Consider the following 56,359-nt stretch of genomic DNA (forward strand, 5'->3'; position numbering starts at 1 on the left):
GGATGTCCAGGAACACCAGATCGGGCCGTTGCGAACGGATCGCGACCACCGCCGAGGCGCCGTCCCCGCATTCGCCCAGCAGCTCGATCTGGGCATCGTCGCGCAGCAGACGCACGATCGCGTGGCGCGCGATCGGCTCGTCGTCGATCACCAGCGCGGTCAGGTTCATGCGGGCACGTGCTCCGGCGCCTCGTCGGCTTCCTCGATCTCGCGGTAGGGCAGGCGTATGCGGCAGGCGACGCCGCTGGGCCAGATCATGTCGAGACGGATATCCGCGGTCTCGCCGTAGAGTTCCTTCAGGCGCAGCCGGGTGTTGGACAGGCCGATGCCGTGGCCCAGCGGATCGGCGCCTTCCTCCAGCGTGCTGTTGCGGTTGCGCACATCGATGCATAGCTGGGCGTCCTCGCGCCGGGTCTCGATCTCGATGCAGTCGTCGCCCACGCGGCGGCCGATGCCGTGGCGGATCGCGTTCTCGACGATGGGTTGCAGGACCAGGCTGGGCACGGCGCAGTCGAGGGTGTCGGGGGCGATGTAGATGCGCGTGCTCAGGCGGTCCTTGAAGCGCATGCGCTGGATGCCGAGATAGAGATCGAGCAGGGCCAGTTCGCGGCGCAGGGTGATCTCCTGGCCGTCGTAGTCCTCCAGGAACGCGCGCAGCAGATCGCTCAGGCGCAGCAGCATGTCCTCGGCCGAGCGCTGATCCTCGTCCAGCAGGGTCACGATGGCGTGCAGGGTGTTGAACAGGAAGTGCGGCTGCAGCTGGGTCTTGAGCACCTGCAGGCGCGACTGCGCCAACTCGGTCGCGAGCCGGCTGGCCTCCAGTTCGCGCCGCGCCTGCTCGGCGCGGAAGTGCAGGGCCTGCTGGATCGCCAGCAGGGTCCAGTAGGTGAGCAGGCAAGTGGCGGTGTGCTTGCCGACGAACTGGCGGAACTGATCGGCGAACGTGCTGGACTCGGTCACGCTCGAGATCAAGGCGCCGATCACCAGCGCCAGCAGGCTCACGCCGGCGCTGGCGAGCAGTTGGGTGCCGAACGAGTCCAGGCGGAACGGCGGCTGGATCGGGTAACGCTCGGCCAGGCGGAACACCAGCGGCGCCAACGCGGCCCAGGTGTACCACTGGATCGCCGACCAGCGCAGATAGTCGAAGGACGACCAGGTGCTGCCGCCCAGGGCGTCGTGCATGTAGCCCTGCAGGGCGAACACCACCACCACCGCCGACCACAGGACGAGGTAGCGCGACAGGGCGATCTCGGTGCTGCCGAAGCGGATCTTCATCGGGCGCGGTCGTGAGGGATGTCCGCATCCTAGGCGCAGCGCTGGCCGGCTGGAAGCGCCGCACGCGCTCGCTACGATTGGTCGCCGCGCTGCGACGATTCGTCCCGAATCGCTTTCGCGCGCGGCGGCGGGCTGCCCTGATGGTCGCGCCGATGGCGACGCGCATGCGCGCCGCGGCGCCCCTCCATCTCGCCGGAGTCCCGCCATGCGCCCCATCCGTTTCGCCGTCGCCCTCACCCTGTGCGTCGCGGCCATGACCGCCGCGAACGCCCATGCCCGCGGCCGTTACCTGGAATTGGTCAACCGAGCCCACGACAGCGTGGTCGCCGTGGCGATCGCCGACGCCGGCCAGAGCGCGTTCCGCGACGCGGCGCTGGGCGAGTCGCTACTCGGCGGCGGCGGCTCGGCCACGATCGAGCTGGACGGCGAGGCCTGCCTGCGCGATTTCCGGGTCGCCTTCCGCGACGGCCGTAGCCAGCTCTATCGCGGTATCGACGTGTGCCGCCGCCAGCGCCTGCAACTGCGCCCGTTTCCGCGCGAGCGCGAAGCCGGTGCGATGGCCCGGGAGTGAGCCGGGCCGTGCGCCGCGTGCACGGGCCTAGACCATCAGGCCCGTGCTGGACAGTGGCGAGCGCCCCATGCGAGCGCCGAGCACGCGTTTGAGTTCGTCCAGGCTACTGTTGCTGTAGGCATAGGCGAAGTCGTTGAGGACGCCGTGGTAGTACTCGTATCGCGCCTGGTCGGCGCTGCGGCGGATCCAGCCGACGTGCACGCCGCCGTAGCGCACCTCGATGAGCACGCCCTTTTCCGTAACGACTTCTAGATAGCCCAGATCCATGCTTGCCTCATGCAGTCGTGGCGACCGCGGCACCTTGCCTGTGCCTACATGAACGTACCGGCTCTGGTGGCCGCGACGCGCGGAATCCGTATGGGTTTGTGAAAACCGCGTCAGTGCCGCGTTCGCGCTCGCGCATTTGACGTTTGCACGGCGCCGATCCAACAATCCGCCGGCCTTCCTTTGCGGAACCCTCATGCCGGCCAGCCGCGACATCGAGATACTCAACCTGATCAACGCGATCGTGCATCAGGCCACCGCGCGCATGCAGCGCTCGCTGCGCGAGGCCGAAGTCGGCCTGGCCGCGATGGAAGCGCGCACCCTGCGTTTCGTCGCCCGCCATCCGGGCTGCACCCAGAGCGACATCGTGCGCGAGAGCGGGCGCGACAAGGCCCAGATCGCGCGCGTGATCAAGACCCTGCTGGAGCGCGATTACGTGCGCCGGATGCCGGACCAGGCCGGCGAGAAGCGCCAGCGTCTGCGCATGACGGCAAGCGGCGCCGCTACCCACGAGACCGCCGAAGCGCTGCGCGCCACGGTCGCGCGGGACCTGCTGGCGGACCTCGCCGCGGCCGAACGCGCGCAGTTGGAAAAGCTGCTCAAGCGCATCGCCCAGGCGCCGCCGTCCGAGCCGGACTGAGCTTCTCTCGGTTGACTTTATCAACTCGCTTCGGCAAGGTTGACATTATCAACTCTATGCCCGCGTCCGTGACCGGGCGCGGTCGGACACAGGACCGACGAAGCCCATGAATGACGACAACCGCGACATCGCGGCCATGCCCGACAACGGCGAAGCCTTGGCGCGTTTGCGCGCGCAGCTGGCCACGCAAGCGCCGGCGCTATTGATCGACGGCCGCTGGCAGGCCTGCGCCTCGGGCGCGACGCTCGAGGTCGACGATCCCGCCACCGGCGAGCGCATCGCGCGCATCGCCGCAGGCGACGCCGACGACGTCGATCGCGCGGTGGCGGCGGCACGGCGCGCGTTCCGCGACGGCCCCTGGCCGCGCCTGCCGCCGTCGCGGCGCGCCGCGGCCTTGTTCGCCCTGGCCGATGCGATCGAGCGCGAACAGGACGAGTTCGCGCTGCTGGAAGCGCTGGACGCCGGCCACAGCCTGGCGTCGATACGGCGCGGCGACCTGTCGCTGGGTTTGCGCTCGCTGCGCGATTACGCGGGCTGGGCGACCAAGATCGCCGGCGAGGTGCCGATGCGCGCCAGCGAGCAGGCCGGCATGGATTACTTCCTGCGTGAGCCGATCGGGGTGGTGGCCATCGTCACGCCCTGGAACGCGCCCTTTCTGATGGTGCTGCAGAAGCTGGCGGCCGCACTGGCGGCCGGTTGCACGGTGGTGATCAAGCCGGCCGAACTGGCGCCGCTGTCGGCGCTGCGCATCGGCGAGCTGTGCCGGCATGTCGGCATTCCCGACGGCGTGGTCAACATCGTGACTGGTACCGGCCCCACGGCCGGGCAGGCGCTGGCCGAGCACGCCGACGTCGACCTGATCAGCTTCACCGGCTCGACTCAGGTCGGACAGTCGATCATGGCCGCGGCGGCGCGCAGCAATCTCAAACGCATGGTGCTGGAACTGGGCGGAAAATCGCCGGTGCTGGTGTTCGCCGACGCCGACCTGGACAAGGCGGCGCGCGCGATCGTCGGCGAGATCGCGTTCAAGAGCGGGCAGTACTGCGCGGCCGGCTCGCGTTTGTTCGTGCAGCGTTCGATCCAGGACGCCCTGCTGGAACGCATGCAAGCGGCGATGGACGGGATTCGCATCGGCGCCGGTTACGCGCAGGGCAGCGACATGGGGCCGATGATCTCGCAGCGCCAGCGCGAACGCGCGCAGGCCATCGTCGATCACAGCCTGGGCGAGGGCGCGCAGGCCTTGCGCGGCGGGCGCGCGCGGCCGGGGCCCGGCTATTTCTACGAGCCGACCCTGCTGACCCAAGCCACGCCGAAAATGCGGATCGCGCGCGAGGAGATCTTCGCGCCGGTGCTGACGGTGATGGCTTTCGACGACGACGCGACGCCGGCGCAGGTCGCGGCGCTGGCCAACGATTCGCACTACGGCTTGTCGGCCAAGCTGTGGGCGCGCGACCTGGGTACGGTGCACGAGCTGATCGGACGACTCCAGAGCGGGCAGGTCATCGTCAACGGCGGCGGCGGCGAGGCCACGCTGCCGTTCGGCGGGGTCAAGCAGTCCGGTTACGGCCGCGAGAACGGCCATGTCGGCCTGTCGGCCTACACCGAGATCAAGGCGGTGCGGCTGGGCTACTGACGGCGCCGGCTCAGGCCGGCGAACGCGCCAGTCGCGCCTGCTTCGCCGGCGGGCGGCTGGGCAGGGCGTGGCGCAGGATCCGCCACACCACCTGACCGAACTGGCGCGGCAGCGAGCCGGTGTTGTAGTGCTGGCCGTAGCGCGCGCAGATGTCGCGCACGTCCACCGCCATCGCGGCGTAGCGGTGGGCGGGGATGTCGGGATAGAAGTGGTGCTCGATCTGATGGCTGAGGTTGCCCGTCATCAGGTCCATCAGCTTGCCGCCGGTGAGGTTGGACGAGCCGCGCAGCTGGCGCAGGTACCAATGGCCGCGCGATTCGCCGGCCACCGACTCCTTGGAGAAGGTTTCGGCGTCGGCGGTGAAGTGACCGCAGAAGATCACGGTGTAGGTCCACAGGTTGCGCAGCACATTGGCGACCACGTTGCCCAGCAGCACCGGCAGGAAGAACGGGCCGGCCAGCAGTGGGAAGAACACGTAGTCCTTCAGGACCTGACGCGCCATCTTGCGGCCGACCGGACGGAAGTGCCGGCGCAACTGCGCGGTGCTGGTCTTGCCGATCCACCAGCGGCCCAGGCGCAGGTCCTGGATCGCCACGCCCCATTCGAACAGCAGGGCGAAGATCACCGCGACCAGCGGCTGGACCAGGTAGTAGGGCTTCCAGCGTTGCTCCGGGAACAGACGCAGCAGGCCGTAGCCGATGTCGTCGTCCATGCCGCGCACGTTGGTCCAGGTGTGGTGCTGGTAGTTGTGGGTCTTGCGCCAGTTGTCGCTGGTGCCGGCGATGTCCCATTCGTAGGTCTTGCCGTCCAGATGCGGGTCGCGCATCCAGTCGTACTGCCCGTGCATGACGTTGTGGCCCAGCTCCATGTTCTCCAGGATCTTGGACAGCGCCAGCAGCAGCACGCCCAGGATCCAGGCCGGCAGCAGCAGGGCCGGCAGGAAGGCGCCGCCGATCGCGCCGATCATCAGCGCCAGGCGTCCGCCCAGGCCGGTCCAGCGCACCGCGGCGACGATGGCGCGGATGTAGTCGGCGTCGCGCTGGCCGAGCTGGGCGGCGGTGCGCGCGCGCACCGCGTCGAGTTCCACGCCGAAACGTTCGAGTTCGTCGGGGCTCAGCGCGCGATTGCGGGGTGTGGTGGTCATGGGGGTCACAGATCGAGGACGAGATCGCTGGTGGCGCTGTTCACGCAGAGGCGCAGCGCGGACACCGGCTCGTGTTGGACATCGCCGGTGTGCAGGTGGCGGGTGCTGCCCGAACGCTTGCCGCAGGCGCAGGTGTTGCAGATGCCCATGCGGCAGCCGGAGGCGGGCTTGAGGCCTTGCGCTTCCAGCGCGCTGAGCAGGGACTGCCCGCGCGCCACGGTGAAGCTGCGTGCGCTCGCGGCCAGGGTGATCTCGACCGTGCCCTCGGTTTCCAGCGTGCGCGGCGGCGGGCTGAAGGCCTCGGCTTGGAACGAGCGTGCCTGCGTGGCGAGCAAGGCGCGCGCCTGGTCGACGAAACCGCCGGGGCCGCAGGCGTAGACCTCGCGCTGCGCGAGATCGGCCAGGCTGGCCAACTGCGCGGCGTCGATGCGGCCTTCGCCTTCATCGCTCGCGAGCGCGGCCTCGCCGGTGAGCAGGAAGCGCACCTGGAACTGCGGATGCGCGGCCGCGTAGCCGCGCAGTTCGTCGACGAAGCACAGCTGCTCGCGCTTGCGCGCCCAGTACAACAGGCTCAGCGGCGCGGGCATGCCCTGCGCGACCAGGGCGCGGGTGAGCGCGATCATCGGGGTGATGCCGCTGCCCGCGGCCAGCAACAGGCGCGCCACGTGAACGCCCTCGTCCAGGCGCAGCTCGCCGAAGGCCGGGCCCAGGTCGAGCACGTCGCCGACCTGGGCCTGTTCGCACAGATAACGGCTGAGCTTGCCGCCCTCGACCGCCTTGACCGTGATCGCGATGCGGCGGTCGCGGCCGGGCAGGCCGGTGGGGCTGTAGCTGCGGGTCACGCGGCAGCCGTCGATCTCGGCGCTGACGTTGAGGTGCTGGCCGGGCAGGCAGCCGGCCCAGTGGCGGTTCGGGCGCAGGACCAGGGTCACCGCGTCGGCGGACTCGGCGCGGCGCTCAAGGATGCGCGCCAGCGGGCGCTCCCAGGACCAGGTCGGGTGCAGGCGCGAGGCCCAGAAATCGAACACGCCCGGCGACAGCCAGGGCCGGGCCAGGCGCCTGAATGGGCTTTCCGGGCGGCTGGAGTTGCGGGCGGGGGTGGGGCGGGGACGGGCGCTCATGGGCGACACTATACACGTGAGAGCACAAGTGTATAGACACATGTATATTGACCGCCGTCGTTATGATGCAGGCCCGATCCCGTCCATGCTCGTCTCCGTGACCCAACACCCCGTAGCTGCCGACGACGATTCGACCTCCGCGCGCAAGGCCGCGATTTCTCGCGACGACCTGCTGGCGGCGGCGCTGCGCCTGATCGGGCCGCACCGCAGCGTGTCCAGCCTGAGCCTGCGCGAGGTCGCGCGCGAGGCCGGGATCGCGCCCAACAGCTTCTATCGCCAGTTCCGCGACATCGACGAACTGGCGGTGGCCCTGATCGATCTGGCCGGGCAGTCGCTGCGCAAGATCGTCGGTGCGGCGCGCCGGCGCGCGGCGACCAGTCACAGCATCGTGCGCGACTCGGTCACCGCCTTCATGGAACAGGTGCGCGCCGACGACAAGTTGCTGCACGTGCTGCTGCGCGAGGGCACGGTGGGCTCGGATGCGTTCAAGCAGGCGGTGGATCGCGAGCTGACCTTCTTCGAGGAAGAGCTGCGCATCGACCTGGTGCGGCTGTCGGCGGCCGACGGCGTGACCCTGCTGGAACCGGCGCTGGTGGCCAAGGCGATCACCCGCCTGGTGTTCGCGGTCGGCGCCACCGCGATGGACCTGCCGCCGCACAAGGACGCCGAGCTGATCCAGCAGCTGACCCAGATGGTGCGGATGATCCTGGCCGGCGCGCAGGCGATGGCGCGCGACTGAGGCCGCGGGGCGCGCTCGACGCCGCGCCGCCGATGCCGCGATCGCGCCGATCGCGCCGATCGCGTAGGCGCCGGATTCGACGGATGTAGCCGCGGCAGCGCGGCCTGGGCCGACGAATGTGGATGCGAAATCGCGAGCGCTACGCTCGCCGGCATCCTGCGACCGCGCTCAGGGTGCGCTTGCGACCAGAGTCAGATGCGGCCGTGGCCGGCCCGGTGCGGCGACTTCGAAATGACGTACCTGGGTGCCCATGGCGAGCTGGCCGGACGGGGCGTAGATCTGCACGCGCACGTCCACCCGGTAGGCCTTGGCGTGCTCGACCGCGTCCTGGTGCGCGGCGGCGCCCGCGGCCTGCAGGTCGCGGTGTGGCTCGATCGTGGCCGGACTGCAGATTAGGCTGCCGTGGTTGTGCTGTTCGCGAAGTTCGACTCGGTACGGCATGGCGCAGGTCCCGGTGGCGTGGGCGGGGGCCGGCTTGGACGGGCCGGTGGTCGGGCGGGCATCCAGGGACGAGCGAGGTCCTGGTCCGGATCCGCGTTGGCTGCCAGACCGGGCCAGTCTGCACCCGCGTCGATGGCGAGTCAGTCGGCGCAGGCCTGATACGCATGTAGGAAAAATCCGAATCGGCCCGTTCATGTGTGCGCACGGCCGCCTCGCGGTCGGATGGTGGCGCGCGCCGATGACAGTCGTGCGTTGCCGCGCGCTGGCGGCGTGGGCCGCCCCTATAATCGGCCGGCGCCTGGCCTGGGCCTTCCCGGGGACGGTGGCGGTTCCTCACTACGTCAGGGCAGGGCATGCAGGATCTGGCAAGCGCACGCATCGCGGTCATCGGGCTGGGCTACGTCGGGCTGCCGCTCGCGATCGAGCTGGGCAAGCGCTACGACACCCTGGGCTACGACATCGACGCCGCGCGCGTGGCCGCGCTGGCCGCGGGCGAGGACGGCAACGGCGAGGCCGGCGCCGACGAGATCGCGGCCGCCGCGCGCCTGCGCTTGAGCGCCAACCCCGAGGACCTGCGCGACCGCGACGTGTTCGTGGTCACCGTGCCCACGCCGGTGGACGAGCACAAGCGCCCCGACTTCGGCCCGCTGGTGCAGGCCAGTCGCAGCATCGGCGGCCTGATGCGGCCGGGCGCGCTGGTGATCTACGAATCCACCGTGTACCCGGGCGCGACCGAGGAAATCTGCGTGCCCGAGCTCGAGCGCGCCTCGGGCCTGCGCTACAACCAGGACTTCCACGTCGGCTACAGCCCGGAGCGGATCAATCCCGGCGACAAGCAGCGGCGCCTGGTCGATATTCCGAAGGTGACCTCGGGGTCGACCCCGGAGGCGGCCGAGCTGGTCGATGCGCTGTACCGCAGCATCATCCTGGCCGGCACCCACAAGGCCTCCAGCCTGCGCGTGGCCGAGGCAGCCAAGGTGATCGAGAACACCCAGCGCGACGCCAACATCGCCCTGGTCAACGAATTCGCGCTGATCTTCCAGCGCCTGGGCATCGACACCACCGAGGTGCTGGAAGCCGCGGGCACCAAGTGGAATTTCCTGCCGTTCCGTCCGGGCCTGGTCGGCGGCCATTGCATCGGCGTGGACCCGTATTACCTGATCCAGAAGGCGCAGGCCGCCGGCTACCACCCGGAGATCCTGCACGCCTGCCGCCGCATCAACGACGCCATGGGCGAGCACGTCGCGGCCGACGTGATCAAGCGCATGATCCAGAGCGGCCTCGCCGTCGCCGGTTCGCGCATCCTGATCCTGGGCCTGGCGTTCAAGGAAAACTGCGCCGACCTGCGCAATACCCGGGTGATCGAACTGGCGCGCCAGTTCGGCGAGTACCGGGCCCAGGTCGATATCCACGACCCCTGGGTCGATGCCGACCACGCCTTGCGCGAATACGGGGTCGAGGTGGTGACGCAGCCGCAGGCGGGCGCTTACGACGCGGTCGTGCTGGCGGTCGCGCACGAGCAGTTCCGCGCGCTGGGCGCGGCCGGCGCGCGCGCCTACGGCCGCCCGGGCGCCTTGCTGTACGACATCAAGAGCGTCTACCCGCGCGACCAGGTCGACGCCCGGCTTTGATCGTTCGATGCGACCCGCGCGACGCGCGGCCGCGTTATGCTCGCCGCAGCCCGCGATCGAACCGCCCGCCATGCGCTATGCCGTCTACATCGTCAGCCTGATCCTGCTGCTCGCATCGGTGCTGATCGCGACCCTGTGGGAACCGGATTGGTGGTGGGGCGCGCTCGCGTTCGGCGCCATCGCCGCGCTGGGCACCGGGGACCTGCTGCAGACGCGCAGCACTCTGCGCCGCAATTATCCGGTGCTCGCGCATTTCCGCTATGGCCTGGAATCGATCGGCCCGGAGATGCGCCAGTACTTCATCGAGGCCGATACCGCCGAGGTGCCGTACTCGCGCCAGCAGCGCGCCCTGGTCTATCAGCGCGCCAAGTCGGTCAACGACGTGCGCCCGTTCGGCACCCAGCAGGATGTGTACGGCCACGACTACGAATGGATCAACCATTCGATGTCGCCCACGCCTCATGTCGAACACGATTTCCGCATCGTCATCGGCGATGCCAGCGCGCAGCCGTACTCGGCCAGCGTGTTCAACATCTCGGCGATGAGCTTCGGCTCGCTGTCGGCCAACGCGATCCGCGCGCTCAATCGCGGCGCCAAGCTGGGCGGCTTCTACCACGACACCGGCGAGGGCTCGATCTCGCCGTATCACCGCGAGAACGGCGGCGACCTGGTCTGGGAAATCGGCTCGGGCTATTTCGGCTGCCGCGACGAGCAGGGCCGTTTCGACCTGGCGCGCTTCACCGCGGCCGCGGCCGATCCGCAGGTTAAGATGATCGAGATCAAGCTGTCGCAAGGCGCCAAGCCCGGCCACGGCGGGGTGCTGCCGGCGGCCAAGGTCAGCGCCGAGATCTCGGCCACGCGCGGCGTGCCGATGGGCCAGGACTGCGTTTCGCCGGCCAAGCACAGCGCCTTCGATTCGCCGCGCGGGCTGCTCGAGTTCGTCGCGCGCCTGCGCGAAGCCTCGGGCGGCAAGCCGACCGGCTTCAAGCTCGCGATCGGCCACCCCTGGGAATGGTTCGGCATCGCCAAGGCCATGCACGAAACCGGGTTGCTGCCGGACTTCATCGTCGTCGACGGCGCCGAGGGCGGCACCGGAGCGGCGCCGGCGGAGTTCATCGATCACGTCGGCGTGCCCATGCATGAGGCGCTGATGCTGGTCCACAACACCCTGGTCGGGCTGGAGCTGCGCGATCGCATCCGCATCGGCGCGGCCGGCCGCATCACCAGCGCCTTCGATATCGCACGCACCCTGGCGATGGGCGCGGACTGGTGCAACGCGGCGCGCGGCTACATGTTCGCGCTGGGCTGCATCCAGGCCCAGAGCTGCCACACCGATCGTTGCCCGACCGGTGTCGCCACCCAGGATCCCAGCCGCTGGCGGCGCCTGGACGTGCCGGACAAGGCCACGCGCGTGTTCCATTTCCACGACAACACGCTCAAGGCCTTGCGCGATCTGCTGTGCGCGGCGGGGCTGTCGCATCCGGAGCAACTGGGGCCCGAGCACATCGTGCGCCGGGTGTCGGCGACCGAGGTGCGTTCGCTGGGCGCGCTGTACAACTTCCTCGCGCCCGGCGATCTGATCGGGCGCATTCCGCAGCACGCGGTGTTCCAGAGCTACTGGGCCGGCGCGCGCAGCGATTCATTCGCCGCGCCCGACAAGGTGGCGTCGCTGCGGGCCAGCAAGTCCATGTGAGTCCGCGGTTTGCCGCGGAGCCCGCTTTCTGTGGGAGCGGCGTGAGCCGCGATCGAGCCCGCACACCGCAGTGCGAGCCCGACAGCCGTTGGAGTTCAATCGCGGCTCACGCCGCTCCCACAGAAATCCAAAGCGGCCAAGCGGCGAGCGGTCAGAGCAGCTCCAACACCCTTTCCGGCGGTCGCCCGATCACCGCGTGGCCGCCGTGCACGAACAGCGGGCGTTCGATCAGCTGCGGGTGCGCGGCCATCGCGGCGATCAGCGCCGCGTCGTCGAGGTTGGGGTTGTCCAGGCCGAGCGCGGTATAGGCGTCCTCGCCGCTGCGCAGCAGGGCGCGCGCGGGCAGACCCAGCAGGTCCAGCAGGCCGCGCAGTTCCTCGGCGTCGGGCGCGCGTTCCAGATAGGCCACGATTTGCGGCTCGATGCCGCGCTCGCGCAGCAGCTCCAGCGCGCCGCGCGACTTCGAGCAGCCGGGGTTGTGATAGAGGCGGGTAGGGGACGAAGGCTGCATCGCGCGCTCCTGACGTCGGCAGTGCCGGCCGCGATCGCACGGCGACGGCCCACGGTACCGGCTCCGGAGAATCGAGCCGCGGAAAAGACGAAGGCCGGCTTGCGCCGGCCTTCGTCCGTATCTGGTGGGCGGTACAAGTTTCGAACTTGTGACCCCTGCCGTGTGAAAGCAGTGCTCTACCGCTGAGCTAACCGCCCAAATACTTGGGCCGCAGATTGTAGGGGGCGGGCGCGGACTAGGCAAGCCTTCCTCGTTGCCGCCCCCGTGGCCTCATTCCAGCTGCGCGCGCGCGTAGGCCCCGTCCAGCGCCTCCATGGCGTCGATGGGCTTGAGTTTGGCGGCTTTTTCGTAGGCCGCGGCGGCCGCATCCTCCTGCTTGTCGCCGTGCAGCAGCATCAGCACGTTGCCCTGCTCGATGTAGGCGATCGGCGAGTCCGGAGTCAGCTTGAGCGCGGTCTTGATGTGCTTGTCGGCCTCGGCCGCCTTGGCGCCGTAGGTGAGGCCGCCGATCATCGCGCCGACCTTGCCGATGATCTCGGCGTGGTACAGCGCCATCGCGGTATGCGCCTCGGCGTGCTTGGGCGCCAGTTCCAGGGTGGCGTCGAGCGCGGCGCGGACCTTGCCGGCGATGCCGGCCTTGAGCGCCTTGGCGATGCTCAGGCCCTGGCTGTAGCGGCCCAGCGCGAACGCGTGGCGATAGTGGCTGTTGGCCTCGTCGGGCAGGGCCTTGACCGCGGCCTCGGCGAGCTTGGCCGCGTGCTCGTAGCGCTTGAGCTTCTCGGCCTCGTCGTCGACCAGATAGGTCGCGTGGATGCCCAGCGCCTTCACCGCCACCGAGGCGCCGACCGGGCCCAGCGCTTCGCCGGCGTCGAAGGCGGGCTTGAAATCGCCGCGGTGGAAGGCGCGCCAGGCGTCCTGCAGCGCGCTCGCGAGCGCGTCGGCATCCAGGCCCTTGGGCGCGGCCTTGCCGGCGGCGGCGATCAGCGCGGCTGCGCGCTTGGCGTCCGGATAGGCTTCGGTGTCGCCGGCGTGCAGCTTGGGCCAGGCTTTCTTGAGGGCGTCGCCGGCGTAGGCGTAGCCCTTGGCATCGTGCGGAAAAGCGGCCCAGGCGGATTTCGCGGCCATCTGCAGTCCTTGTCGTAAGTCGGTAGCGCAGCATCCCGCCACCGGCGGTGTTCTGGCAAGGGCCGGCGCCTAGTGTGATTGCTCCATGGCGCTTGGCCACAGTGGCGGTCGAGAAACCGGCCCTCCGGCCGGTCAGCGGAGCACTCAGATGGCAACCGTCAAACGCAAGACCCGCGCGCCCAAGGAAACCACGCTGCGCCACCTGTGGCTGGCCGGCCTCGGCCTGGTCGCGATCGCACGCCGTGGCGGCTTCGACGCCGCTGGCCGCGCGGTCGAGCGCGCCGATGCACTGCAGCGCCGGGCGCAGAAGTTGGTACGCGAAACGCGCCAGAACCTGCGCGGGCAGCTGGACAACGTACGTGGCCAGGTCGAGCCGCGGGTGGTGAAGTTCAGCGCCGAGGTCGAGACCCGTCTGGCGCCGGTGCTGGACAAGCTGGGCCTCAAGCCCAAGACCCAGCGCAAAGCGCGCAAGCCGGCCAAAGCCAAGAAGAAGCCGGCGCCGGCGCGGCGCGCGGTGCGCAAGCCGGCCAAGCGGGCCGCGCGCAAGGCCTGAGGCCGAGGCGTTAACGACGAGAAAGGGCGCCGATCGGCGCCCTTTTTTGTGGCTGGCGTCGGCGGTCACGGCCGCTGCCGCGGATGGAATGCCGATCGCGGCCTACGCCGCTCCCACAGCAGGCGCCTGGTTCCGTAACGACGGATTCGCGGTCAGTCCAGGTAGGCGCGGGTCAGCGAGTTGAGGTGGACGCGCTCGGCGTCGCGCAGGAACGGCGCCATCAGCATCATCACCTGGACGATGCCGTCGCGGATCGCGGCATGTTCGTCCTTGTCGCCGCGCGCGGAGGCGTAATTGAGCCAGAAGGTGGCGATCACCAGCACGTTGGTGGCGGTGGCGGCCAGTTCGTCGCTGGAGGCGCGCATCACCCCGGCCTGGGACAGGCCGCGCATGACCGTATGCGCCTGTTCGTCGGCGCGCTTGAGGATGCGCGCGAAGCGCAGGCGCAGACGGCGGTTGCGGCTGAGGATCTCGACCAGGTCGCGGTACAGGAAGCGGTAGTCCCAGATGCACTCGAACACCAGGTGCAGTTGCAGCCAGATGTCCTCCAGCCCGGGCAGGCGCCCCTGCGGCGCGGCGAGCGCGCCGTCCATGCGCTCCTCGTAGCGCGCGAACAGCTGCTCGATGATGTCGTCCTTGTTGCGGAAGTGGTAGTACAGGTTGCCGGGGCTGATCTCCAGCTCGTCGGCGATATGGTTGGTGGTGACGTTGGGCTCGCCCTGGGCGTTGAACATGGTCAACGCGGCGTCGAGGATGCGCTGGCGGGTCTGTTTGGCCACGGGGTCAACCCGCCCTGGATCGTGACGCCGTCGGTCGGCGCGCCCCGCGCGGCATCAGTCGCGCAGCTTCTTCACGAGGTCGACGTACTTCTTCATCGCCTCGTCCTGGCCGGTGCCCTTGAGCTTGGCCCAGGCCTCGTACTTGGCGGTGCCGACGAAATCGAAGAATCCCGGCTTGGCGCCGCTGACGTCGCCCTCGGCGCCCTGCTTGTACAGCGCGTACAGGCGCAGCAGGGTGTCGTTGTCGGGGCGCTCGGACAGCGACTGCACATCCTTTGCGGCTTGCTCGAAACTGGACTTCAGATCGGACATGGTGTGCCCCTCCCGGCGACCAAGGTGATGGGGCATTACCGCACGCACCGGCGGGGTGGTCAATACGGAAGGGAATTGTCCGCGCGCCCGGGCTCTGGCAAGTTAGGCGTGTACCGCCGCCGCGCGGCCGACTTGGGGTCAAGGAGAGGGGCATGAGTTATTTCGTTACCGGCGCGACCGGGTTCATCGGCCGGTTCCTGGTCAGCAACCTGCTCAAGCGTAAGGGCACGATCCATGTGCTGGTGCGCAAGGATTCGCAAAAGAAGTTCGACGCCACGGCCAAGAAGATGGGCTGGGACCTGAAGCGGGTGATCCCCGTTTACGGCGACATGACCGCGGCCAAGTGCGGGCTCAGCGCGGCGCAACTGCGCGCGCTCAACGGCAAGATCAAGCATTTCTTCCATCTGGCGGCCATCTACGACCTCACCGCCAGCGCCGAGGCGCAGCGCGCGGCCAACATCGACGGCACCCAGCACGCGCTGGACCTGGCCGCGGCGATCGGCGCCGGCTGCTTCCACCACACCAGTTCGATCGCCGCCGCCGGCATGTACCAGGGCGTGTTCCGCGAGGACATGTTCGACGAGGCCGAGGGCCTGGACGATCCCTACCTGCGCACCAAGCACGATTCCGAGGGCCTGGTGCGCGCCGAGAAGCGCGTCAAATGGCGCATCTACCGGCCCGGCATGGTGGTCGGCCACTCGCAGACCGGCGAGATGGACAAGATCGACGGCCCCTACTACTTCTTCACCTTCCTCAAGAAGCTGCGCGAGATGCTGCCGCCGTGGATGCCGACCCTGGGCATCGAGGGCGGACGCATCAACATCATCCCGGTCGATTACGTGGTCGACGCGATGGATCACATCGCGCACAAGCCCAAGCTGGACGGGCATTGCTTCCACCTGACCGATCCGGAGCCGCAGCGCGTCGGCGAGGTGCTCAACACCTTCGCCCGCGCCGGCCACGCGCCGGAGATGACCATGCGCATCGACGCGCGCATGTTCGCCTTCGTGCCCTCGGGCATCCGCGGCGCGGTCGGCAACCTGCCGCCGGTCAAGCGCTTCATCGGCATGCTGCTGCGCGACTTCAAGATTCCCAAGGAGGTGATGAAGTTCATCACCTATCCGACCCGCTTCGACAACCGCGAAACCGAGCGCGCGCTGCGCGGCAGCGGGATCAAGGTGCCGCACCTGGACGGCTACGCCTGGCGCCTGTGGGACTACTGGGAACGCCACCTGGACCCGGATCTGTTCATCGACCGCACCCTCAAGGGCAAGGTCCGCAACAAGGTGGTGGTGATCACCGGCGGTTCCTCGGGCATCGGCCTGGCGACCGCGGAGAAGGTCGCCGCGGCCGGCGCGATCACGGTGATCGTGGCGCGCGGCGAGGAGGAACTGTTCAAGGCCCGCGACGCGATGAAAACGGCCGGCGGCAAGGTCTTCGCCTACACCGCGGACCTGGCCGACATGGCCGACTGCGACCGCTTGGTCAAGCAGATCCTGACCGAACACGGCCACGTCGACATCCTGGTCAACAACGCCGGCCGTTCGATCCGGCGCTCGATCGAGCTCAGCTACGACCGCTTCCACGATTTCGAGCGCACCATGCAGCTCAACTACTTCGGCAGCCTGCGCCTGATCATGGGCTTCATGCCGAAGATGACCGAGCGCCGCAAGGGCCACATCATCAACATCTCCTCGATCGGCGTGCTGGCCAATTCGCCGCGTTTCTCGGCCTATGTGGCCAGCAAGGCGGCGCTGGACGCGTTCAGCCGCTGCGCCCAGGGCGAATTGTCGGGCAAGGGCATCAGCTTCACCACCATCAACATGCCGCTGGTGAAGACGCCGATGATTGCGCCGACCAAGATGTACGACAGCATCCCGACCCTGAGCCCGGACGAGGCCGCCGATCTGGTGGTGAAGGGCATCATCGAGAAGCCCAGCCGCATCGCGACCCGTCTGGGCATCTTCGCCTCGGTGGTCAACGCGCTGGCGCCCAAGGCCTACGAGGTGGTGATGAGCACCGCCTTCGAACTGTTCCCGGACTCGGCCGCGGCCAAGGGCGATCGCAAGGGCCTGAAGGACGAGCACGCGAGCAACGAGCAGATCGCGTTTGCGGCCTTGATGCGCGGCGTGCACTGGTAGGCGCAGCGCGAATCGCGGGTATGGAATCGGCCGCCTTGCGCGGCCGATTCTTTGTCCGGGGTAGGGGCAGAGCGCTGGGCGGTGGCGATGCGGTTCGCCTTCGGCTCACCACATCCTACCTACGCGATTCCCCCCTTTGAAAAAGGGGGGCTAGGGGAATCTGCTGTTGCTGTTGCTTTGGCGGTTGCGATGCGGTTCGCCTTCGGCTCACCACATCCTACGCATGCGATTCCCCCCTTTGAAAAAGGGGGGCTAGGGGGGATTTGCTGTTGCTGGTGCCTTGTGCTTTTCGAGCGAGAAGCAAATCCCCCCTGGCCCCCCCTTTTTCAAAGGGGGGAAGAGCATCAGCGGGGAGGAGCATCAGCGGGGAAGAGCCTCAGACGGGGAGGATCGTCGGAGGCGACAACTTCCAACAGACGAACGCGCTCAGTAAGTCTTGCACTGCAGGAAACGCACCCGCTTGTCGCTGCCCGGCGGCGGCTGCAGTTGCAGGCGCGAGGAGCGCAGGAAGGCGTAGCGCTCCAGGATGGTGCAGATCTCCTTGGCGTCGGTCTGGTCGTCCTCGCGCAGCTGGTACACCAGCAGCGTCGACGAGGTCGACCACAACGCGCGCTCCACGTTCGGCAGCGACGAGACCATGCGCATCACTTCGGCGCGTTCGTATTGCTCGCGATTCGGGTCGGCCGGCGCGGGCGCGGTCAGCACCGGTTCGGCCGTGGCGGCCGGCGGCGCGGCGGCGGCCGGGGCGGCGGCGATGGGCGCCACCGGCGCGGCGTCGAGGTTGCGCGGCGGATCCGGCAGCAGCAGGCTCGCCAGCGCGCCCAGCACGATCGCCGCGGCCCAGCCGAACAGGGTCTCGCGCATCACCCGCTTGCGCGTGCTCGCGGTCAGGTCGTTGCGCAGCGACTCCGGCAGCAGCGGGCGCACCAGCGCCCACAGCGCGGGGCCGTCGTAGCGTTCCAGTTCGGTCCCGCGCACTTCGACGTCGGCGATCCGGCCGGGCGTGGCCAGCACGCCGCCGCTGGCGCCGGCGAAGCGCACCGCGTTGGCGAACTCGGCCACCACCGCGGCGCTGACCTGGTAGTCGGCATGGCCCTGCTTGCAGGCCAGCAGCCAGGGGCGGCCGTCGCGCTGTAGGCGCAGCTCCTCGGATTGGGTGCCGCGTTCCAGGGTCTGCTCGACCGATTCGGGTTCGAAGCCGCGCGGCTGCAGGGCTTCCACCACCAGGCGCGAGAATTCGCGCCAGCGCATGGTCGCCAGGGCGTCGATGCCGGCCTTGGTCTCGGCGCGGCGACGGCGGTACAACCACAGATAGGCCGTGATCGCGCCGCCGGCCAGCACGGCGGTCAGGAGCGCGGTCAGCAGCGAAACAGCATTGGACATGCAGGCCTCAGGCCGAATGTGGGGCGCAAAATATACGCCACTCGGCACCTTCAGCTGCGGCCGTGGCTCACGCTATGCGCGAGCGGCCACACCGCGAACACAGATCGGCGCCGGTTTCCACAGAAACGCGGGCGCCCGCGGGTGGCGGACAAAGAAAGCCCGCCAGTCCGAAACCGTAAGGGGAGGGGAGCATACGGAGCGACGGACTGGCGGGCTTAGCGGGTCGCGCGGCCGGCGTTCAGGCGCGCGAGTTGGAGCGTTGAAGCGCTGCGGCCGGGCGGCGGACCGCCCGGCTGGGTGGATCAGGGAGCGATCGGCGGCTTGGGCTTGGCGATCGACTTGCGCGGCGCCTTGCTCGCGGCCTTCTTGGCGGCCGGCTTCTTGGCCGGCGCCTTCTTGGCAGCGCTGGCTTTCTTCGCCGGGGCCGGCTTGGCGGCGGCGCGCTTGGCGGCGGGCTTGCCGCCCTGGCGGCGCAGTTCGGCGGTCAGGGTGTCGACGCGCTGGCTGAGGCCGGCGAGGTCGTCGCGGCCCGGTACGCCCAGCTTGACCAGGGCGCGCTGCACGCGCTCTTCGAACACCTTCTCCAGGCGGTCCCAGGTGTCGGCGGCGCGCTCGCGCGCGTGACCGACCTTGGACTCGACGACGTCGCGCAGGGCGTCGGCCTGACCGCCGGTGAACTTGCGCGCGGTCTGCTCCAGGTTCAGGCCTTCCTTGACCAGGCCTTCGAACAGCTTGGTGCCCTCGGCCTGGGCGCGACCGAACGCGCCGACGCCGGCCAGCCAGATCTGCTGTGCGGATTCGCTCAGGGTCTTGGACAGGCGCTCGGCCTGCTCCTGGGCGCTGCTGCTGGCCTTGCCGGCCGTCGTTTTCTTAGCGTTCTTCTTGAACTTGGCCATGTGCCCTCCAAGCGGGCGTGAATTCGATGTCACTGCACGATGGGCGCGCTGTCTAGAGTTTTCACACCATTGGACGGGACGCGCGGCCAAGGCCGACGAAAATCAGCGAAGCCCGACGCTGCCAGCCCGCAGGATGCGGTGAGCCCAAGGCGAACCGCATCGTTGCGCCGTGCCGAACCTCCGTGCCGGTGCGGTTATCACCGCACCCTACGGCTACTTGGCCCTGGCGCGCTTGCGACGGCTCGTCACCAAATGGTCGACATCGTCCAGCGCCCGGCGCAGGCGTGCGGTGGTTTCGGTGTCGCGCGAGGGCGGCGCGATGCCGTCCAGGACCGAGCGCTGTGGATCGGCCAGGACCTCCTCGCGCAGGCGGATGCCGTGCGCGGCCAGCACCGGCCGCAGGGCATCGGCGCGCTGGCGCAGGTCGGCCAGGGTGTTGCGGTAGGCGATCTCGCAGATCCGCCGCCGCGCCGAGAAACTGAAGGCGTTGGTGAAGAACAGCTCGCCGTCCTCGGCATTGGGTTCGAACACCAACTGGTCGATGTTGGGGTACTGCTGGGCGTAGCGCGCCAGGCCGACCTGCATGCGCGATTGCAGCAGAGTGCGGAAGGTCTGCGACAGCACCGCCGGCAGGCCGCCCGCGGCCAGGCTGTTGTCCTCGGTCACCGGCGCGCCGCCGTGGTTGTGGTTGAACGGCACCAGCGGATTGATGCCGATCAGCAGGTCGATGCCCTGTTCCAGCACCAGCGAGGCATGCATGGTCCGGCGCAGCGCGCCGTCGACGAAATGGCGTCCGCGGATATTCACCGGCGGGTACAGGCCGGGCAGGGCGGCGCTGGCCTGGACCGCCTTGGAGATCGGGACGTCGTTCCAGTCGTCGCCGCCGAAGCGCACCGCGTCGCCGCTGTCGATGTCGACCGCGACCACGTACAGGCGCGCGTCGAGTTCGCGGAAATCGTTGCTGCGGCCGCGCCGGGTGAAGACCTCGCGCAGGAAGCGCTCGACCTCGCCGTTGTCGAACAGGCCGTTCGGGATCAGGCCGCCGAAGCGGGTGATCAGGTCCGACCAGCGCGCCTCGCGCGGCGAGAACAGCAGCTCGCGCCACCACTGCGTGGCCAGGCGCGGGAAGCTCGCGGCGCGCTTCATGTATTCGAAGAAGGCCGGCCGCATGAAGGTCTCGGGCCGGAACTGGACGTCGTCGCTGTCGCCGGTGATGAAGATCCGGCACATCTCGGCGGTGTCCATGCGGTTGGCCAGGCCCGCGGCCAGGAAGGCGCCGCTGCTGACGCCGACGTAGCAATCCAGGCGGGTCAGGTCGAGGCCCTCCAGGGCTTCGTCCAACGCGCGCAGCGCCCCCAGTTCGTACATGCCGCCGATCGGACCGCCGCCGGCAATGGCCAGGCCGATCTTGGCCGGCGCGCCGGTGCTACGCGCCCGTTGCTGGGCGGAATGGAGTGACAGCATGAGGTGAGCGGCGACCGTGCGGAGGAGTATCCCGCGAGTGTAGCCGACCGCGGCGGGCATGCCAGACGCCGCGACTTTGGTCGTAGCCAAGGGCGGTTGCGGCAGCCGGCCGCGGCCGCGATCATGCGCTCGATGTCCAGGACGACCGACCTTTCCGCCCGCCTGAGCGACCTGCTGGCGCGCCATCAGGCCCTGCACGACCCACGACAGGAGTCGCGCAACGGCTTGCGCTGGTTGCCCGAGGTACGTGCGTGGCAGGCCTGGCGCCTGGAGGCCAGCTTCGACCGCTTCCTGCGCGACCCGCGACGGCGCCCGGCGGCGCAGTTCTTCCTCAGCGACGTCTACAACGACCACGACTTCAGCCGCCGCGACGCCGACATCGCGCGGGTGCTGCCGATGATGCAGCGGCTGTTGCCCTCGGCGCTGTTGAGCACGGTCGCCGACGCGATCGAGCTGGGGCTGCTCACCCACGCTTTCGACCTGCGCATGGCCCAGCGCCTGCAGACCCTGGCGCCGCGGCGCCGGCGCCTGGACGCGGCCCTGTACGCGATGGCCTACCGCGACTGCGGCCTGCCGCGCCTGCGCGGGCACCAGATCGACCTGATCGGACGCGTCGGCCTGGGCCTGGGACGGGCGGTGCGGATGCCGGGCGTGGCGACCTTGCTGAAACTCTCGCGCGGACCGGCCAAGGCGGCCGGCGTGGCGGAGTTGCAGGGCTTTCTCGAACGCGGCTTCGCGGCCTTCGGCCAGTTGGGCGACGTGCGCGAGTTCATCGCCGAGATCGAAGAGGACGAACGCGAGGTCGCGCAGCGCCTGTTCGAGGGCGATCCGGACCCGTTTCCGGGGTTGGAGTAGGGCGGGCTTGCTGGATCTGTCGGTTGGGGGCGAGCCCGCTCAGGACGACCGCGAGGTCACTTCGGGGCGCGCGCGGGTGGCTGTGGCCGCGCGGGACTGCGCGTGACTGCGTGCGACTCGTATGACTGCGCGAGATGACGACGTCGTGCTTGGCGACTAGGTCAGACCAAGAGCGCCAGACCTGCGCCGCCCGAATCACGCAACGCAACTCGAGGACGATCCCCCGAGTCGAAGCCGCGCAGCGGCGCTAGCGCCGCCGCACTCGTCTTATTTGAAGCGCTCGTCCAGCACCCGCCGGATTTCGCTTTCGATCGGGCCTTTGAGCGCGCCCAGCAGGAAGCCCAGGCTCGCGGTTACGCGCAGCTGCTTGGGGCCCAGCGCGATCTTGCCGTCGACGCCGCTGCGGGCGAAGTTGAGGGTGTCGCCGGCCCAGTCGTACTCGATGCCGAAGCGCTCGGCCAGCTTTTCCGCCACCTCTTCGACGGCTTTGCGGGCCTTGGACGGCGTCAGCGAATGATCGTGGCGGATATCGATGCTCGACATAAACGGTTCCCTCCCAGGGTCCGCCTATTGTGCGGGCGTGACGCGCCGCATCCAAGAGTGCGCCGACAGCGGCCGTCGATGCGGTGTGCGTGATTGCCGCGCAGCATGCTAGATTTCCGCTGCGTGGAAAGCCTAAGACTGCGATACCCCAACCGCGAACATGCCGACCTGGCCCTGAGCCCGGGCGTGCATGCGATCGGCCGCGACGCCGACGGTCGCACTGCCCTGGTCCGCGACGGCGCGGACGCGGTCGCACAGGTGTGCGTGGACCGTCGCGGCGTGTGGCTGCAGGTGCGCGAAGGCGTGCGTGGCCTGCACGTCAACGGCCGCCCGGTGCGGCGCATGGCGATGCTGCGCGCGGGCGACACGATCTTCCTGGACGGCGTCGAACTGCTGTTGCTCGCCGGCGAGCCCTTGCCGGCCCCGGCCGACTACGGTTTTGGCGAGGCCCCGGAGAGCCGTCTGGTGATCCGCGGCATCGCCGGTCCGCATCACGGCCGCTGCTATCCCTTGGACAAGCCGCGCACCATCGGCCGCGCCAGCGAGTGCGATATCCGCATCGACGACGCCTCCTTCGCCGAGCGCCACGCGCGCCTGGAAGCGCACGCCGACGGCGTGGTCCTGCGCGATATGGGTTCGGTCGAAGGCAGCCTGGTTAACGGCCGCTCGGTACGCAATGCGCTGCTGCGGCCTGGCGATCAACTGGTGCTGGAATCGCAGCACCGCTTCGTGATCGAAGCGCCCAGCCGCGGCGGAGGCGGCGAGCCGCCGCATACCCCGCATCCGGTCGAATTCGAGGCTGAAGAGCGCACGCGCCCGGCCGCGGCCCTGCCGTCGTCGGTGCGGCGCATGCCGTGGCTGTTGTTGGCGGCCGCGTTGCTGGCCGCCGCGCTCAGCCTGCTGCTGCTGTACGGCGCGAGCTGAGCGCGCGCAGCTTCTTCCACACCCGCCAGCCCAGCAGCACGGCCAGGATCGCCGCGTACAGCAGCGGCTCGCGGATGTCGGACTTCACCAGCCACCAGAAGTGCAGCACCGCCAGCACGGCGATCGCGTAGATCAGCCGATGCAGCCGGCCCCAGAGCCGGCCCAGCTTGCGCATCGCGGCCTGGGTCGAGGTCAGCGCCAGCGGCACCAGCAGCAGCCAGGCCAGGAAACCGACGGTGATGTAGGGCCGCTTGAGGATTTCCTCGAAGATCTGGGTCCAGTAGCCGCGCAGGTCCAGGACCAGGTAGGCGGCGAAATGCAGGCAGGCATAGAAGAACGCGTACAGGCCGAGCAGGCGCCGGAACCGGATCAGCACCGCTTGCCCGCTGAGCTGGCGCAGCGGCGTGATCGCCAGGGTCAGCAACAGCAGGCGCAGCGCCCACAGGCCCAGGCGGTGTTCGATCTCGGCGACCGGGTCGGCGCCGAGGCCGCCGCTGCCGGTCAGGAACTCTTCGCGGATCTGCCAGGCCAGGATCGCCGCCGGGGTCAGCGCGAGCAGGTGGACCAGGGTTTTGGCCGCGATCATGGCCTTGGATGCCGCGCGGCGCGGCGCCGGCCGCGCGGTGGCGGCCGGGGTGCGGTCGTTCATGCGCTCAGAACCACTGCTTGAGGTTCATGCCAGCGTACATCGACGCGACCTGGTCGCCGTAGCCGTTGAACGGCCGGGTCGGGATGCGCTCGGCGAACAGCTTGCTGGCGGTGCCGGCGATGCGGCGTTCGCTCTTCTGGGTCCAGCGCGGGTGATCGACGTTGGGGTTCACGTTGGAGAAGAAACCGTACTCGCTGGACTGGGCGTCGTTCCAACTGGTGAACGGCATCTTCTCGACGAAGGTGATCGCGACGATCGACTTGATGCTCTTGAAGCCGTACTTCCACGGCACCACCAGCCGCAGTGGCGCGCCGTTCTGCTGCGGCAGCGGCTTGCCGTACAGGCCGGTCGCCAGCAGGGTCAGCGGATGCATGGCTTCGTCGATGCGCAGGCCTTCGCGGTACGGCCAGTCCAGCGCGGGGTAGGCCAGGCCCGGCATCTGCTTGCGGTCGGCCAGGGTGGTGAAGGCCACGTACTTGGCCCTGGAGGTCGGCTGGAAGCGCTTGAGCACCTCGCCCAGCGGCACCCCCAGCCAGGGGATCACCATCGACCAGCCTTCCACGCAGCGCAGGCGGTAGATGCGCTCCTGCGGCGTCAGGCCCTTGAGCAGATCGTCCAGGGCCAAGGCGCCGGGCTTGGCGCAGGCGCCGCCGACGGCGACCGTCCAGGGCCGGGTGCGCAGGGTCTTGGGCGCCTTGCCGGGATCGGCCTTGCCGGTGCCGAACTCGTAGTAGTTGTTGTAGCTGGTGACGTCCTCGTAGCGGGTCAGGGTTTCGTCGGTGCGGAAGCCCGAGGCCGCCTGCGCGGGCGTGATCGCGGTCTTGGGCGCGGGCGGGGGCTCGGCATCGGCGCAGCCGGCCAGGCCCAGCGCGGGCGCGGCGGCGAATGCGGCCAGCAGGCGCCGGCGCTCGCGGTAGACGGTTTCGTCGGTGATTTCGCGGGCGGGGAGGGTAAAGGCGTCGCGCAATGCCATTGGAGCTGACTCCTGCAGGAAGCGGGTGCGGCGGAAACCGTCGCGGGGTCGTACGGGAGATACGGCCGGGTTAGCCATATAGAGGCAGCCGGAGGGGTAAAAGTTGCGCGGGTAACCAAGGCGCGCGCAAGTGTTGCACTGCGGCATACTTGGGCTCCAACCCCACTCCCACGGAGCACCCGATGTCCCGCGCGTTCAACTTCAGTGCCGGCCCCGCGACCTTGCCCGAAGCCGTCCTCCAGCAGGCCCAGGCCGAAATGCTGGACTGGCATGGCGTCGGCGCCTCGATCGTCGAGCTGAGCCACCGCGGGCCGGAGTTCCTGCAGGTCGCGCAGGAGGCCGAAGCCGACCTGCGCACGCTGATGTCGATCCCCGCGGACTATGCGGTGCTGTTCCTGCAGGGCGGCGCGACCACCCAGCAGGCCTTGATCGCGCTGAATTTCGCCGCCCCGGGCCAGACCGTGGACTACGCGGTGACCGGCCACTGGGGCAAGACCGCGCTCAAGCAGGTCAAGCCCTACGTCAACGCCAAGGTGGTCGCCGACGGCGAAGCCGGCGGCTATCGCGACATCCCGGCCTACGGCGAGTGGCAGCTGTCCAAGGACGCCGCCTACGTCCATTACACCGCCAACGAAACCATCCACGGCGTCGAGTTCCGCGACATTCCGCAGACCGGCGACGTGCCGCTGATCGGCGACTTCAGCTCCAGCATCGTGTCCGAGCCGCTGGACGTGTCCAGGTTCGGCGTGATCTACGCCGGCGCGCAGAAGAACCTGGGCCCGGTCGGCGTGAGCGTGGTGATCGTGCGCCGCGACCTGCTCGAGCGCGCCGGCCAGCCGCGCGCCGAGATCCTCGACTACCGCGCCCACGTCAAGGGCGAGTCCATGCTCAACACCCCGCCGACCTGGAACTGGTACCTGGCCGGCCTGGTGTTCAAGTGGATGATCGCGCAGGGCGGCGTGACCGAGTTCGCCCAGCGCAACGCGCGCAAGTCGGCGCTGCTGTACCAGACCATCGACAACTCCGGCGGTTTCTATCGCAACGAGGTCGCGGCCGCCGCGCGCTCGCGCATGAACGTGCCGTTCTTCCTCAAGGACGAAGCGCTGGACAAGCCGTTCCTGAAGGAAGCCGAGGCCGCCGGCCTGATCTCGCTCAAGGGCCACCGCGCCCTGGGCGGCATGCGCGCCTCGATCTACAACGCGATGCCGGAAGAAGGCGTGCAGGCGCTGGCGACCTTCATGCAGGACTTCCAGCAGCGGAATGGGTGAGCGACCGCGCTTAACCGATGCCTCATTGGCATCGGTTGCGGTGGCGAACGCCCGGCCATGGGTGAGCAGCCGTGCTCAGTCGATGCCCTATCGGCATCGACTACGGTAGCGAACGCACGGCCATGGATGGCCGGGCCGGACGGTCCTCAAGCGAGCTAGTCTCGCCATGGACGGCAGCCTAGAACTCCAGCTCGCGTCGTAGATTTTCGTAAGCCCCAAAGATCCTCGTACCTCAGCACCACCTCCGGCCGAGCCCCCCGGACCCACGAGACAACCATGGCAAAGAACCCCACCAAGCCCGCGCCGCCGAAGCCGAAGCCGAACAAGGCCGCCGCCAAACCGGCCAAAGCCGCGAAGCTCAAGCCCGCCGTCCCCGAGCCCACGCCCGAGCCCCCCGCACTTGACCTGCCGACCCTGCGCACCCGCATCGACGGCATCGACCAGCACATCCAGCAGCTGATCGCCGAGCGCGCCCAGTTCGCCAACCAGGTCGGCAAGGCCAAGGGCAAGCTGGCCGCGGCGGTGGACTATTACCGCCCCGAGCGCGAGGCCCAGGTGCTGCGCCGCGTGGTCGACCGCAACGACGGCCCGCTCAACGACGAAGTGCTGGTGCGGCTGTTCCGCGAAATCATGTCGGCCTGTCTGGCCCAGCAGGAGCCGCTCAAGATCGGCTTCCTCGGCCCGGAGGGCACGCATTCGCAGCAGGCGGTGTTCAAGCATTTCGGCCACTCGATCCACGGCCTGCCGCTGTCCAGCATCGAGGAGGTGTTCCAGGAGGTCGAGGCCGGCAACGCCGATTTCGGCGTGGTGCCGGTGGAAAACTCCACCCAGGGCACGATCCAGTCGACCCTGGACATGTTCCTGACCTCGAAGCTCAAGATCTCCGGCGAAGTCGAGTTGCGCGTGCACCAGCACTTGCTCTCGCGCAGCGGCCGCATCGAGGACATCGAGCGCGTCTACTCGCATCCGCAGTCCTTCGCCCAATGCAAGGCCTGGCTGCGCCAGTACCTGCCCAAGGCCGAGAAGATCGCGGTGGCCAGCAACGCCGAGGCCGCGCGCCGCGCGCGCAACGCCGACGACGCGGCCGCGATCGCGGGCGCCAGCGCCGGCAACGTCTACGGCCTGAAGAACGTGGCCGGCCCGATCGAGGACCGCCCCGACAACACCACCCGCTTCCTGGTGATCGGGCGCGAGCTGTTCACGCCGTCGGGCAACGACCGCACCTCGCTGCTGATCTTCATCAAGGACCAGCCCGGCGCGCTCTACAACGTGCTGTCGCCGTTCGCCAAGCGCGGCCTGAGCATGAACCGCATCGAGTCGCGTCCGGGCCATACCGGTCGCTGGCAGTACGCGTTCTTCGTCGATATCGGCGGCCACGTCCAGGAACAGGCGATGCGCGAGGCGCTGGAGGAGCTCGAAGAGCTGGCGCACGAAGTCAAGGTGCTGGGCTCCTACCCGGTCGCGATCGCGTGAGCGCGGCGCCGTCCTTGCCGGCGGCGACGCCGGCCTATGACGAGGCCTGGTTCGCCGCGCGCGCGCAAGCGGGCGTGCAGCGCCTGCGCGCCTACGACCCGGGCCACGATCTGGTCGCGTTGCGGCGCAAGTTCGGCGCCGCGCAGCTGGTCGAGCTCGGCTCCAACGAAAACCCTTACGGCCCGTCGCCGCGCGCGCGCGCGGCGGCATTGGCGCAGTTGGATCAGCTGCACCGCTATCCCGATCCGCTGGGCGCCGATCTCAAGCGCGCGCTGGCCGCCAAGCACGGCGTGAGCGGCGCGCAGATCCTGCTCGGCAACGGCTCCCACGAACTGCTGATGCAGCTGGCGCAGGTGTTCGCCGCGCCGGGCAGCGAAGTGGCGTTCTCGCGCTACGGCTTCGCGGTGTTCGCGCTGGCCACCCAGGCCGCCGGCGCGGACATGCGCATCGTCGAGGCCTTGCCGCGCGAGGCGGCGATGCCGGCCGGGCACGATCTGGACGCGATCGCCGACGCGATCGGGCCGCGGACGCGCCTGGTCTACCTGGCCAACCCCAACAATCCCACCGGCACCTGGTTCGATCGCGCGGCGCTGCAGGCGTTCCTGGCGCGGGTGCCGGCCGAGACCCTGGTGGTGATGGACGAGGCCTACGCCGAGATGGTCGACCGCGGCGAGGCCGCCGATTTCGCCAGTGCGGTCGAGTTGCTGGGCGCGCATCCGAACCTGATCGTGACCCGCACCTTCAGCAAGGCCTACGGCCTGGCCGGACTGCGCGTGGGCTATCTGCTGGCGGCGCCAGGCCTGGTCGCGGTGATGGAGCGCCTGCGCGAGAGCTTCAACGTCAACGGTCCCGCGCTGGCCGCCTGCGAGGCCGCGCTGGCCGACGAGGCTTATCTGGATTCGGCCTGCGCGCGCAACGCCGAGCAGCGCACCGCGCTGAGCGCCGCGCTGCGCGAACGCGGCTTGCGCGTGTTCCCCTCGCAGACCAATTTCGTCCTGGTCGAATTCGGCGCCGATACCGCGCGCATCGAATCCGAACTGATCGCGCGCGGCGTGGTGCTGCGCCCGATGGGCGGCTACGGCCTGGGCGACTGTCTGCGTATCACCGTCGGCGACGCCGACGAGAACCGCCGCTTGCTGGCCGCGCTGGACGCGGTGCGCGCATGAGCGCGGGCCAGGCCTGGATCGCGGCGCGCAGCGTGCCGCTGCGCGGCACGCTGCGCGTCCCCGGCGACAAATCGGTGTCGCATCGCGCGGTCATGCTGGGCGCGCTGGCCGAGGGCGTCACCCGCGTCACCGGCTTCCTGGAAGGCGAGGACACCCGCGCCACCGCGCGCGTGTTCGAGCGACTGGGCGTGCGCATCGAAACGCCCAGCGCCAGCGAGCGCATCGTCCATGGCGTCGGCCTGCACGGCCTGCGCGCGAGCGCGCAGGCGCTGGACTGCGGCAACGCCGGCACCGGCATGCGTTTGCTCGCGGGCGTGCTGGCGGGGCAGGGTTTCGATTCGGTTTTGATCGGCGACGAATCGCTGTCCAAGCGGCCGATGCGGCGCGTGACCGAGCCGCTGGCGGCGATGGGCGCGCGCATCGACAGCGAGGCCGGCGGCTTGCCGCCCCTGCGCATCCACGGCGGACGCGGCCTGCGGGGCATCGACTACACCCTGCCGGTGGCGAGCGCGCAGGTGAAGTCGGCCTTGCTGCTGGCCGGCCTGTACGCGCAAGGCGAGACCGTGGTGCGCGAACCGCACCCGACCCGCGACTACACCGAGCGCATGCTGGCCGCGTTCGGCTGGCCGATCGAGTTCTCGCCCGGCTATGCGCGCCTCAGCGGCGGCCACGCGCTGCGCGCGACGCACGTCGCGGTGCCCGCGGATTTCTCCTCGGCCGCGTTCTTCCTGGTCGCGGCCAGCGTGGTGCCGGGCTCGGAGCTGTTGCTGGAAGCGGTGGGCATGAACCCGCGCCGCACCGGCCTGCTCGCGGCCCTGCGCCTGATGGGTGCCGACATCGCCGAGGAGCATGCGCGCGCGGAGGGCGGCGAAGCGGTCGCCGATCTGCGCGTGCGCTACGCGCCGCTGCACGGCATCGAGGTGCCCGAGGCGCTGGTGCCTGACATGATCGACGAGTTCCCGGCTCTGTTCGTGGCGGCGGCTTGCGCGCAAGGGCGCAGCCGGATCTCCGGCGCGGCCGAACTGCGAGTCAAAGAGTCGGACCGTATCGCGACCATGGCACAAGGGTTACGCATTCTTGGTGCACAAATCGAAGAGACGCCGGACGGCGCAATCATCGACGGCGGCGCCTTGCAGGGCGGCGCGGTCGACAGCCACGGCGACCATCGCATCGCGATGAGCTTCGCGGTGGCGGCGCAGCGCGCGCGCGGCGACGTCCGGATCGGCGATGTCGAGAATGTGGCGACGTCGTTTCCGAACTTCGACGGCCTGGCGCGCGGCTGCGGCTTCGAACTGCGTACGGCGTTTGGTTTGTAGACAGGCAGCGAAGCCGGGTTTCGCTAGACTTCGTCGACCGATCGAATCGCGCCGCCGGCGGCGCTCGATCGGCCGACGTACGCACCCGGATGTGCGAACAAGGAGGTAACGGCCGTCGTCCACCGCCCCCGCGGCGCGACGGTCATCACGTGGTTCGCGCCAGGCCCGGCGCGATTTACGAGAGGACGCAAGCGATGCAGCAACCCCGATGCGGCTCGACGACGCCAGCCACGCGCGTGCGCGTGCGGACGTCGAGCGATTTTGCGATGCCGGCGGCGATCGCGCATGGCTGAGGATGCGCTCGCCATGAACCGTGCATCGCGCGCCCGTGCGGAAGGCGCGGGCATGGCTCTGTACTCCGAGGCCGCCGCCGATCTGCCGCCATGGCTGCGCCGGGTCGCGCTGTTCGCGCTGGCCTACCAGGCCTTCTTCTCGCTGACCGACGTTGGCCTGTATCTGCGGCCGGAGTTGGGCGCGGGCGTGCTCCTGCTGCTGATGGTTTGCGCCGGCCGCCGCCCCTGGCGCGAACTGGCGGCGCAGCCGGCGGTGCGCGCGCTGCTGCTGCTGATCGTGTTCGTGGTGGCGCAGGCGGTCTACGCGGCGGTGAGCGTGATGCCGGACATACCGCTGTCGGCGCAGTTGTCGACCGCGGGCAAGTTGGTGCGACTGGCCGTGTTCACCTGCGTGACCGGCTGGTGGCTGTCGCTGATGCCGCGTGCGATCCCGCGCCTGGTCGTGCTGATGGGCCTGGGCCTGCTGTTGTCGGCGCTGATCTACCTGCCGTGGACCCAGGCCGATGCCTTGTGGAACGGGCGTTTGCGCCCGGACCTGGGGATTCCGGAAAACCTGAGCGGCCAACTCGCCGCGGTCGGCGGCTGGCTGGCGTTGTGCTTGTCGATGGCGCTGTGGGCACGGCGGCGCGAACGCGGGCGCGGCCTGGCCCTGGCGATCGGCTTCCTCGCCTATGTGGGCTGCTTCTGCCTGCTGCTGTTCTCGCAGTCGCGCGGCGCCTGGCTGGCCTTCGCGGCGGTGCTGCCGCCGGTGGTGCTCGGCTACGCCTGGGCCCTGCGCCGCGGCCGCGGCGGCTACGGCGCGCTGGTGCCGGCGATCGCGGCGGCGCTGGTGTCGGCCCTGTTGCTGTTCGCGGCCCGCGATCTGATCAGCCTGCGCTTCGCCGGCTCCGAGACCGTGGTCAGCGAGGCCCAGCAGGCCGCGGCCGCGGGCACCGTCGCGATCGCGCCCACGCCGGCGCCCGCGGCTCCTGCCGCGCCCGTCGCGACGCCGCCTGCCGCCACGCCCACGGCGCCTGTCGCCGCACCGATCCCGGCTGCGATCGCGGCCCAGCAGACCCAGGTCAACAACAAGGCCGTGAGCGTGCGCATGGCCCTGTACAAGCTGGGCATGGAGAAGTGGCTGGAGCGGCCGCTGTTGGGCTGGGGCCTGCGCAGCACGCCGTCGCTGATCGCCGAGAGCCGGCGCGACATGGCCGGTCAGCACCACATGCATCTGCACAACACCTATCTGGACGCGCTGGTGGGCTTGGGCGCGCTGGGCACGCTGCTGCTGGCGGTCGCGTTCGCGCTGTTGCTGCGCGAGGCCTTGCTGGCCTGGCGGCGCGGCCTGATGCCGTTGGCGGGGTTTTGGGCGCTGACCGGCAGCGTCGGCATCGTCCTGGTAGCGAACAATTTCGATTCGCTGCTGTGGCGTTTCGAATACGGCCGTGCGCCGCTGGAGTTCCTGTTCGGCGCCTGCCTGGCCTGGGGCTTGATCCGCCGGCGCAGCGAAGCCGGGCAGGGCGCTCGCGGCTGAGCGTCGGTAGCGGGTTCGTTGACGGCGGGTGCGTCCGCATTCGCACTTCTTGCATCGCTCCGGCCGCCGTCGTGGCGGCCGGAGCCCGCTCTCCCCCGATTGCGCGGTCCTACGGCTCAGGACCGTTGGGTCTGGATCGCGCTCAGGCCTGCGGCTTGAACTCGATCGGCACTTCCACGACCGCCGGCACGGCCTTGCCGTTGCGCGTGGCCGGTTCGAAGCGCCAGCGGCGCACCGCGTCCTGGGCGGCGCGGTCGAGCTCGCGCGAGCTGCTGCGGCGGACGAAGTCGATCTCGCCCGGCACGCCGTCGGCGCCCACGTTCACCCGCAGCAGCACGTCGCCGCCCTCGCCGCGACGCAGCGCGGTGGCGGGGTACTCGGGTTCGGGACTGCGGCTGGCGATGCGTTCCGGCGCGGTCTCACGCGGGGCCGCGATCGCCGGCTTGGTCGGCTTGGGCTTGGCCGCGCTCGCGACCGGCTTGCGCGCCTCGCCTTCGGGCGTGGTCGCGGGCGCGGTGTCGGTCGGAACCGGCGCGATCGAGGCATCCGGCGGCATCGGCACCGGTAGCGGCGCACGTTGGCTCAACAGGTACCAGATCAGCAGGATCGCGGCCAGCAGCACCAGCAGCCAGAGGCCGGTACGGTTGCGCGCAGGCTCGGCGGCGTCCGCGGTGGCTTGCGGTTGAGTGTCGCGATGTTCCAGCGTGTTGTCCGTCATGTGTCCCTCCTCGGGTCGTCCCCGGTGTTCCGGGTGGCGATCCGACTTTCCCCACGCCGGTGTTAGCGGCGAGTGAGGCGGAGGGGGTCAGGGCGTTACGCGTTCAGCGACTGGCATCGAATGTGATCGGGACCATCACGGTGCCGCTGACCGGCTGGCCGTTGGCCAGGGCGGGGCGGAAACGCCAGCGCCGGACCGCATCCTGGGCGGCGCGATCGAGCATGCGCGAGCCGCTGGTGGTGCCCACGCTGACGTCGGTCGGCACACCGTCGGCGCCGATCTGCACGCGTACCGTGACGGTGCCGCTTTCGCCGCGGCGCAGGGCCTGGGGCGGGTAGCGCGGCGCGGGATTCTGGCCCGGGATCGGCTTGGGGTCGGAACTGGCCACCGCGGCCGGCGCCGGGGTCTGCGGGCTCGCGGGGATCGCGGCATCGGCCGGCGGCGGAGGCGCGGTCTCGACCAGGCGCGGTTGATCGCTGCCGCGGGGCGGCGCGGACTGCGGCGCGGGACCGACGCCGCTGCCCTCGTTGCCCGACATCGGCGCTGGCAAGGGCGCGTAGTTGGGGCCGGCCGCGGTCGGCGGGGCGACCCCGTCGGCGCGATAGAAGTCGTACTCGCCGCTGCGCGACCAGACCAGGGCGAACAGGATCAGACCGAGCGCGAACGCGCCCAGTACCCACCACAGGGCCTTGCGCGAGGGGCGCCAGGCAGCCAGATCGAGGCTGGGACGGGACGGTGCGGGGGACGGTGTCGACATGCGGGATCCGGCGGGGATAGGGAACGTGGCTGAGCGCATTCTGCCTCTAACGGGGTTAATCCGTCGGCAACCGGTCGCGGTTTGCGGCCGCGATTGGCCCTGAACGCGTTAAGCACGCGATAATCGCGCTCCGCTTCCCCACCGGTTCCGCCATGCTCGATCCTATTTTGCTGCGCCAGCAACCCGCCGAACTCGCCGCGCGCCTGCGCGATAGCCGCGGCTACGTACTCGACGCGAGCGCGCTGGAGTCGCTGGAAAGCGAGCGCAAGCAGATCCAGATCCGTACCCAGGAACTGCAGAACCTGCGCAACACCCGCTCCAAGGCGATCGGCCAGGCCAAGGCCAAGGGCGAGGACGTGGCCGCGCTGATGGCCGAAGTCGCCGGCTTCGGCGACGAGCTCAAGGCCAGCGAACTGCGCCTGGACGAAATCCGCGGTCAGATCGAGGCGATCGCGTTGGGCATCCCGAATCTGCCGCACGAGTCGGTCCCGGCCGGCCGCGACGAAACCGGCAACGTCGAGCAGCACCGCTGGGGCGCGCCGCGCGCCTTCGATTTCGCGGTCAAGGACCATGTCGAACTGGGCGCGCGCAAGGGCTGGCTGGACGGCGACACCGCCGCCAAGCTGTCGGGTGCGCGCTTCACCGTGCTGCGCGGCCAGCTCGCGCGCCTGCACCGCGCGCTCGCGCAGTTCATGCTCGATCTGCATTCCAACGAACACGGCTACGAAGAAACCAACGTGCCGCTGCTGGTCAACGCCGATTCGATGCGCGGCACCGGCCAGTTGCCGAAGTTCGAGGACGACCTGTTCGCGACCACGGTGGGCGAGGGCGAGGCGGCCAGCAAGCGCTATCTGATCCCGACGTCCGAAGTGCCGCTGACCAATATCGTGCGCGACGCGATCGTCGAGGACGCGGCGCTGCCGCTGCGCATGACCGCGCACTCGATGTGCTTCCGCGCCGAGGCCGGCAGCCACGGCCGCGACACCCGCGGCATGATCCGCCAGCACCAGTTCGAGAAGGTCGAGCTGGTCACGATCGCGCGCCCGCACGAAAGCTACGACGAGCACGAGCGCATGACCCGTTGCGCCGAGGTGGTGCTGGAGCAGCTCGGCCTGCCGTACCGCCGCATGCTGCTGTGCACCGGCGACATGGGGTTCTCCGCGACCAAGACTTACGATCTGGAGGTCTGGCTGCCCAGCCAGGACAACTACCGCGAAATCTCCTCGTGCTCGAACTGCGAGGCCTTCCAGGCCCGCCGCATGCAGGCGCGCTGGCGCAACCCGGCCACCGACAAGCCCGAGCCCGTGCACACCCTCAACGGCTCCGGCGTCGCGATCGGCCGCGCCCTGATCGCGGTGATGGAGAACTACCAGAACGCCGATGGCTCGATCACCGTGCCCGAGGCGCTGCGCTCGTATATGGGTGGGGCTGAGCGCATCGATTGATGCGGCGGCCGAAGTAACGGTGCAGCGCTCTAGCGAGCGCTCGCTACCGTGCCGTTGTAGGGTGCGGTAAGCCGAAGGCGCACCGCACGCGTACTACGCCGCATCGCGAATATTCCGATTCGTCATTCCCGCGTAGGCGGGAATCCAGTGACTTGGACTCATCTATAGCCACGACGTAGTCGAACGGAGGCGCGTCGCGCTACCTGTCTCCGATTGCGTTCGCTCGGTGTCAGTCCGCGATACACCGGCGCATTGCGCTGAAGTCACTGGATTCCCGCCTTCGCGGGAATGACGAGCAAAAAAGCTATGCGCTTATCACCGCATCCTACGTCGCTGGATGTTCGACTGCGCCAAAGCGAAGCGGAGCCCGCGTCCGCGAGAATGACGAGCCGAAGTGACCGTGTTGCCGCCGCCTCCCGCCTCACCTGTCACAACGAAACTCTTGCCCAACAAGCTGCCGGCTATAGGCGCCAAGGTGGCCGTACCGGCCAGGCGAGCTCAAGTAGCCCGATACCGTGCCTCGCTGACACGAAGAGAACGCTGAGGTCGAATCCTCACCCAGCCAGCTATGCAGCCACCAACGTTTTGCGTTGCCATTGTCCGGAACGAAACTCGACTCCTCGATATCGAAGGAGAAACGGCCGGTTACGGTGACGGGCTTATAGCCATACGAAGCGAGCACCTTCGGAAGGCTATCGGGTTGGTCTCTGCGGTACGCCATGCCTGCGGCTAGGCCCGCCTCGAACGATGGGTCGCTACTGTAAACGTCAGTATCGGGCCTGAGGTATCCGCGAAAGAATGCCTGCGTGTATCGGGAATACTGCTTCTGGTACTCGGGAGAAGTTCGATCCAATTGCCGGTCGGCGAGTCTTTGCACGAAATCGGGCACCGACGCTTCGTGCTCGTGAACGACGACAGATGCGCAGGAACCGATTGCCAACGCCATCGCTGCGACCAGGATCGATAGGTATCTCATCCAGGCCGACGTTTCACTCGCACCAATGCACATGCAACGGCGCGCCATGCCCCGCCTCCAGCGCCGCCAGCACCGGATAGCGCGTCACATCGCCGCTGCGTAGCGCGGCTTCGAAGACTTCGCGTTTGCGTTCGCCCTGGATCAGCAGCAGCCGGGTCTGCACGCGCGCCAGGCCGACCGGGGTCAGGCTGATGCGGCGCGGCCACTGTTGCGCGCCGGGGGCGTCCCGGGCGTCGACGGCGACATAGGCCTGCCGGCTCTCGAGCGCGCGCGCGAGGTCGCGGCTGTTGGGGAACAGCGAGGCGGTGTGGCCGTCCTCGCCCATGCCCAGCACCGCGGCGCTGGCGCCGAGTTGGGCGTGGGCGTTGGCGGCGGCGACCGCGTCCTCGATGCGGCGGCCGGCCAGGGTCAGCGGCTCGAAGCGCGCGGCGGCGGCGTGGTCGTGCAACAGATGGGTGCGGACCATGCGCGCATTGCTGTCGGGATCGTCCGGCAGCAGCCAACGCTCATCGACCAGGCCGATATCGACCCGGCTCCATTCCAACGGCGCTTTCGCCAGCGCGCGATAGACCGGCCCGGGCGTGCTACCACCCGACAGCAGCAGGCGCGCGCGCGGGCGCAGCGACAGGTCGCGGCGCAATTCGGCCGCGATCGCGACCGCGCAAGCCCAGGTCCACACATCGCGGCCGCGATGTGCGTGCATCACATAGCGTGTCGTTTCCGGCTCCGGAGGAGCGGCTGAGGCGGGCGACGTATCGTCGAGCATCTCCCGATCTTCGCACGAACCACCTCAACGTGGCGTGTGCCTGGCCAGAGCCGCCGCACCCAGCAAGCCGGGCTGGGGATGGGTGACGGCGAGGGTGGGGATACGCGCCATGGCCGGCGAGAAGCGGCCCTTGTGCTCGAAGCGCTGGCGGAAGCCGGAATGCTGCAGCCAGGGCATCAGGCGCGGCACCAGCCCGCCGGGCAGGAATACGCCGTCCCAGGCGCCCAGGGTCAGCACCAGGTCGCCGGCGGCGGCGCCGTACACCGCGCAGAACACGTCGATCGCGCGCAGGCAGCGCGCGTCGCCTTCGCGCGCCATCGCGGTGATGTCGGCCGGCTGCAGCGGGCCCGGGTCCTCGCCCGCGATCTGGCTGAGCGCGCGATGCAGATTGACCAGGCCGCTGCCGCTGACCAGGCGTTCGTTGGAGACGCGGCCGAACTCGCCCGACAGGCGTTGCAGGATTTCGATTTCCTCGGGCGTGCCGGGCGCGAAACTGACGTGGCCGCCTTCGGTCTGCAAGGGGTAATAGCGGCCGTCGCGACGGATCAGACCGCCGACGCCCAGGCCGGTGCCGGCGCCGATCACCGCATAGGTACGGTCGCCTTCCTCGTCGGCGCCGCGCCAGGCGTTGCCGCCGATCGCGACCACGTCCTGCGCGCGCAGCAAGGACACCGCCATCGCCTGCGCGGCGAAATCGTTGACCAGTTGCAGGCGTTCCAGGCCCAGGGCCTGGCGCGTGCGCGCGGCCGAGATCACCCAGGGATGATTGGTGATGCGCGCTTCGTCGCCGTCGACGCGGCCGGCCACCGCGAACACGGCCGCGCTAGGAGTGGCTCCGATGCGGTCGAGATAGTGGCGCGCGGCGTCGGCCAGGGACGGAAAGTCGGCGACGGAGAACACCTGCACGCTGTCCTCGCGCAGCGGTTGTTCGAGCTGCGGCGCGGCCAGCGCGAAGCGCGCATTGGTGCCGCCGATATCGGCCAGCAAGGTATCCGGCGTGGACGCGCTCACGGTTCGCCTCCGCGGCCCTGGCGCAGCGTCGCCGGCAGGAAGTCGCTGGCCTCGTTCGGGCCCCAGGAGCCGGCCGGGTACTCGATCACGGGCTGGGCGGTGCCGCTCCAGGCGCGTTCGACGCTGTCGATCCACTGCCAGGCCGATTCGACCTCGTCGTCGCGCACGAACAGGGTCTGGTTGCCGCGCAGCGCGTCCACCAGCAGGCGTTCGTAGGCGATGCGGCGTTGTGGCGAGTTCGACATCGACAGGTCCAGCGACATCGGCCGCAGTTCCAGCGCGCCCCATTCAGGCGCGGCCAGGCTGCCCATCAGGCCCAGCTCGACGGTTTCGTCGGGCTGCAGGCGCATGCGCAGGCGATTGGGCCGTTCGCGCCCGCGCGCGGGGCGCTCGAACAGCCAGTGCGAGACCGGCTTGAACGAGACCACCACCTCGGTCGCGCGCGCGGCCAGGCGCTTGCCGGTCACCAGCCGGAATGGCACGCCGGCCCAGCGCCAATTGTCGATATAAGTGCGCAGGGCGACGAAGGTCTCCACCGGCGCGTCGTGGACGAAGCCCTTGACCGCGCGGCCCTCGACCACGCCGGCGCCGTAGCGGCCGCGCACGGTATCGCGCGCGGCGTCGGCGGCGTTCATCGGGCGCAGCGCGCGCAGCACCTTGCGCTTCTCCTCACGGATGCTGTCGGCGTCCAGATTCGAGGGCGGCTCCATCGCGATCAGCGCCAGCAACTGCAACATGTGGTTCTGGACCATGTCGCGCAGCGCGCCGTAGCCGGCGTAGTACTCCTCGCGGCCATCGACGCCGGCGGTCTCGGCGACCAGGATGTCGACCGATTCGATCCAGCGGTGCTGCCACACCGCTTCCAGCAAGGTGTTGCCCAGGCGCAGCGCCAGCAGGTTCTGCACCGCGGCCTTGCCCAGGTAGTGGTCGATGCGGAAGATCCGCGACTCGTCCAGGCAGGCGCGCAGCGCGGCGTTGATTTCGCGCGCCGAGGCCAGGTCGCGGCCGATCGGTTTTTCCAGAACCAGGCGCGAGGGATCGGCGAGCACGCCGGCCGCGCTCAGGCCTTGCGCCACCGACACGAACAGATCCGGCGGCGTGGCCAGGTAGCTCACGCTGGGGCGGTCGGCGTAACGCGACAGCGCGGCCGCGATCGCGGCGGTGTCGCGCAGGTCGACCGCGACATAGACGATGCAGCGCAGCAGGCCGTCCACGGACGCGGCGTCGTCGGCGGCTTCGGCCGCCATGCGTTCGCGCAGCCAGGCGCGGAAGTCCTCGTCGCTCAGTTCCTGCCGCCCGACCGCGATCAGGCGGAAGTCGGGCGGCAGCAGGCGGTCGCGCCAGAGGTGGATCAGCGACGGGAACAGATAGCGCTGGGCGAGATCACCCGTGGCGCCGAACAGCAACAGGGTGTCGTGCATGGCGGCGCCGCCTGGTCGGGATCGAAGCGCTTAAGGTAACGGCTCGGACAGCGAGCGGCCATGCGTCGCGATCACGTTCGAGTACCACTTCGCGCTGTCCTTGGGCGTGCGCTCCTGGGTCGCGTAGTTCACGTGGACCACGCCGAAGCGCTTGGAGTAGCCCAGCGACCATTCCAGGTTGTCCAGCAGCGACCACACCATGTAGCCGCGGATGTCGCAGCCGGCCTGGATCGCGTCGTGGATCGCGCTGAGGTGCTTTTGCAGATAGTCCATGCGCAACGGGTCGCGCACCCGGCGTTCGCCGCTGGCGTCGGGCTCGGCCACCGGCGGATCGAAGAAGGCCGCGCCGTTCTCGGTGACGTACATCGGGATGTCGCCGTAGCGCTGTTTGAACCAGGTCAGGGTGTCGGTGAGGCCCTGCGGGAACACCTCCCAGCCGGTCTCGGTGTAGGTACCCGAGGGCTGGCGCACCACGCCGGTGTTGAGCGGGTAGCTGACCGCGTCCTGGGTGACGCTGCGGGTGTAGTAGTTGATGCCGACGAAATCGAGCTTCTGCTGGATCAGCGCGTAGTCCTCGGCCGGCCACTCCGGCCAGGCTTCGCCGAAGATCTCGCGCAGTTCCGGCGGATAGGAGCCGAGCAGGGCGGGGTCGAGGTACTGCTCGTTCATGTAGGCGTGCGCGCGCTTGACCGCGGCGGCGTCGGCGGCGCTGTCGGTGGCGGCGTACTTGGGTTCGATATTCACCACCAGCCCGATCTCGTGCTGGCCGATCGCGCGGTAGGCCTGGACCGCGGCGCCATGCGCGCGCATTAGGTTGTGCGAGGCGATCGGGGCTTCGAAGCGGCTGCGGTGGCCGGGCGCGAGCGCGCCGTGCAGGTAGCCGCCGTCGGTGATCACCCAGGGTTCGTTGAGGGTGACCCACTTCTTGACCCGGCCGTCGAGCGCGCGATAGAGCACGCTGCCGTATTCGGCGAACCAGTCGGCGCAGTCGCGGTTGAGCCAGCCGCCACGGTCGTCCAGCGCCGCCGGCATGTCCCAGTGGTAGAGGGTGAGCAGGGGTTCGATGCCGTTGGCCAGCAGTTCGTCGACCAGGCGCGAATAGAAGTCGACGCCGGCCTGGTTCACCCGGCCGGTGCCCTCGGGCAGGATCCGCGACCAGGACACGCTGAAACGGTAGGCCTGCAGGCCCAGGCGCTTCATCAGCGCGACGTCGTCCTTCCAGCGCCGGTAGTGGTCGCAGGCGACGTCGCCGGTGTCGCCGTTGAGGGTCATCCCCGGCGTGTGGGCGAAGCGGGTCCAGATGCTGGGACCGGCGCCGTCGGCGAGCGGGGAACCCTCGATCTGGTGGGCGGCGGTGGCCGCCCCCCACAGGAACCCCTCAGGAAAGACACGAACTTGACTCATCGCGGTTTGGTCTCCGGAGCGGGCGCCCGTTTCGAGCGCCGGCGTGCATGTAAACGGTTACATGGCAGAATAGCCCAGGGCGACGACAATTGCATCGTGGCCGGGGTCACGATTGGGAGAATTCATGGCGAAGGTCACGCTTGAACGTCTGCGCAAGGTCTATCCGAACGGGTTCGTCGGCGTTGACGAGGCCAGTTTCGAGATCCGCGACGGCGAGCTGCTGGTGCTGGTGGGGCCTTCGGGCTGCGGCAAGTCGACCCTGCTGCGCATGATCGCGGGGCTGGAGACGATCAGCAGCGGCGAGCTGCGCATCGGCGAGCGCCGGGTCAACGAGGTCCCGCCCAAGGACCGCGACATCGCCATGGTGTTCCAGAGCTACGCCCTGTACCCGCACATGACCGTGGCCGAGAACCTCGGCTTCGGCCTCAAGCTGCGCGGCGCGTCCAAGGCCGAGATCGAGGCGCGCGTGAACGAGGCCGCGGCCACGCTGGAGCTGGAATCGATGCTGGAGCGCAAGCCGGCGGCGCTGTCCGGCGGCCAGCGTCAGCGCGTGGCCCTGGGCCGGGCGCTGGTGCGCCAGCCGCAGGTGTTCCTGCTCGACGAGCCGCTGTCGAATCTGGACGCCAAGCTGCGCATGGGCATGCGCGTGGAGATCGCGCGCCTGCACCGTCAGCTCGGCACCACCATGGTCTACGTCACCCACGACCAGATCGAGGCCATGACCCTGGGCCAGCGCATCGTCGTGCTCAAGGACGGCAAGATCCAGCAGATCGACACGCCGATGGCGCTGTACCGGCATCCGGCCAATCTGTTCGTGGCGACCTTCCTGGGCAGTCCGAAAATGAACCTGCTGTGGGGCGAGGTGATCGAACGCGACGGCCTGCGCCTGCGCATCGCCGAAGGCGTGGAGCTGCCGCTGCAGCCCGACGAATCGCTGCGCGAGAGCGTGCGCGGCTACCTCGGCCGCCAGCTCACCGTCGGCCTGCGGCCGGAGGACATGCATCTGGCCGAAGCCGCGCCCGAGCGCCTGGCCGCGCGCGTGGAAGTGGTGGAGCCGGTCGGCAACGAGGCCTTCCTCAACCTGGGCTGCGGCGGCTGCGACCTGGTGCTGCGCCTGCCACCCTACGACCTGCCCACGCCGGGCGATACCGTGCACCTGGGCTATGCGCCCGAGCGCATGCATTACTTCGACCCCGACACCGAGCGCAGCCTGCGCCCGGCGCCGGCCGCCGGCTGAGCGCGGACAGTCCCACCCAAGGAGCGGCGCATGCGGATCGATCAGGCGACGGCCATCCCGGAAGGCGCGATGTTCTGCGTGCCGCTGGTCGAGGGCGCGGGCTACGCTTATGGCTACGTCGCCCTGGCGCGCGGAGGCTGGGGCTATCTGTACGACGTGTACGACCGCATCGGCGCGGATGACACCCCGCCGGACGGCATCGAGGACGCCGGCCTGGCGGTGCGCAACCTGCTCGGCAGCGGCGGCGAGTTCCTGGCCGCGACCTACAACCCGCGGCCCTGGCGCCTGCTGGACCGACAGGTGCGCGCGAGCGCGCCGCTCGGGCCGGCGCTGTTCCAGGTCGGCAGCAAGGTATTGGACATGCGCGACGGCCAGCCGGTGACCGATGCGACCATCGATCTCAAGAGCCTGCCGTACAAGGAATACCCGACCGACGACGAACACTCCTACCTGATCACGGCGCGGCTGCTGGGCTGCGAGTATCGCTTCAACGATGCGGGCACAGGCTACGAACTGCTGCGCTGAGCGACGACCCCGCGACGGAAACGGAGAGGAAGCCGGTTTGCTCACGATCGCTCGCCCGCGCCTGGCGGCGCTGTATGCCCTGAATCCCGGATGCGACGTCCAGGCGATCGCCGCGGCCGAAGCGGAGCTGGCCTTTCGCCTGCCGGGCGACTACGCGGCGCTGCTGCGCCTCAGCGATGGCCTGCATACGCAAGGCCGGCTGGTGCTGCTGGAACTGGCTGCGATCGGCCCGCGCAATGCCGATTACGAAGTGCAGGTCTATCTGCCCGGCTATGTGATGATCGGCGACGACAGCGGCGGTAGGGCGCTGCTGATGCGCGGCGACCAGTCCACGGTGTACGAGGTCGGCATGGGCTGCATGGACGAGAACGAGCTGACGGTGTCGGCGCAGTCGCTGGAGCAACTGCTGCTGGCGTTCGGCGGGCGCACGCTCGGCGAGCGCGACGCGCCCTGTTCCTGAGCGATGCGGGACGATCGCTGCGGCGCCTGACCTGCGCGACGGCGCGACGCTCCGTCGTTGCCGATAATCCTGTGCCTCAGGCGGCACCTTGCGCGGCCAGGGCCGCGTCGGCGCGCAAGGATTGGCGCTTGAGGCCGACGATCGCGAGCAGCAACAGGGCCATCGGCGCCAGCGACAGGTAGAACGCGGTCTCGCCGCCGGTGCGCGCGAACAGCTGGCCGGTGATGAAGGAGCCGGTGGTGCCGCCCAACGCCGAGAACACCACGATCAGGCCGGTCATCGCGGCGTGCCGCGACTTCGGCAGCGCGCTCAGCACCACCGAATTGATCGCCGGATAGATCGGCGCCATGAACAAGCCGATCAACGGGAACACATAGGCCGCGACTGGGGCGTGGGTCCAGCTGGCGTTCGGATCCGGGCGCAGGCCCGCGGCCAGCGGCAACGCCAGCAGCACCAGCGCGCCCATCGCCAGCACGCAGGCGATCAGCAGCCAATGCCAGGGCACGCGCCGCAGCAGCAGGCCGGCGCCGAGCCGGCCCAGCGCCAGCGACACGGCGAAGATGCTCGCGGCCTGCACGCTCATGGTCGTGGGCAGGTGCAGGATTTCGCGGTTGAAGGTCGGCAGCCAGGTGCCGATGCTCTGTTCGATCAGCACGTACAGGAAGGCCGAGACCAGGAACACGCCGATCAGCGGCTGCGCGATCAGGCGGAACATGTCGAAGAAGGCCTGGCCCGGCGCATGGTCGTCGCGCGCGGCGGATTCGTCCAGGCGGCTGCCCGCCAGCAGCAGCGCGGTCGCGGCGGCGACCGCGGCGATCACGTAGTACACCCGCAGCCAGCGCGGATCGGCGGGCGATTCGGGATTGATGAAGCTCGCGAACAGCCAATAGCCGGCGAGCACGCCGACCATGAACCAGCCTTCGATGGTGCTGGTCAGGCTGGCGTGCTGCTGCTTGCCGTCGGTGAGCAGGCCGATCGAGGAATACACCGCGACCTTGGCCAGCGCGAACGAGGCGCCGACGGTCGCGAACAGCAGCTTGGTCGCCCAGAACGCGTGGAACAGCGGCATCAGCGCGCAGGCCGCGGCGACCAGGCTCAGGCCCAGGATCATCGCGCGCCGATAGCCCAAGCGCGGCAGCAGGGACGCGGTCAGGAAAGACACGATCGCGATCGGCAAGTCCTTGAACGCTTCCAGGAAACTGGCCTCGGCCTTGTCCACGCCGAAGCCCTGGATCGCCTGCAGGATCACCGTGCCGACGCTGTTGAGCAGCACCGCGAACACCATGTAGGTCAACACCATCGCCAGGATCATGCGGCCGCGGTGGCTGCCGGTAGGGCTCATGCGCTGCTCCTGCGCACGGCCGTCGCGGCCGGGCGCTGTGAAGAAAAAGACCGTTCGCGACGGTCGCGGAGGCCGCCTGCGCCTTGGGGGGAGGGCTTGCGCAGGCGGCGATTCCGGGAGCGCGTCGCGAACGGGCTTCGAAAACCGCGCGCCGGGCGGCGCGCGGCGGTCGAACGCGACGGAGCGAGCATCGCATGCCGCTCCGCCGCCGCCGCGCTCACCAGCGGTAGGCCGCCGAGAGTTGGTAGGAACGGCCCGCGATCGGCCGGCCCAGGAACACGCCGCCGGTGGCGGCGCCGGGCACGCGCACGTTGCCCTCGGTCAGGCCCAGCTCGTCGCTGACGTTGCTGCCGCTGGCGGTGAACTCCCAATGCTCGCCCACGTGCAGGTTCGCGCCCACGTCCAGCGTGTGGTACGAGGGCAGCTGCTGGGTGTTGGCCAGGTCGGCGTAGCGGTCGCCTATGTGCGAGTAGGTCGCGAACAGCTTCAGATCGCCGACCGGCAGGGTCCAGTAATAGCTCGGGGTGATCCGGAACTGGGTCTTGGGCTGGCGCATCACCTGGTTGCCGGTGAACTTGCGGTAGTTCTCGTACTGGGCGTCCAGCCAAACCCCGGTCGCGCGCAGCTCGAAGCCGCCGAAGGGACGGATCGCGCCTTCCAGCTCGACGCCGTAGGCGCGCGAATCGCCGACCGTGGTGAAGTTGCTGCCGTCGTCGAGGAAAGCCTGGAACGGCGAGTTGGTGAAGCTGTTGTAGAACGCGGTCAGGTACAGGTCGTAGACCGAGTTTCCGGACTTGAAGCCCAGCTCGTACTGGTCGACTTCCTGGACCTTGGTGTTGCCGTCGCGCAGGTTGTCGAAGGCCGGCAGCTTGTAGCCCGAGTTGGCGCGCGCGAACAGGCTGGAGGTCTCGTTGAGCTTGAAGTTCAGGCCCAGGGTCCAGGAGAAATGCTTGTCGTCCTGGTCGATGCGGCGCGTGCTCGGCAGCGAGATCGAGGTGTTGTTGTCGTAGAGCGTGTTGGGGTTGCCGTCCAGATCGACCGTGGCGGTGTTGTGCACGGTGCCGTCCACCTGCTGCCACTCGTAGCGGATGCCGCCGTCCAGGCGCAGGCGGTCGTTGATCTGCCATTCGTCGGCCAGGAACACGGCGGTGTTCTGGCCGTCGTAGTCGCCGCGCAGGGAGAAGAACGAGGTGCCGACGAAGCCGTCGCGGGTGACCTGGCGGCCGTCGGCCAGGGTCACGTCGATGCGGCGCGCGTTGTTCTGCGCGGTCAGCAGCATGTTGTTGCCCAGGTACCAGGTGTCCTTGGACGAATAGCGCGCGTAGTAGACGCCGGCGGTGAGGGTGTTGCCCTCGAACAGGTCGCGGCTGAAGCGCAGGTCGTTGGTGAAGGACTCGATCTGCTTGTCGACCACCCAGAAGCCGGCGGTCAGCACCTGCTGGTTCGGATCCACCGCGCCGCCGCCGTTGGTGTAGGTGGCGGTGCCGGGGCTGCCGAAGGAGGCGATGTAGGCGCTGATGGTCTGCGGGCTGGCGCCGGTGAACAGGCCGTTGGTGGGCGCACTGCCGTTGACGTAGTTGACGCGGTCGCTGATGGTCCAGTCGCCGACGTAGAAGTCCATCGAGGCGCCGAACACGTCGAGGTTGATGCCGCGGCCGTCGGCGAGGTCGCGGCTGATGGTCTGGCCATTGGGACCGGTCGGAATGGTCACGCGGCGGAAGTCGTTGCCCAGCAGGGTGCCCGATTGCGCGTTCAAGCCCGGGAAGCTCGACAGGTCCTTGCCGTTGTTGCGCGACAGCAGCGGGATCGGGGTGAAGAAGGCGTTCTTGTCGTCGGTGTGGCGCGCGTACAGGGTGATCTCGCCGCTGTCCCAACTGCGGGTGAGGGTGGCGCTGAACTGGCCGCCCTTGTCGGCCGGGAACTGGGTGTCGCGCACGCCGTCGGTGACGCGGTAGAAGCCGCCGATGCTGTAGTACCAGCCTTCGCCGAGCTCGCCGCTGTTGAACACGTCGACGCGGCGCAGGTTGTCGCTGCCCGCGGTCACGCGCAGGCTGCCTTCGGTCTCTTCGCCGCCTTTCTTCTGGATGAAGTTGACGGTGGCGCCGGGCTGGCCGTTGGAGAAGATCGGGCTGGGGCCGCCGCGCAGCACTTCCATGCGGTCGATGGTGTCGTCCATGCGGAACAGGGTGGAGTTCTCCAGGAACGACAGGGTCGGCGGCGGGAACAGCGGCGCGCCGTCCATCTGCACGGTCACGAACGGGGCGTCGCCTTCGGAGGGCATGCCGCGCACGAAGATGTTGGCGCCGGTGCTGCCGCCGGCCGATTCGGCCCAGATGCCGGGCACCACCTTGAGCGCGTCGGCCGTGCTCAGCGGCACCGCTTCCTGCAACTGCTCCAGCGAGGCGGTGGTGATCGAGAAGCTGGCGTCGCGCTTGCGCACGCCCTTGAAACGCGCGGTACCGGAGACCACCACCGCATCCAGGGTGGTGGCCTGACTTTCGTCGGCGGGCGGCGCATCCGCGGCCGGCGCCGGCGCGGCGTCCTGCGCGCGCGCCAGGCCCGGGCTCAACGCGGCGGCGATGGCCATCGACAGGGCGTAACGGATCAGAGACTGCTGCTGCATGGTGTTCTCCCCACTCCTCAAGAATGTCAGGTTGCGTAGATCGCGCCGAGTGCCGGCGCGGCGTCAGGGCGTCACGAAAGCGTCCAGGTCGAAAGCGGCGATCTCGGGCAGGTGCGCATCGGCGCCGGGCAGGGCATCGGCCGCGCCGATGCCGACCGCGGGCATGCCGGCGGCGCGGATCGCGACGATGCCGGCGGCCGCGTCTTCGATGCCGATGCAGCGCTCGGGCGGCACGCCCAGCGCCTGCGCCACGCTCAGGAAAATGTCTGGCGCCGGTTTGGCGCGCGCGATGCGGGCGGCATCGGCGACGTAGTCGAAGCGGTCGGCGATGCCCAGCCGCGCCAGCAGCGCGGGCGCGTTCTTGCTGGCCGAGGCCAGGCCGAGCTTGAGGCCGCGCGCACGCGCCGCGTCCAGCAGTTCGGTCACGCCGGGATACAGGTCCTGCGGGCCCACGCTTTCGATCGCGGCGCGGTAGTAGCCATTCTTGCGCGCGGCCAGTTCGCGTCGTTCGGCCTCGTCGTAGGGCCGGTCCGCGCGCTCCAGGATGATCGCCAGCGAGGCCTCGCGGTCCACGCCCTTCAGACGCAGGTTCACGGTCTCGTCGAAGGGCACGCCGATCTCGTCGGCCAGGCGCTTCCAGGCCAGGTAATGGGTGTGCGCGGTGTCGGTGAGCACGCCGTCCAGGTCGAAGATCAGGGCCTGGGTCGGGCGCGGGAACGGGGCGGATGCGGCGGCATCGGCGGGCGCGCGCGCCAGCGTCTGTGCGGCGTCCACACTCAGGCGCAGGCGTTGTCCGGCGTGCACGATCTCCAACGGCTCGCCTTCGATCAGCCGATACACCACCTGCGCGCGTTCGACGCCCACATGCAGTTCGCGGCCGCGCCAGCGCAGGCCGAAACCGTAGCCGTTCCAGCGCGCGGGCAGGGTGGGGGCGAAATGCAGTTCGCCCTCGATCGCGCGCAGGCCGGCGAAGCCCTGGGTCAGGGCCAGCCAGCTGCCGGCCATCGCCGCCATGTGCACGCCGTGGTCGGTGTTGCCGTGCAGGTCGTCGAGGTCCACGCGCAGGCTGGCGTCGAAGTAATGCAGGGCGCGATCGGCGTAACCGACCTCGCTGGCGAGGATGCCGAACATCGACGCCGACAGAGTCGAGTCGTGGGTGGTCACCGCTTCGTAGTAGTCGTAACTGCGGCGCTTGCGCGCCAGGTCGATGTCGGCGCCGGCCAGCACCAGCGCCATCACCACGTCGGCCTGCTTGCAGACCTGGTAGCGGTAGAGCGTGAGCGGGTGGTAATCCAGCAGCAGCGGGCGGTGTTCACCCTGGCGCGGCGGGAACGGCCAGCGCGGTTTGTCGAGGAAGCCGTCGTCCTGCGCGTATACGCCCAGGGCTTCGTCGTAAGGCAGGTACATCGCCTCGGCAGCGCGCTCCCAGTTCGCGACTTCGTCGGCGTCCAGGCCCAGGCGCGCGGCCAGGGCGATGGCCGCTTGCGGTCGCTCCGCGTGCAGGCGCCGCCACACCGCGACCGCGCGCCGCAGATGCTGCTGGGCCAGGCGGTTGGTGTAGTAGTTGTTGTCGACCATGGCCGTGTACTCGTCCGGCCCGGTGACTTCATGGATGCAGAAGGCGCCGCCGCGGCGCGGGTTGTAGTGGCCGATCTGCGGCCAGATGCGCGCGGTCTCGAACAGCATCTCGGCGCCGCCGTCGAACAGGAAGCCGACGTCGTCGCTGGCGTCCAGGTACAGGCCGATCGCGTAGGCGATGGCGGCGTTGATGTGGTACGCGGCCGAGCCCGAAGGGTAGTGCGCCGAGCACTCGCCGCCGCCGATGGTGCGCCAGGGGTACAGCGCGCCGGCGGCGTGGTTCATCTCGCGCGCATGCGACCGCGCGGCCTCGAGCATGCCGTGACGCGCCTGCAGCATCGCGCGCGCCACCTCCGGCGCGGTGTAGGCCATCACCGGCAGCACGAAGGCCTCGGTGTCCCAGAAGCAATGGCCTTCGTAGCCTTCGCCGGTCAGGCCCTTGGCGGCGGTGCCCGACACGCCGTCGCGGCCGGCGGACTGCCACAGGTGGAACAGGTTGAAGCGCAGCGCCAGTTCGCTGTCGGGATCGCCGTCGATGGACAGTTCGGCGTCGCGCCAGAACTCGGCCATGGCGCCGGACTGCAATGCGGCCAGGGCCTCATAGCCAGCCTCCACCGCCGCCGACAATGCGCTGTCGACGCGCGCGTCCAAGCCGCCGGCATCGGCGGCGCTGGCGTAGGCGACGAACTTCTCCAGCACCACGCTGGCGCCCGGCAGCAACTGCGCTTCATAGCGCTGCGCGGCGCGCGCCTCGTCGGCCACGGCGTCGGCATAGCGCAGGCTCGCCTCGCCCGAGGGCAGACGATGGCGTTGGCCGCACAGCACCGCGCCGGTACCGTGGCGGGTGCGCTGGCCGTAGCGGGCCTGCACGGCGTCGGCGCGCGCGCCGTTGGCGAGCAGGCCTTCGCTGCCGGACACGCCGATGCGCGGATCGTCGCCCTGGGCCGCGGCCTGGCGGCCGCTTTCTATCGCAGACACCAGCGCGATCGGGCCGCTGTAGTCGATCGAGGTCACCCGGTAGCGGATCGCCAGCAGGTCGCAAGCGCCTGGGTGCACGTTCAGCGGCACCACGCGTTCGGCCAGGATTTCGACGGTCGCGCCGCGCGCATCGCGCAGACGCATGCGCCGCCGTAGCGCGCCGGCATGCAGGTCGAGTTCGCGTTCGAACGCCAGCACCTCGGCGCTTTCCGGATCCAGGCGCCGTTCGCCCAGCCAGACCTCGATGCGTTTGCCGTCGGCGACCGGCACGCGGGTGTCGGTGCTCAAGGCGAAACCACGGAAGCGCTCGTGGTAGTGGATCGGGTTGTGCTCGTAGACCGCGGCCAGGTAGCAGCCGTCGCCGTCGCCGCGACCTTCCTCGAAACCGCCGCGCACGCCCAGCGAGCCGTTGGCCAGCGCGTACAGGCTGGCGTCGCGCTGTCGGCGCGCCGGCTCGTAACGGTCCTGGCGCAGGCGCCAGGCGCGCTGCGCTTGCGGGTCTTGGTCGGGGCGGGGCGGGGGATTCGTATCGGTCACGCGGGTTCGGCCTGCACGCTGGACCGCCGGTCGGCGGCTTGGAGGCGGACCCTAAAAGCGCATTGTTATCGATGTCAAGTTATCGATAACAAAAGCCGACGTCATGGGCGTGCCGAGCTGCCGATCAGGGCCGCAGGAGCATTCGATCCCGCGTTGGCCCAGGTCTAGGCGTCTGAATTCATGACGGTTTTTGGTTGCCGCGACGCGGGTGGGCCGAATCGCTGGCGCCCGGCATCCGCTATTGCGCTGCGGTCAATCGCGTTGCGGCGCAGCATGCGTCTGCGCCGCGCCCAGGCCGGGCTCAGGTCACCCGCACCACCAGGTTGGTCGCCAGGATCTCCGACTGCGCTGGCTGGCCCTCGATCAGGGCCAGGATCTTGCGCGCCAGCAGCACGCCGGCGTCGGTGAAGTTCTGGTGCACCGAGGTCAGCGGCGGCAGATAGGTCGCGCCTAGCGGGGTGTCGTCGTAGCCGATTACCGATACGTCCTCGGGCACCCGCCGGCCGCGTTCGATCAGGGCCCGGATCGCGCCGATCGCGAGCAAGTCGCTGGCCGCGAACAGGGCGTCGAACTGCGGATGCTCGTCGAGCAGGCGATGCACCGCGGCCGCGCCGGCGCTTACGGTCAGGGCCGGCACCGAGGGCGTGAGCGGAATCAGGTCGTGACGGGCGAGGGCGCGGCTGTAGCCGTCCAGGCGCTCGGCGAATTCGCCGTGCGCGGGATCGCCCAGGAACACCGGCCGACGCCGCCCCAGGGCGATGAAACGCTCGGCCGCGAGCGCGCCGCCGCGCTGGTTGTCGCTGCCTACCACCACCTGCGATTCGTGGCGGCTGACCGCGCCCCAGACCACCATCGGCCGGCCCCAGCGCTCGACCTGGTGCATGGCGTCCTCGTGCGCGCCCTGGCCCAGCAGGATCACGCCGTCGGCGGCCTGCACGCTGGGCAGCGCGCCGCCCTGCAGCGAGGTCAGCAGCACCGCGTAGCCGGACGAGGTCAGTTCCTGGCTGATGCCGCCGAGCAGGTCCAAGGGGTAGGGCCCGGACATCTGGCGTTCGATGGTCGGGGTCATCTCGACCACCACCGCCACGGTCATGCTGCGGCGCAGGCGCAGATTGCGCGCCGAGATGTTGAACATGTAACCCTGGGTTTCGGCCAGCGCCTTGATCTGGGCGCGGGTCTCGGGATTGACCAAGGGGCTGTCGCGCAGGGCGCGCGAAACCGTGATCGCCGAGACCCCGGCCAGCTTGGCCAGATCGGCCATGGTCGGGCTGTCGCCGGGTTCTTTCTTGCGGCGTTGGGCGCGGGGTCGGCTCATCGGCCTGGCTACCTTGCGTTGCGGACGGGCGCGGACCGCGTCCGGGTCCGTGCGTCATCAATAGCATGACGGCCGTTGCGGTTCGCAGTCCCCCAGGGCGGCGGAAGCCTGTGCCGATCCGGGCCGCGGCTGCACCGGCGACGGGCCCGGCGAGGCCGGCTCCGGCCCGTTATACTCACGAGGCTGTGCGGCGTTTTCGCTGCATATCGTCTATAGTAATCAGTAATTTAGACGAACAACTTCATCTTCCTTGGTATCTACGGCAGCGCCTCGCAGGCGCGCCAGAGGCAACCCCGCCGCATGCGTCTGTCCACGATCAAGCTCTCCGGTTTCAAGTCCTTCGTCGATCCGACCACGTTGCACCTGCCCACCAACATGACCGGCGTGGTCGGTCCCAACGGCTGCGGCAAGTCCAACATCATCGACGCGGTGCGCTGGGTGATGGGCGAGAGCTCGGCCAGCCGACTGCGCGGCGACTCGCTGACCGACGTGATCTTCGCCGGCTCCTCGGCGCGCAAGCCGGTGTCGCAGGCGATGGTCGAGCTGATCTTCGACAACTCCGACCACACCATCACCGGCGAATTCGCGGCCTTCAACGAGATCTCGGTCAAGCGCACGGTCAGCCGCGACGGCACCAGCCAGTACTACCTCAACGGCGGCAAGTGCCGCCGTCGCGACATCACCGATCTGTTCCTCGGCACCGGCCTGGGCCCGCGCAGCTACTCGATCATCGAGCAGGGCATGATCAGCCAGATCATCGAGGCCAAGCCCGAGGAACTGCGCGTCTACCTGGAAGAGGCCGCCGGGATCTCCAAGTACAAGGAGCGCCGCAAGGAAACCGAGACCCGCATCCGCCACACCCGCGAAAACCTCGACCGCCTCAACGACCTGCGCGAGGAAGTCGGCAAGCAGCTCGAACACCTGCGCCGCCAGGCCCGCCAGGCCGAGCAGTACCAGGCGATCCAGGCCGAGCGCCGGGTCAAGGACGCCGAGTGGAAGGCGCTGGAGCATCGCGCCCTGGATCAGAAACTGCAGGCGCAGCGCGAGAAGCTGTCGCAGCAGGAAACCCGCCTGCAGCAGTTGATCGCCGAGCAGCGCGAGGCCGAGCGCGAGCTCGAGACCGGACGCGTGCGCCGCGAGGAAGCCGCCGAAGCGCTCAACAAGGCCCAGGCCGCCAGCTACGAAGTCGGCGGCGCCTTGGCCCGGATCGAACAGCAGATCCAACACCAGCGCGAGATGACCACCCGCCTGCAGCGCGCGCGCGACGAAGCCGCCGCGCAGCTGGCCGAACTGGGCAGCCACATGGGCAGCGACCAGGAACGCCTGGACGCGTTGCGCGCCGCGGTCGAGGACGCCGAGCCGCGCCTGGAAGCGCTGCGCGACAACGACGAAGCGCGCCAGGAAGCCCTGCGCGACGCCGAGACCAAGCTCAACGACTGGCAGCAGCGCTGGGACGCGCACAGCCGCGCCCAGTCCGAGGCCGCGCGCGCGGCCGACGTCGAGCGCACCCGCATCGAGGGCCTGGACCGCCAGAGCCTGGACGCCGAACGCCGGCGCGAAGCCCTGTCCAACGAGCGCACCGGCCTGGACCTGAGCGCGCTGGCGGCCGCCTTCGAACAGATCCAGAGCCAGCACGACGTCCAGAAGGAATCGCTGGAAGGCCTGACCCACGAACTCGAAACCCGCAAGGCCAGCGTCACCGAGCTGCAGGAACAGCAGCGCGGCACCCAGTCCGAACTGGCCGAAGCGCGCAAGCAGGCGCAGGCCGCGCGCGGCCGCCTGTCCTCGCTGGAAACCCTACAGCACGCCGCGCTGGGCCAGGAGCAGGGCGCGGCGGTGAACTGGCTCAAGAGCCGCGGCCTGGACAGCGCCGCACGCGTGGGCGAGCGCCTGGACGTCGACGCCGGCTGGGAGAACGCGGTCGAAAGCGCGCTCGGCCAACTCATCGAGGGCGTGCTGGTCGAGGCCCCGGAGTCCCTGGTCGACGCGATCGGCGAACTCGCCGACGGCCGCCTCAGCCTGGTGTCGCCCGAGGCCGACGACAGCGTGTATCCGCCGACTTCGCTGGCCGCCAAGGTGCGCGGCCCGCGCGCGATCCGGCACCTGCTCGCGCGCCTGCACACGGCGGAGGATCTGGCCGCGGCGCGTGCGCTGCAGTCCTCATTGGACGAAGGCGACTCGGTCATCACCCGCGGCGGCGAGCGCCTCGGCGCGGGCTGGGTGCGGGTGCTGCGCTCCGGCGCCGCCCAGCAGGGCGCGCTGCTGCGCGAGCGCGAGATCCAGACCCTGCGCGGCGAGATCGAGACCCTGCTCAACCGCGAACGCGAACTCGAATCGCTGCTGGTGCAGCTGCGCGACCGCACCCTGGCCGCCGAACAGCAGCGCGAAGACGCCCAGCGCGGCCTGTACATGGCCCACCGCGGCGTATCCGAACTTGCCGGCCAACTGCAGAGCCAGCAGGGCCGCCTGGACACCGCGCGCGGCCGCATCGAGAAGATCGAAGCCGAGCTGGAACAACTGATCCTCACCCTCGACGGCAGCCGCGACCAGGCCCGCGACGCGCGTGCGCGCCAGGAAGCCGCGGTCGAGCGCATGGGCGAACTCGAAGACACCCGCCTGGCGCTGGAATCCGAGCGCCGCAGCCTGGGCGACGCGCGCGAAGCCGCGCGCAACGCCGCGCGCGAATCGCGCGACATGGCGCATGCCCTGGCCCTGACCCTGGAAGCGCAGCGCACCCAGATCGTCGGCCTGTCGCAGGCCCTGGACCGCATGGGCGGCCAGCGCGGCCAGCTCGACAACCGCCTGGGCGAACTCGCCGCGCAGCTGGCCGAAGGCGACCAGCCGGTGCAATCGCTGGAGACCCAGCGCCAGGTCGCGCTGGAACAGCGCGTGCTCGCCGAGCAGAGCCTGACCAGCGCGCGCAGCCACCTCGACGGCATCGACAACGACCTGCGCCGCTACGAGCAGACCCGTCATCAGCGCGACGAGCAGGCCCTGCAGCAGCGCGAGGCCATCGGCCAGCGCCGCCTCGAACAGCAGGCCCTGGTGCTCAAGGCCGAGACCCTGTCGGCGGCGATCGCCGAGGCCGGCTTCGTGCTCGAGGACGTGGTCAACACCCTCACCGAGGACATGCAACCGCAGGTCTGGGAGCGCACCGTCGCCGAACTCGACGGCAAGCTGCGCCGGCTGGAGCCGGTCAATCTGGCCGCGATCGCCGAGCATGCCGAGGCTGCGACCCGCAAGGACTACCTGGACGCGCAGTACACCGACCTCACCACCGCGCTGGAGACCCTGGAAGACGCGATCCGCAAGATCGACCGCGAGACCCGCGGCCGCTTCAAGGACACCTTCGACCGCGTCAACTCCGGCGTGCAGGAGCTGTATCCGCGCCTGTTCGGCGGCGGTCATGCCTACCTGGAACTCACCGGCGAGGACCTGCTCGATACCGGCGTGGCGATCATGGCGCGCCCGCCCGGCAAGCGCGTGTCCAACATCTCGCTGTTGTCCGGCGGCGAGAAGGCGATGACCGCGGTGGCGCTGGTGTTCGCGATCTTCCGCCTCAACCCGGCGCCGTTCTGTCTGCTCGACGAGGTCGACGCGCCGCTGGACGAAGCCAACGTCGGCCGTTTCACGGCGATGGTCAGCGAGATGAGCGAACAGGTACAGTTCCTGTTCGTGAGCCACAACAAGGCGACGATGGAAGCCGCGCAGCAGTTGTCGGGCGTGACCATGCGCGAGCCGGGCGTCAGCCGTCTGGTCTCGGTGGACCTGGCCGAGGCGACGCGTCTGGCGGGTGCGGCCTAAGCGGCCACGCCGGGATTAGTGATTTGGGATTCGGGATTGGCAAGAGCCGCTGCCCGGCCCGTGATGTCGCATCGCAACTGCTTTTTTGCGGTTAACTTAGGAGCCGGGAGCGGGTAGGGAATCGAAAGTCGGCGCAAGTGCTTCGACGAATCCCGAATCTCGAATCCCGAATCTCCGCTTTCAAAGGAGCAATCGATGTCCGAAGTGACCCTGCTGCGGATCGGCATCCTGATCGCCGGCTTGATCCTGATCGGCGCGATCGTGTTCTTCGGCCGTCCGCGCAAGCCCGGGCAGGGCAAGCGCGTGCCGCGCGAGAGCGGCGCCGACGCGCGCAAGGGCGAGGGCGGCCGTCGCGAGCCCACCCTGGGCGAGCTGATCGAAGGCGAGGGCGAAGCGGCCGCGGCCGGCGAAAGCACGCGTCAGGCCGAGCTGGAACTGTTCGACCGTACCCTCGAGGGCGGCGCCGCCAACAGCGAACTCGGCCGCCGCGCCACCGAGGAATTCGACAAGATCGTCACCCTCTACCTGGCCGCGCGCGCCGGCGCCAAGCTGCACGGCCCGGACATCGTGGTCGCGGCCGAGAAGGCCGGCCTGGTCTACGGCCACATGGGCGTGTTCCACCGCTTGGTCGAAGGCCATCCCGAGCGCGGCCCGGTGTTCAGCGTGGCCAACATCATGAAACCCGGCAGTTTCGACATGGCCCAGATCCAGGCCCTGGAAACGCCGGCGATCGCGTTCTTCCTGACCCTGCCGGCGCCGGTGCCCGCGCTGGACGCCTGGGAAACCATGCTGCCCACCGCGCAGCGCATGGCCGAACTGCTGGACGGCGTGGTCCTGGACGAACAGCGCAACGCCCTCGGCCGCCAGCGCATCGCCCATCTGCGCGACGAACTGCGCGCCTACGACCGCCAGCGCGAAGCGCCGCCGCTGACGCGGCCTACGCGCTGGTAAGCGATCCCGCGCTTTAGCTCGGGCGCGCCGCGGCGACGTCGCGGCTCGAAAAGCAAATCCCCCTCGATCCCCCTTTTTCAAAGGGGGAAGACAATCGACCGTGCAAGGCCGGGAGTATCGGCTGCGACGATGAGCGTTACGGTTGGCGTTGCCGCCGTTGCTGCCGATGCCGCCGATGCCGCCGATGCCGCTATTGCCGCCATTGCCGCCGACGCTGCCGTTGCTGCCGTTGCCGCCGCTGCTGCCATTGCCGCCATTGCCGCCGATGCCGCCGATGCCGCCGATGCCCCCGACGCGCCTATGTCGCCGTTGCTCTCGCCGTTGCCGTTGCCGTTCCCCCCTTTGGAAAAGGGGGGCAGGGGGGATTTGCTCCACCCCACGCAAACTCACAAACCCAGCATCCCCAGATTCGCCCAAACCGGTCAAAATGCGCCGATAGCGCCGCAACCGCAGCGCCATGGACGCCCGCGATGACCGACTCCGCCAAAGCCGCGCAACGCGCCGCCGTATTGCGCCAGCAGCTCGAAGACGCCAACTACCGCTACCACGTGCTCGACGATCCCAGCATTCCGGACGCCGAGTACGACCGCCTGCTGCGCGAGCTCGACCAGCTTGAAGCCGCGCATCCCGAGCTGCTCACGCCCGATTCGCCGACCCAGCGCGTCGGCAACGCGCCGTCTTCGGCCTTCGCCGAGGTCCGTCACGCGATTCCGATGCTGTCGCTGGGCAACGCCTTCAGCGACGAGGAAGTCGCCGACTTCGAACGCCGCATCGAGGAGCGCCTGGAGCGCAGCTCGCCGAGCTTCTCGGTCGAGCCCAAACTCGACGGCCTGGCGATCAGCCTGCGCTACGAACACGGCCGCTTCGTCCAGGGCGCGACCCGCGGCGACGGCGCCACCGGCGAGGACGTGACCGCGAACCTGCGCACCGTCAAGGCGATCCCGCTGCAACTGCGCGGCAAAGGCTGGCCGGACGTGCTGGAAGTGCGCGGCGAGGTCTACATGCCGCTGGCCGCGTTCAAGGCCTACAACGAGCGCGCGCTCAAGGACGGCGGCAAGGTCCTGGCCAATCCGCGCAACGGCGCGGCCGGTTCGCTGCGCCAGCTCGATCCGCGCATCACTGCGCAGCGTCCGCTGGCGTTCTACGCCTACGCGGTCGGCATCGTCGAAGGCTACGAGCTGCCGGCCACGCATTCGGCCACGCTGGCGCAGTTGCGCGA

At 69.5% G+C, this 56,359-nt stretch carries 49 protein-coding genes and 1 tRNA gene (2 of these 50 only partly in view); 23 read left to right on the forward strand and 27 right to left on the reverse strand.

The genetic code is table 11. The annotated features are described in order from the left end of the window. On the reverse strand, window positions 1-169 hold the start of the coding sequence (locus ASE43_RS01085) for a LytTR family DNA-binding domain-containing protein (protein ID WP_056174355.1). It extends 608 nt beyond the left edge of the window; 169 of the gene's 777 nt are visible here — the first part of the coding sequence; its start codon is at window positions 167-169; its stop codon lies beyond the left edge, outside the window. Next, window positions 166-1,275: a histidine kinase gene (locus ASE43_RS01090; RefSeq protein ID WP_056174357.1), complete on the reverse strand. Its 1,110-nt coding sequence runs from the start codon at window positions 1,273-1,275 to the stop codon at window positions 166-168. The genes ASE43_RS01085 and ASE43_RS01090 overlap by 4 nt, the downstream gene beginning before the upstream one ends. A 205-nt stretch (window positions 1,276-1,480) precedes the next feature. On the opposite strand from ASE43_RS01090, the gene ASE43_RS01095 reads away from it, so the two are divergent. Continuing rightward, on the forward strand, window positions 1,481-1,846 hold the full coding sequence (locus tag ASE43_RS01095) for a hypothetical protein (RefSeq protein WP_057159182.1): 366 nt from the start codon (window positions 1,481-1,483) through the stop codon (window positions 1,844-1,846). A gap of 27 nt (window positions 1,847-1,873) precedes the next feature. Here ASE43_RS01095 and ASE43_RS01100 read toward each other — a convergent pair whose 3' ends face one another. Next, complete coding sequence (locus ASE43_RS01100) at window positions 1,874-2,113, reverse strand: hypothetical protein (RefSeq protein ID WP_056174361.1); 240 nt, start codon at window positions 2,111-2,113, stop codon at window positions 1,874-1,876. A gap of 193 nt (window positions 2,114-2,306) precedes the next feature. Between ASE43_RS01100 and ASE43_RS01105 the strand changes: the two genes are divergently transcribed. Together ASE43_RS01105 and ASE43_RS01110 are read left to right on the forward strand one after the other, a co-directional pair. Beyond that, window positions 2,307-2,750 (forward strand): MarR family transcriptional regulator, encoded by a 444-nt coding sequence (locus ASE43_RS01105; protein ID WP_057159183.1) that lies wholly within the window; start codon window positions 2,307-2,309, stop codon window positions 2,748-2,750. Between the two features lie 106 nt (window positions 2,751-2,856). Further along, on the forward strand, window positions 2,857-4,383 hold the full coding sequence (locus ASE43_RS01110; RefSeq protein WP_057159184.1) for an aldehyde dehydrogenase family protein: 1,527 nt from the start codon (window positions 2,857-2,859) through the stop codon (window positions 4,381-4,383). Between the two features lie 10 nt (window positions 4,384-4,393). Here ASE43_RS01110 and ASE43_RS01115 read toward each other — a convergent pair whose 3' ends face one another. Then, window positions 4,394-5,527 carry an acyl-CoA desaturase gene (locus ASE43_RS01115; protein WP_057159185.1) on the reverse strand — a complete coding sequence of 378 codons (1,134 nt, stop codon included), beginning with the start codon at window positions 5,525-5,527 and terminating at the stop codon, window positions 4,394-4,396. Window positions 5,528-5,532: 5 nt separating this feature from the next. Continuing rightward, a complete protein-coding gene (locus ASE43_RS01120) occupies window positions 5,533-6,648 on the reverse strand; it encodes a ferredoxin reductase (RefSeq protein ID WP_057159186.1) in 1,116 nt (371 codons plus the stop codon). Window positions 6,649-6,733: 85 nt separating this feature from the next. Between ASE43_RS01120 and fabR the strand changes: the two genes are divergently transcribed. After that, a complete protein-coding gene (gene fabR, locus ASE43_RS01125) occupies window positions 6,734-7,387 on the forward strand; it encodes an HTH-type transcriptional repressor FabR (RefSeq protein WP_056174370.1) in 654 nt (217 codons plus the stop codon). Between the two features lie 168 nt (window positions 7,388-7,555). Here fabR and ASE43_RS01130 read toward each other — a convergent pair whose 3' ends face one another. Further along, window positions 7,556-7,828, reverse strand: coding sequence for a hypothetical protein (locus ASE43_RS01130; RefSeq protein ID WP_057159187.1), 273 nt, complete (start codon window positions 7,826-7,828; stop codon window positions 7,556-7,558). Between the two features lie 353 nt (window positions 7,829-8,181). Between ASE43_RS01130 and ASE43_RS01135 the strand changes: the two genes are divergently transcribed. Then, entirely contained in the window at window positions 8,182-9,459 is a 1,278-nt protein-coding gene (locus ASE43_RS01135) for a nucleotide sugar dehydrogenase (RefSeq protein WP_057159188.1), read from the forward strand. 70 nt (window positions 9,460-9,529) lie between these two features. Beyond that, window positions 9,530-11,152, forward strand: a complete 1,623-nt coding sequence (locus tag ASE43_RS01140) for an FMN-binding glutamate synthase family protein (protein ID WP_057159189.1) — start codon at window positions 9,530-9,532, stop codon at window positions 11,150-11,152. Between the two features lie 151 nt (window positions 11,153-11,303). On the opposite strand, the gene arsC is transcribed toward ASE43_RS01140, so the two are convergent. From arsC to ASE43_RS01155, 3 genes are all read right to left on the reverse strand, one after another. Then, window positions 11,304-11,663, reverse strand: a complete 360-nt coding sequence (gene arsC / locus ASE43_RS01145; protein ID WP_057159190.1) for an arsenate reductase (glutaredoxin) — start codon at window positions 11,661-11,663, stop codon at window positions 11,304-11,306. Between the two features lie 122 nt (window positions 11,664-11,785). Further along, window positions 11,786-11,860, reverse strand: a tRNA-Val gene (locus tag ASE43_RS01150). 73 nt (window positions 11,861-11,933) lie between these two features. Then, window positions 11,934-12,788, reverse strand: a complete 855-nt coding sequence (locus ASE43_RS01155; protein WP_057159191.1) for a hypothetical protein — start codon at window positions 12,786-12,788, stop codon at window positions 11,934-11,936. 148 nt (window positions 12,789-12,936) lie between these two features. Between ASE43_RS01155 and ASE43_RS01160 the strand changes: the two genes are divergently transcribed. Continuing rightward, window positions 12,937-13,341 (forward strand): phasin family protein, encoded by a 405-nt coding sequence (locus tag ASE43_RS01160; protein ID WP_056174382.1) that lies wholly within the window; start codon window positions 12,937-12,939, stop codon window positions 13,339-13,341. A gap of 152 nt (window positions 13,342-13,493) precedes the next feature. Here the strand turns inward: ASE43_RS01160 and ASE43_RS01165 are convergent, their stop codons facing one another. Together ASE43_RS01165 and ASE43_RS01170 are read right to left on the reverse strand one after the other, a co-directional pair. Continuing rightward, window positions 13,494-14,120, reverse strand: coding sequence for a TetR/AcrR family transcriptional regulator (locus ASE43_RS01165; RefSeq protein ID WP_056174384.1), 627 nt, complete (start codon window positions 14,118-14,120; stop codon window positions 13,494-13,496). A 54-nt stretch (window positions 14,121-14,174) separates the two neighbouring features. Then, complete coding sequence (locus ASE43_RS01170) at window positions 14,175-14,432, reverse strand: acyl-CoA-binding protein (RefSeq protein WP_056174386.1); 258 nt, start codon at window positions 14,430-14,432, stop codon at window positions 14,175-14,177. A 152-nt stretch (window positions 14,433-14,584) separates the two neighbouring features. Here ASE43_RS01170 and ASE43_RS01175 point away from each other — a divergent pair, with 152 nt between their 5' ends. Next, window positions 14,585-16,573, forward strand: a complete 1,989-nt coding sequence (locus tag ASE43_RS01175) for an SDR family oxidoreductase (protein ID WP_057159192.1) — start codon at window positions 14,585-14,587, stop codon at window positions 16,571-16,573. A 426-nt stretch (window positions 16,574-16,999) separates the two neighbouring features. Here the strand turns inward: ASE43_RS01175 and ASE43_RS01180 are convergent, their stop codons facing one another. The 3 genes from ASE43_RS01180 to ASE43_RS01190 all read right to left on the reverse strand — a co-directional run bounded on the left by ASE43_RS01180 (window position 17,000) and on the right by ASE43_RS01190 (window position 20,316). After that, window positions 17,000-17,956, reverse strand: a complete 957-nt coding sequence (locus ASE43_RS01180) for a restriction endonuclease (RefSeq protein WP_056174390.1) — start codon at window positions 17,954-17,956, stop codon at window positions 17,000-17,002. 302 nt (window positions 17,957-18,258) lie between these two features. After that, window positions 18,259-18,852: a phasin family protein gene (locus ASE43_RS01185; RefSeq protein WP_057159193.1), complete on the reverse strand. Its 594-nt coding sequence runs from the start codon at window positions 18,850-18,852 to the stop codon at window positions 18,259-18,261. Between the two features lie 213 nt (window positions 18,853-19,065). Next, window positions 19,066-20,316, reverse strand: a complete 1,251-nt coding sequence (locus ASE43_RS01190) for a patatin-like phospholipase family protein (RefSeq protein WP_056174394.1) — start codon at window positions 20,314-20,316, stop codon at window positions 19,066-19,068. Window positions 20,317-20,448: 132 nt separating this feature from the next. Between ASE43_RS01190 and ASE43_RS01195 the strand changes: the two genes are divergently transcribed. Next, window positions 20,449-21,171, forward strand: a complete 723-nt coding sequence (locus tag ASE43_RS01195; RefSeq protein WP_057159819.1) for a hypothetical protein — start codon at window positions 20,449-20,451, stop codon at window positions 21,169-21,171. 267 nt (window positions 21,172-21,438) lie between these two features. On the opposite strand, the gene ASE43_RS01200 is transcribed toward ASE43_RS01195, so the two are convergent. Then, entirely contained in the window at window positions 21,439-21,714 is a 276-nt protein-coding gene (locus ASE43_RS01200) for a polyhydroxyalkanoic acid system family protein (protein WP_056174401.1), read from the reverse strand. Window positions 21,715-21,837: 123 nt separating this feature from the next. Between ASE43_RS01200 and ASE43_RS01205 the strand changes: the two genes are divergently transcribed. Beyond that, entirely contained in the window at window positions 21,838-22,638 is an 801-nt protein-coding gene (locus ASE43_RS01205; protein WP_157489261.1) for an FHA domain-containing protein, read from the forward strand. Here the strand turns inward: ASE43_RS01205 and msrQ are convergent. Both msrQ and msrP read right to left on the reverse strand, forming a co-directional pair. After that, complete coding sequence (msrQ, locus tag ASE43_RS01210; protein WP_057159821.1) at window positions 22,607-23,224, reverse strand: protein-methionine-sulfoxide reductase heme-binding subunit MsrQ; 618 nt, start codon at window positions 23,222-23,224, stop codon at window positions 22,607-22,609. The genes ASE43_RS01205 and msrQ overlap by 32 nt on opposite strands. A 67-nt stretch (window positions 23,225-23,291) precedes the next feature. Beyond that, window positions 23,292-24,260, reverse strand: a complete 969-nt coding sequence (gene msrP, locus ASE43_RS01215; protein ID WP_057159195.1) for a protein-methionine-sulfoxide reductase catalytic subunit MsrP — start codon at window positions 24,258-24,260, stop codon at window positions 23,292-23,294. Window positions 24,261-24,442: 182 nt separating this feature from the next. Here msrP and serC point away from each other — a divergent pair, with 182 nt between their 5' ends. The 5 genes from serC (at window position 24,443) to ASE43_RS01240 (ending at window position 31,292) form a co-directional block, all read left to right on the forward strand. Beyond that, a complete protein-coding gene (gene serC, locus ASE43_RS01220; protein WP_057159196.1) occupies window positions 24,443-25,528 on the forward strand; it encodes a 3-phosphoserine/phosphohydroxythreonine transaminase in 1,086 nt (361 codons plus the stop codon). Window positions 25,529-25,804: 276 nt separating this feature from the next. Beyond that, a complete protein-coding gene (pheA, locus tag ASE43_RS01225) occupies window positions 25,805-27,001 on the forward strand; it encodes a prephenate dehydratase (RefSeq protein WP_057159197.1) in 1,197 nt (398 codons plus the stop codon). After that, window positions 26,998-28,167 carry a histidinol-phosphate transaminase gene (gene hisC / locus ASE43_RS01230; RefSeq protein WP_200956185.1) on the forward strand — a complete coding sequence of 390 codons (1,170 nt, stop codon included), beginning with the start codon at window positions 26,998-27,000 and terminating at the stop codon, window positions 28,165-28,167. The genes pheA and hisC overlap by 4 nt, the downstream gene beginning before the upstream one ends. After that, a complete protein-coding gene (gene aroA, locus ASE43_RS01235) occupies window positions 28,164-29,483 on the forward strand; it encodes a 3-phosphoshikimate 1-carboxyvinyltransferase (RefSeq protein ID WP_057159198.1) in 1,320 nt (439 codons plus the stop codon). Before hisC ends, aroA begins: the two co-directional genes overlap by 4 nt. Window positions 29,484-29,789: 306 nt before the next feature. Further along, entirely contained in the window at window positions 29,790-31,292 is a 1,503-nt protein-coding gene (locus ASE43_RS01240; RefSeq protein WP_057159199.1) for an O-antigen ligase family protein, read from the forward strand. 142 nt (window positions 31,293-31,434) lie between these two features. On the opposite strand, the gene ASE43_RS01245 is transcribed toward ASE43_RS01240, so the two are convergent. Next, window positions 31,435-32,010, reverse strand: coding sequence for an energy transducer TonB (locus ASE43_RS01245; protein ID WP_057159200.1), 576 nt, complete (start codon window positions 32,008-32,010; stop codon window positions 31,435-31,437). Window positions 32,011-32,113: 103 nt separating this feature from the next. Next, window positions 32,114-32,767, reverse strand: coding sequence for an energy transducer TonB (locus ASE43_RS01250; protein WP_082576258.1), 654 nt, complete (start codon window positions 32,765-32,767; stop codon window positions 32,114-32,116). A gap of 152 nt (window positions 32,768-32,919) precedes the next feature. On the opposite strand from ASE43_RS01250, the gene serS reads away from it, so the two are divergent. Further along, window positions 32,920-34,212 (forward strand): serine--tRNA ligase, encoded by a 1,293-nt coding sequence (serS, locus tag ASE43_RS01255; RefSeq protein ID WP_057159201.1) that lies wholly within the window; start codon window positions 32,920-32,922, stop codon window positions 34,210-34,212. Between the two features lie 989 nt (window positions 34,213-35,201). On the opposite strand, the gene pgl is transcribed toward serS, so the two are convergent. The 4 genes from pgl to ASE43_RS01280 all read right to left on the reverse strand — a co-directional run bounded on the left by pgl (window position 35,202) and on the right by ASE43_RS01280 (window position 39,790). Further along, window positions 35,202-35,891: a 6-phosphogluconolactonase gene (gene pgl, locus ASE43_RS01265; protein ID WP_057159203.1), complete on the reverse strand. Its 690-nt coding sequence runs from the start codon at window positions 35,889-35,891 to the stop codon at window positions 35,202-35,204. 87 nt (window positions 35,892-35,978) lie between these two features. Beyond that, window positions 35,979-36,965, reverse strand: coding sequence for a glucokinase (gene glk / locus ASE43_RS01270; RefSeq protein ID WP_057159204.1), 987 nt, complete (start codon window positions 36,963-36,965; stop codon window positions 35,979-35,981). Then, window positions 36,962-38,386 (reverse strand): glucose-6-phosphate dehydrogenase, encoded by a 1,425-nt coding sequence (zwf, locus tag ASE43_RS01275; protein ID WP_057159205.1) that lies wholly within the window; start codon window positions 38,384-38,386, stop codon window positions 36,962-36,964. The genes glk and zwf overlap by 4 nt, the downstream gene beginning before the upstream one ends. A 30-nt stretch (window positions 38,387-38,416) precedes the next feature. Next, window positions 38,417-39,790 carry a GH1 family beta-glucosidase gene (locus tag ASE43_RS01280; RefSeq protein ID WP_056174426.1) on the reverse strand — a complete coding sequence of 458 codons (1,374 nt, stop codon included), beginning with the start codon at window positions 39,788-39,790 and terminating at the stop codon, window positions 38,417-38,419. 124 nt (window positions 39,791-39,914) lie between these two features. Between ASE43_RS01280 and ugpC the strand changes: the two genes are divergently transcribed. From ugpC to ASE43_RS01295, 3 genes are read left to right on the forward strand one after another with little or no spacing between them, the layout of a single operon-like run. After that, entirely contained in the window at window positions 39,915-41,027 is a 1,113-nt protein-coding gene (gene ugpC / locus ASE43_RS01285) for a sn-glycerol-3-phosphate ABC transporter ATP-binding protein UgpC (protein WP_057159206.1), read from the forward strand. A gap of 30 nt (window positions 41,028-41,057) precedes the next feature. Beyond that, window positions 41,058-41,552 carry a hypothetical protein gene (locus ASE43_RS01290; protein WP_057159207.1) on the forward strand — a complete coding sequence of 165 codons (495 nt, stop codon included), beginning with the start codon at window positions 41,058-41,060 and terminating at the stop codon, window positions 41,550-41,552. A 37-nt stretch (window positions 41,553-41,589) separates the two neighbouring features. Then, entirely contained in the window at window positions 41,590-42,012 is a 423-nt protein-coding gene (locus ASE43_RS01295; protein WP_057159208.1) for an SMI1/KNR4 family protein, read from the forward strand. A gap of 76 nt (window positions 42,013-42,088) precedes the next feature. Here ASE43_RS01295 and ASE43_RS01300 read toward each other — a convergent pair whose 3' ends face one another. From ASE43_RS01300 to ASE43_RS01315, 4 genes are all read right to left on the reverse strand, one after another. Next, the gene (locus ASE43_RS01300) at window positions 42,089-43,354 is read right to left on the reverse strand and encodes an MFS transporter (protein WP_235568621.1); all 1,266 of its coding nucleotides are present in this window, start codon (window positions 43,352-43,354) and stop codon (window positions 42,089-42,091) included. Window positions 43,355-43,571: 217 nt separating this feature from the next. Next, window positions 43,572-45,977: a TonB-dependent receptor gene (locus tag ASE43_RS01305; protein ID WP_057159209.1), complete on the reverse strand. Its 2,406-nt coding sequence runs from the start codon at window positions 45,975-45,977 to the stop codon at window positions 43,572-43,574. A 63-nt stretch (window positions 45,978-46,040) separates the two neighbouring features. Continuing rightward, window positions 46,041-49,070, reverse strand: coding sequence for a beta-phosphoglucomutase (gene pgmB, locus ASE43_RS01310; RefSeq protein ID WP_057159210.1), 3,030 nt, complete (start codon window positions 49,068-49,070; stop codon window positions 46,041-46,043). Between the two features lie 301 nt (window positions 49,071-49,371). After that, window positions 49,372-50,385, reverse strand: coding sequence for a LacI family DNA-binding transcriptional regulator (locus tag ASE43_RS01315; protein ID WP_056174439.1), 1,014 nt, complete (start codon window positions 50,383-50,385; stop codon window positions 49,372-49,374). A 300-nt stretch (window positions 50,386-50,685) separates the two neighbouring features. Between ASE43_RS01315 and smc the strand changes: the two genes are divergently transcribed. The 4 genes from smc to ligA all read left to right on the forward strand — a co-directional run. Then, entirely contained in the window at window positions 50,686-54,189 is a 3,504-nt protein-coding gene (gene smc, locus ASE43_RS01320; protein WP_057159211.1) for a chromosome segregation protein SMC, read from the forward strand. 195 nt (window positions 54,190-54,384) lie between these two features. Further along, entirely contained in the window at window positions 54,385-55,140 is a 756-nt protein-coding gene (zipA, locus tag ASE43_RS01325; RefSeq protein ID WP_056174443.1) for a cell division protein ZipA, read from the forward strand. Between the two features lie 129 nt (window positions 55,141-55,269). Next, window positions 55,270-55,614, forward strand: coding sequence for a hypothetical protein (locus ASE43_RS21475; protein WP_157499605.1), 345 nt, complete (start codon window positions 55,270-55,272; stop codon window positions 55,612-55,614). After that, a protein-coding gene (gene ligA / locus ASE43_RS01330) for an NAD-dependent DNA ligase LigA (RefSeq protein WP_057159212.1) crosses the window boundary here: on the forward strand, window positions 55,611-56,359 show its 5' end (the start). It continues 1,618 nt past the right edge of the window; the window shows 749 of its 2,367 coding nt (coding positions 1-749); its start codon is at window positions 55,611-55,613; its stop codon lies off the right edge, out of view. Before ASE43_RS21475 ends, ligA begins: the two co-directional genes overlap by 4 nt.

The organism is Lysobacter sp. Root983, from assembly GCF_001429345.1.
Classification (GTDB): Bacteria; Pseudomonadota; Gammaproteobacteria; order Xanthomonadales; family Xanthomonadaceae; genus Lysobacter.

What these genes read in the sequence shown, in the direction of transcription:
- msrQ (WP_057159821.1), bottom strand. Translation starts at nt 23,224, where the DNA reads ATGATCGCGGCCAAAACCCTGGTCCACCTGCTCGCGCTGACCCCGGCG.
- serS (WP_057159201.1), top strand. Translation starts at nt 32,920, where the DNA reads ATGCTCGATCCTATTTTGCTGCGCCAGCAACCCGCCGAACTCGCCGCG.
- ASE43_RS01130 (WP_057159187.1), bottom strand. Translation starts at nt 7,828, where the DNA reads ATGCCGTACCGAGTCGAACTTCGCGAACAGCACAACCACGGCAGCCTA.
- ASE43_RS01190 (WP_056174394.1), bottom strand. Translation starts at nt 20,316, where the DNA reads ATGCTGTCACTCCATTCCGCCCAGCAACGGGCGCGTAGCACCGGCGCG.
- ASE43_RS01245 (WP_057159200.1), bottom strand. Translation starts at nt 32,010, where the DNA reads ATGACGGACAACACGCTGGAACATCGCGACACTCAACCGCAAGCCACC.
- ASE43_RS01135 (WP_057159188.1), top strand. Translation starts at nt 8,182, where the DNA reads ATGCAGGATCTGGCAAGCGCACGCATCGCGGTCATCGGGCTGGGCTAC.
- aroA (WP_057159198.1), top strand. Translation starts at nt 28,164, where the DNA reads ATGAGCGCGGGCCAGGCCTGGATCGCGGCGCGCAGCGTGCCGCTGCGC.
- ugpC (WP_057159206.1), top strand. Translation starts at nt 39,915, where the DNA reads ATGGCGAAGGTCACGCTTGAACGTCTGCGCAAGGTCTATCCGAACGGG.
- ASE43_RS01290 (WP_057159207.1), top strand. Translation starts at nt 41,058, where the DNA reads ATGCGGATCGATCAGGCGACGGCCATCCCGGAAGGCGCGATGTTCTGC.
- ASE43_RS21475 (WP_157499605.1), top strand. Translation starts at nt 55,270, where the DNA reads ATGAGCGTTACGGTTGGCGTTGCCGCCGTTGCTGCCGATGCCGCCGAT.
- ASE43_RS01185 (WP_057159193.1), bottom strand. Translation starts at nt 18,852, where the DNA reads ATGGCCAAGTTCAAGAAGAACGCTAAGAAAACGACGGCCGGCAAGGCC.
- serC (WP_057159196.1), top strand. Translation starts at nt 24,443, where the DNA reads ATGTCCCGCGCGTTCAACTTCAGTGCCGGCCCCGCGACCTTGCCCGAA.
- fabR (WP_056174370.1), top strand. Translation starts at nt 6,734, where the DNA reads ATGCTCGTCTCCGTGACCCAACACCCCGTAGCTGCCGACGACGATTCG.
- ASE43_RS01090 (WP_056174357.1), bottom strand. Translation starts at nt 1,275, where the DNA reads ATGAAGATCCGCTTCGGCAGCACCGAGATCGCCCTGTCGCGCTACCTC.
- ASE43_RS01175 (WP_057159192.1), top strand. Translation starts at nt 14,585, where the DNA reads ATGAGTTATTTCGTTACCGGCGCGACCGGGTTCATCGGCCGGTTCCTG.
- ASE43_RS01095 (WP_057159182.1), top strand. Translation starts at nt 1,481, where the DNA reads ATGCGCCCCATCCGTTTCGCCGTCGCCCTCACCCTGTGCGTCGCGGCC.
- zipA (WP_056174443.1), top strand. Translation starts at nt 54,385, where the DNA reads ATGTCCGAAGTGACCCTGCTGCGGATCGGCATCCTGATCGCCGGCTTG.
- arsC (WP_057159190.1), bottom strand. Translation starts at nt 11,663, where the DNA reads ATGCAGCCTTCGTCCCCTACCCGCCTCTATCACAACCCCGGCTGCTCG.
- ASE43_RS01315 (WP_056174439.1), bottom strand. Translation starts at nt 50,385, where the DNA reads ATGAGCCGACCCCGCGCCCAACGCCGCAAGAAAGAACCCGGCGACAGC.
- smc (WP_057159211.1), top strand. Translation starts at nt 50,686, where the DNA reads ATGCGTCTGTCCACGATCAAGCTCTCCGGTTTCAAGTCCTTCGTCGAT.
- ASE43_RS01115 (WP_057159185.1), bottom strand. Translation starts at nt 5,527, where the DNA reads ATGACCACCACACCCCGCAATCGCGCGCTGAGCCCCGACGAACTCGAA.
- zwf (WP_057159205.1), bottom strand. Translation starts at nt 38,386, where the DNA reads ATGCACGACACCCTGTTGCTGTTCGGCGCCACGGGTGATCTCGCCCAG.
- ASE43_RS01180 (WP_056174390.1), bottom strand. Translation starts at nt 17,956, where the DNA reads ATGTCCAATGCTGTTTCGCTGCTGACCGCGCTCCTGACCGCCGTGCTG.
- ASE43_RS01170 (WP_056174386.1), bottom strand. Translation starts at nt 14,432, where the DNA reads ATGTCCGATCTGAAGTCCAGTTTCGAGCAAGCCGCAAAGGATGTGCAG.
- ASE43_RS01100 (WP_056174361.1), bottom strand. Translation starts at nt 2,113, where the DNA reads ATGGATCTGGGCTATCTAGAAGTCGTTACGGAAAAGGGCGTGCTCATC.
- ASE43_RS01120 (WP_057159186.1), bottom strand. Translation starts at nt 6,648, where the DNA reads ATGAGCGCCCGTCCCCGCCCCACCCCCGCCCGCAACTCCAGCCGCCCG.
- ASE43_RS01105 (WP_057159183.1), top strand. Translation starts at nt 2,307, where the DNA reads ATGCCGGCCAGCCGCGACATCGAGATACTCAACCTGATCAACGCGATC.
- pgl (WP_057159203.1), bottom strand. Translation starts at nt 35,891, where the DNA reads ATGCACGCACATCGCGGCCGCGATGTGTGGACCTGGGCTTGCGCGGTC.
- ASE43_RS01280 (WP_056174426.1), bottom strand. Translation starts at nt 39,790, where the DNA reads ATGAGTCAAGTTCGTGTCTTTCCTGAGGGGTTCCTGTGGGGGGCGGCC.
- pheA (WP_057159197.1), top strand. Translation starts at nt 25,805, where the DNA reads ATGGCAAAGAACCCCACCAAGCCCGCGCCGCCGAAGCCGAAGCCGAAC.
- ASE43_RS01240 (WP_057159199.1), top strand. Translation starts at nt 29,790, where the DNA reads ATGAACCGTGCATCGCGCGCCCGTGCGGAAGGCGCGGGCATGGCTCTG.
- ASE43_RS01140 (WP_057159189.1), top strand. Translation starts at nt 9,530, where the DNA reads ATGCGCTATGCCGTCTACATCGTCAGCCTGATCCTGCTGCTCGCATCG.
- ASE43_RS01300 (WP_235568621.1), bottom strand. Translation starts at nt 43,354, where the DNA reads ATGAGCCCTACCGGCAGCCACCGCGGCCGCATGATCCTGGCGATGGTG.
- ASE43_RS01110 (WP_057159184.1), top strand. Translation starts at nt 2,857, where the DNA reads ATGAATGACGACAACCGCGACATCGCGGCCATGCCCGACAACGGCGAA.
- ASE43_RS01250 (WP_082576258.1), bottom strand. Translation starts at nt 32,767, where the DNA reads ATGTCGACACCGTCCCCCGCACCGTCCCGTCCCAGCCTCGATCTGGCT.
- ASE43_RS01160 (WP_056174382.1), top strand. Translation starts at nt 12,937, where the DNA reads ATGGCAACCGTCAAACGCAAGACCCGCGCGCCCAAGGAAACCACGCTG.
- ASE43_RS01200 (WP_056174401.1), bottom strand. Translation starts at nt 21,714, where the DNA reads ATGTCGAGCATCGATATCCGCCACGATCATTCGCTGACGCCGTCCAAG.
- ASE43_RS01305 (WP_057159209.1), bottom strand. Translation starts at nt 45,977, where the DNA reads ATGCAGCAGCAGTCTCTGATCCGTTACGCCCTGTCGATGGCCATCGCC.
- ASE43_RS01195 (WP_057159819.1), top strand. Translation starts at nt 20,449, where the DNA reads ATGTCCAGGACGACCGACCTTTCCGCCCGCCTGAGCGACCTGCTGGCG.
- msrP (WP_057159195.1), bottom strand. Translation starts at nt 24,260, where the DNA reads ATGGCATTGCGCGACGCCTTTACCCTCCCCGCCCGCGAAATCACCGAC.
- ASE43_RS01155 (WP_057159191.1), bottom strand. Translation starts at nt 12,788, where the DNA reads ATGGCCGCGAAATCCGCCTGGGCCGCTTTTCCGCACGATGCCAAGGGC.